At 67.7% G+C, this 54,542-nt stretch carries 62 protein-coding genes (1 of these 62 running past the window's edge); 34 read left to right on the top strand and 28 right to left on the bottom strand.

From position 1 onward, the window contains the following. The 5 genes from hflX to BEMPMBAN_RS05735 all read right to left on the bottom strand — a co-directional run. Positions 1-232, bottom strand: the beginning of a protein-coding gene (gene hflX / locus BEMPMBAN_RS05755; RefSeq protein WP_159229450.1) for a GTPase HflX. 1,196 nt of this gene lie to the left of the window's left edge; the window shows 232 of its 1,428 coding nt (coding positions 1-232); the start codon lies at positions 230-232; the stop codon falls past the left edge of the window. 45 nt (positions 233-277) lie between these two features. Beyond that, positions 278-1,144 (bottom strand): diaminopimelate epimerase, encoded by an 867-nt coding sequence (gene dapF / locus BEMPMBAN_RS05750; protein ID WP_159229449.1) that lies wholly within the window; start codon positions 1,142-1,144, stop codon positions 278-280. A gap of 4 nt (positions 1,145-1,148) precedes the next feature. Continuing rightward, entirely contained in the window at positions 1,149-2,075 is a 927-nt protein-coding gene (gene miaA, locus BEMPMBAN_RS05745) for a tRNA (adenosine(37)-N6)-dimethylallyltransferase MiaA (RefSeq protein WP_159229447.1), read from the bottom strand. After that, on the bottom strand, positions 2,072-2,767 hold the full coding sequence (locus BEMPMBAN_RS05740) for a class III extradiol ring-cleavage dioxygenase family protein (protein ID WP_159229540.1): 696 nt from the start codon (positions 2,765-2,767) through the stop codon (positions 2,072-2,074). The genes miaA and BEMPMBAN_RS05740 overlap by 4 nt, the downstream gene beginning before the upstream one ends. An 82-nt stretch (positions 2,768-2,849) precedes the next feature. After that, positions 2,850-3,725, bottom strand: a complete 876-nt coding sequence (locus tag BEMPMBAN_RS05735; RefSeq protein ID WP_159229445.1) for a DMT family transporter — start codon at positions 3,723-3,725, stop codon at positions 2,850-2,852. A gap of 196 nt (positions 3,726-3,921) precedes the next feature. Between BEMPMBAN_RS05735 and BEMPMBAN_RS05730 the strand changes: the two genes are divergently transcribed. After that, positions 3,922-5,301 (top strand): DUF349 domain-containing protein, encoded by a 1,380-nt coding sequence (locus BEMPMBAN_RS05730; RefSeq protein WP_200845881.1) that lies wholly within the window; start codon positions 3,922-3,924, stop codon positions 5,299-5,301. Here BEMPMBAN_RS05730 and BEMPMBAN_RS05725 read toward each other — a convergent pair. After that, positions 5,298-5,915 (bottom strand): Rv2732c family membrane protein, encoded by a 618-nt coding sequence (locus tag BEMPMBAN_RS05725; RefSeq protein ID WP_425294933.1) that lies wholly within the window; start codon positions 5,913-5,915, stop codon positions 5,298-5,300. The two genes, BEMPMBAN_RS05730 and BEMPMBAN_RS05725, sit on opposite strands and share 4 nt — an antisense overlap. Further along, positions 5,903-7,432: a tRNA (N6-isopentenyl adenosine(37)-C2)-methylthiotransferase MiaB gene (miaB, locus tag BEMPMBAN_RS05720; protein WP_159229440.1), complete on the bottom strand. Its 1,530-nt coding sequence runs from the start codon at positions 7,430-7,432 to the stop codon at positions 5,903-5,905. Before miaB ends, BEMPMBAN_RS05725 begins: the two co-directional genes overlap by 13 nt. A gap of 150 nt (positions 7,433-7,582) precedes the next feature. Here miaB and BEMPMBAN_RS05715 point away from each other — a divergent pair, with 150 nt between their 5' ends. Genes BEMPMBAN_RS05715 through BEMPMBAN_RS05690 form a run of 6 tightly spaced genes read left to right on the top strand, consistent with a single transcriptional unit; the run spans position 7,583 to position 11,528 of the window. After that, positions 7,583-8,311, top strand: a complete 729-nt coding sequence (locus BEMPMBAN_RS05715) for an amino acid ABC transporter ATP-binding protein (protein ID WP_159229539.1) — start codon at positions 7,583-7,585, stop codon at positions 8,309-8,311. Positions 8,312-8,364: 53 nt separating this feature from the next. Further along, a complete protein-coding gene (locus BEMPMBAN_RS05710; RefSeq protein ID WP_159229439.1) occupies positions 8,365-9,186 on the top strand; it encodes a glutamate ABC transporter substrate-binding protein in 822 nt (273 codons plus the stop codon). Between the two features lie 29 nt (positions 9,187-9,215). After that, positions 9,216-9,899, top strand: a complete 684-nt coding sequence (locus BEMPMBAN_RS05705; protein WP_159229437.1) for an amino acid ABC transporter permease — start codon at positions 9,216-9,218, stop codon at positions 9,897-9,899. Between the two features lie 31 nt (positions 9,900-9,930). Continuing rightward, a complete protein-coding gene (locus BEMPMBAN_RS05700; protein ID WP_159229435.1) occupies positions 9,931-10,812 on the top strand; it encodes an amino acid ABC transporter permease in 882 nt (293 codons plus the stop codon). Between the two features lie 27 nt (positions 10,813-10,839). Beyond that, on the top strand, positions 10,840-11,265 hold the full coding sequence (locus BEMPMBAN_RS05695; protein WP_159229433.1) for a DUF1622 domain-containing protein: 426 nt from the start codon (positions 10,840-10,842) through the stop codon (positions 11,263-11,265). After that, positions 11,262-11,528, top strand: coding sequence for a hypothetical protein (locus BEMPMBAN_RS05690; RefSeq protein ID WP_159229432.1), 267 nt, complete (start codon positions 11,262-11,264; stop codon positions 11,526-11,528). Before BEMPMBAN_RS05695 ends, BEMPMBAN_RS05690 begins: the two co-directional genes overlap by 4 nt. Positions 11,529-11,536: 8 nt before the next feature. On the opposite strand, the gene recX is transcribed toward BEMPMBAN_RS05690, so the two are convergent. Then, positions 11,537-12,085 carry a recombination regulator RecX gene (gene recX, locus BEMPMBAN_RS05685; protein ID WP_159229430.1) on the bottom strand — a complete coding sequence of 183 codons (549 nt, stop codon included), beginning with the start codon at positions 12,083-12,085 and terminating at the stop codon, positions 11,537-11,539. Next, the gene (gene recA, locus BEMPMBAN_RS05680) at positions 12,054-14,198 is read right to left on the bottom strand and encodes an intein-containing recombinase RecA (protein ID WP_159229428.1); all 2,145 of its coding nucleotides are present in this window, start codon (positions 14,196-14,198) and stop codon (positions 12,054-12,056) included. The genes recX and recA overlap by 32 nt, the downstream gene beginning before the upstream one ends. A gap of 158 nt (positions 14,199-14,356) precedes the next feature. Here recA and BEMPMBAN_RS05675 point away from each other — a divergent pair, with 158 nt between their 5' ends. The 17 genes from BEMPMBAN_RS05675 to BEMPMBAN_RS05600 all read left to right on the top strand — a co-directional run bounded on the left by BEMPMBAN_RS05675 (position 14,357) and on the right by BEMPMBAN_RS05600 (position 29,524). Continuing rightward, positions 14,357-15,253 carry an alpha/beta hydrolase gene (locus BEMPMBAN_RS05675; protein WP_159229426.1) on the top strand — a complete coding sequence of 299 codons (897 nt, stop codon included), beginning with the start codon at positions 14,357-14,359 and terminating at the stop codon, positions 15,251-15,253. 75 nt (positions 15,254-15,328) lie between these two features. After that, positions 15,329-15,658 carry a hydrogenase maturation nickel metallochaperone HypA/HybF gene (locus BEMPMBAN_RS05670; protein WP_159229424.1) on the top strand — a complete coding sequence of 110 codons (330 nt, stop codon included), beginning with the start codon at positions 15,329-15,331 and terminating at the stop codon, positions 15,656-15,658. Between the two features lie 2 nt (positions 15,659-15,660). Beyond that, entirely contained in the window at positions 15,661-16,482 is an 822-nt protein-coding gene (gene hypB, locus BEMPMBAN_RS05665) for a hydrogenase nickel incorporation protein HypB (RefSeq protein ID WP_159229422.1), read from the top strand. Positions 16,483-16,568: 86 nt separating this feature from the next. Continuing rightward, a complete protein-coding gene (locus BEMPMBAN_RS05660) occupies positions 16,569-17,624 on the top strand; it encodes an NADH-quinone oxidoreductase subunit B family protein (protein ID WP_159229421.1) in 1,056 nt (351 codons plus the stop codon). 83 nt (positions 17,625-17,707) lie between these two features. Then, on the top strand, positions 17,708-19,504 hold the full coding sequence (locus tag BEMPMBAN_RS05655; RefSeq protein WP_159229420.1) for a nickel-dependent hydrogenase large subunit: 1,797 nt from the start codon (positions 17,708-17,710) through the stop codon (positions 19,502-19,504). 3 nt (positions 19,505-19,507) lie between these two features. Then, entirely contained in the window at positions 19,508-20,458 is a 951-nt protein-coding gene (locus BEMPMBAN_RS05650) for a NifU family protein (RefSeq protein ID WP_159229419.1), read from the top strand. Then, entirely contained in the window at positions 20,458-21,111 is a 654-nt protein-coding gene (locus BEMPMBAN_RS05645; protein ID WP_159229418.1) for a DUF5947 family protein, read from the top strand. Before BEMPMBAN_RS05650 ends, BEMPMBAN_RS05645 begins: the two co-directional genes overlap by 1 nt. Continuing rightward, positions 21,108-21,755 (top strand): DUF6084 family protein, encoded by a 648-nt coding sequence (locus BEMPMBAN_RS05640; RefSeq protein WP_159229417.1) that lies wholly within the window; start codon positions 21,108-21,110, stop codon positions 21,753-21,755. Before BEMPMBAN_RS05645 ends, BEMPMBAN_RS05640 begins: the two co-directional genes overlap by 4 nt. Beyond that, entirely contained in the window at positions 21,752-23,113 is a 1,362-nt protein-coding gene (locus tag BEMPMBAN_RS05635; RefSeq protein WP_159229416.1) for a hypothetical protein, read from the top strand. Before BEMPMBAN_RS05640 ends, BEMPMBAN_RS05635 begins: the two co-directional genes overlap by 4 nt. Then, positions 23,104-23,223 carry a DUF6893 family small protein gene (locus tag BEMPMBAN_RS33095; protein WP_425294932.1) on the top strand — a complete coding sequence of 40 codons (120 nt, stop codon included), beginning with the start codon at positions 23,104-23,106 and terminating at the stop codon, positions 23,221-23,223. Before BEMPMBAN_RS05635 ends, BEMPMBAN_RS33095 begins: the two co-directional genes overlap by 10 nt. A 12-nt stretch (positions 23,224-23,235) precedes the next feature. Beyond that, positions 23,236-23,724: a hydrogenase maturation protease gene (locus BEMPMBAN_RS05630; protein ID WP_159229538.1), complete on the top strand. Its 489-nt coding sequence runs from the start codon at positions 23,236-23,238 to the stop codon at positions 23,722-23,724. A 3-nt stretch (positions 23,725-23,727) separates the two neighbouring features. After that, complete coding sequence (locus BEMPMBAN_RS05625) at positions 23,728-23,976, top strand: HypC/HybG/HupF family hydrogenase formation chaperone (protein WP_159229415.1); 249 nt, start codon at positions 23,728-23,730, stop codon at positions 23,974-23,976. After that, positions 23,973-26,264 carry a carbamoyltransferase HypF gene (hypF, locus tag BEMPMBAN_RS05620; RefSeq protein WP_159229414.1) on the top strand — a complete coding sequence of 764 codons (2,292 nt, stop codon included), beginning with the start codon at positions 23,973-23,975 and terminating at the stop codon, positions 26,262-26,264. Before BEMPMBAN_RS05625 ends, hypF begins: the two co-directional genes overlap by 4 nt. A gap of 20 nt (positions 26,265-26,284) precedes the next feature. Continuing rightward, complete coding sequence (locus BEMPMBAN_RS05615; RefSeq protein ID WP_159229413.1) at positions 26,285-26,584, top strand: HypC/HybG/HupF family hydrogenase formation chaperone; 300 nt, start codon at positions 26,285-26,287, stop codon at positions 26,582-26,584. Further along, positions 26,581-27,681, top strand: a complete 1,101-nt coding sequence (hypD, locus tag BEMPMBAN_RS05610; RefSeq protein WP_159229412.1) for a hydrogenase formation protein HypD — start codon at positions 26,581-26,583, stop codon at positions 27,679-27,681. The genes BEMPMBAN_RS05615 and hypD overlap by 4 nt, the downstream gene beginning before the upstream one ends. Beyond that, positions 27,674-28,765, top strand: coding sequence for a hydrogenase expression/formation protein HypE (gene hypE, locus BEMPMBAN_RS05605; protein ID WP_159229411.1), 1,092 nt, complete (start codon positions 27,674-27,676; stop codon positions 28,763-28,765). Before hypD ends, hypE begins: the two co-directional genes overlap by 8 nt. After that, entirely contained in the window at positions 28,766-29,524 is a 759-nt protein-coding gene (locus BEMPMBAN_RS05600; RefSeq protein ID WP_200845880.1) for a DUF6390 family protein, read from the top strand. Between the two features lie 58 nt (positions 29,525-29,582). Here the strand turns inward: BEMPMBAN_RS05600 and BEMPMBAN_RS05595 are convergent, their stop codons facing one another. Both BEMPMBAN_RS05595 and BEMPMBAN_RS05590 read right to left on the bottom strand, forming a co-directional pair. Further along, positions 29,583-29,777, bottom strand: a complete 195-nt coding sequence (locus BEMPMBAN_RS05595) for a DUF3046 domain-containing protein (protein ID WP_159229410.1) — start codon at positions 29,775-29,777, stop codon at positions 29,583-29,585. Positions 29,778-29,786: 9 nt separating this feature from the next. After that, positions 29,787-30,959 carry a glycosyltransferase gene (locus BEMPMBAN_RS05590; RefSeq protein WP_159229409.1) on the bottom strand — a complete coding sequence of 391 codons (1,173 nt, stop codon included), beginning with the start codon at positions 30,957-30,959 and terminating at the stop codon, positions 29,787-29,789. A 56-nt stretch (positions 30,960-31,015) separates the two neighbouring features. Here BEMPMBAN_RS05590 and BEMPMBAN_RS05585 point away from each other — a divergent pair, with 56 nt between their 5' ends. Then, entirely contained in the window at positions 31,016-31,450 is a 435-nt protein-coding gene (locus BEMPMBAN_RS05585; protein ID WP_425294934.1) for a limonene-1,2-epoxide hydrolase family protein, read from the top strand. A 14-nt stretch (positions 31,451-31,464) separates the two neighbouring features. Here BEMPMBAN_RS05585 and pspM read toward each other — a convergent pair whose 3' ends face one another. The 4 genes from pspM to pgsA form a co-directional block, all read right to left on the bottom strand. Further along, positions 31,465-32,283, bottom strand: coding sequence for a phage shock envelope stress response protein PspM (gene pspM, locus BEMPMBAN_RS05580; RefSeq protein ID WP_159229407.1), 819 nt, complete (start codon positions 32,281-32,283; stop codon positions 31,465-31,467). Between the two features lie 10 nt (positions 32,284-32,293). Further along, positions 32,294-33,121, bottom strand: a complete 828-nt coding sequence (pspA, locus tag BEMPMBAN_RS05575) for a phage shock protein PspA (RefSeq protein WP_159229406.1) — start codon at positions 33,119-33,121, stop codon at positions 32,294-32,296. 145 nt (positions 33,122-33,266) lie between these two features. Continuing rightward, positions 33,267-33,614: a transcriptional regulator ClgR gene (gene clgR, locus BEMPMBAN_RS05570; protein WP_159229405.1), complete on the bottom strand. Its 348-nt coding sequence runs from the start codon at positions 33,612-33,614 to the stop codon at positions 33,267-33,269. A 111-nt stretch (positions 33,615-33,725) separates the two neighbouring features. After that, positions 33,726-34,322, bottom strand: a complete 597-nt coding sequence (gene pgsA / locus BEMPMBAN_RS05565; RefSeq protein WP_159229404.1) for a CDP-diacylglycerol--glycerol-3-phosphate 3-phosphatidyltransferase — start codon at positions 34,320-34,322, stop codon at positions 33,726-33,728. Positions 34,323-34,364: 42 nt separating this feature from the next. Between pgsA and BEMPMBAN_RS05560 the strand changes: the two genes are divergently transcribed. Then, a complete protein-coding gene (locus tag BEMPMBAN_RS05560; protein WP_159229403.1) occupies positions 34,365-34,886 on the top strand; it encodes an amino-acid N-acetyltransferase in 522 nt (173 codons plus the stop codon). A gap of 76 nt (positions 34,887-34,962) precedes the next feature. Here the strand turns inward: BEMPMBAN_RS05560 and BEMPMBAN_RS05555 are convergent, their stop codons facing one another. Further along, positions 34,963-37,494, bottom strand: a complete 2,532-nt coding sequence (locus BEMPMBAN_RS05555) for an FtsK/SpoIIIE family DNA translocase (RefSeq protein WP_234897308.1) — start codon at positions 37,492-37,494, stop codon at positions 34,963-34,965. A gap of 191 nt (positions 37,495-37,685) precedes the next feature. Between BEMPMBAN_RS05555 and BEMPMBAN_RS05550 the strand changes: the two genes are divergently transcribed. The 4 genes from BEMPMBAN_RS05550 (at position 37,686) to BEMPMBAN_RS05535 (ending at position 40,504) form a co-directional block, all read left to right on the top strand. Further along, positions 37,686-38,000 (top strand): putative quinol monooxygenase, encoded by a 315-nt coding sequence (locus tag BEMPMBAN_RS05550; RefSeq protein WP_159229401.1) that lies wholly within the window; start codon positions 37,686-37,688, stop codon positions 37,998-38,000. Positions 38,001-38,014: 14 nt separating this feature from the next. After that, positions 38,015-38,833 (top strand): mycofactocin-coupled SDR family oxidoreductase, encoded by an 819-nt coding sequence (locus BEMPMBAN_RS05545; protein WP_159229400.1) that lies wholly within the window; start codon positions 38,015-38,017, stop codon positions 38,831-38,833. A gap of 4 nt (positions 38,834-38,837) precedes the next feature. Further along, positions 38,838-39,713, top strand: coding sequence for an SAM-dependent methyltransferase (locus BEMPMBAN_RS05540; RefSeq protein WP_159229399.1), 876 nt, complete (start codon positions 38,838-38,840; stop codon positions 39,711-39,713). A gap of 131 nt (positions 39,714-39,844) precedes the next feature. Next, positions 39,845-40,504: a response regulator transcription factor gene (locus BEMPMBAN_RS05535; RefSeq protein WP_159229398.1), complete on the top strand. Its 660-nt coding sequence runs from the start codon at positions 39,845-39,847 to the stop codon at positions 40,502-40,504. Here the strand turns inward: BEMPMBAN_RS05535 and BEMPMBAN_RS05530 are convergent. The 3 genes from BEMPMBAN_RS05530 to thyX all read right to left on the bottom strand — a co-directional run bounded on the left by BEMPMBAN_RS05530 (position 40,501) and on the right by thyX (position 43,894). Next, positions 40,501-42,177, bottom strand: a complete 1,677-nt coding sequence (locus BEMPMBAN_RS05530) for a ribonuclease J (protein WP_159229397.1) — start codon at positions 42,175-42,177, stop codon at positions 40,501-40,503. The genes BEMPMBAN_RS05535 and BEMPMBAN_RS05530 overlap by 4 nt on opposite strands. After that, the gene (gene dapA / locus BEMPMBAN_RS05525) at positions 42,177-43,025 is read right to left on the bottom strand and encodes a 4-hydroxy-tetrahydrodipicolinate synthase (RefSeq protein WP_234897313.1); all 849 of its coding nucleotides are present in this window, start codon (positions 43,023-43,025) and stop codon (positions 42,177-42,179) included. Before dapA ends, BEMPMBAN_RS05530 begins: the two co-directional genes overlap by 1 nt. Positions 43,026-43,129: 104 nt before the next feature. Further along, positions 43,130-43,894: an FAD-dependent thymidylate synthase gene (thyX, locus tag BEMPMBAN_RS05520; RefSeq protein WP_159229395.1), complete on the bottom strand. Its 765-nt coding sequence runs from the start codon at positions 43,892-43,894 to the stop codon at positions 43,130-43,132. Between the two features lie 120 nt (positions 43,895-44,014). On the opposite strand from thyX, the gene BEMPMBAN_RS05515 reads away from it, so the two are divergent. Genes BEMPMBAN_RS05515 through BEMPMBAN_RS05505 form a run of 3 tightly spaced genes read left to right on the top strand, consistent with a single transcriptional unit; the run spans position 44,015 to position 46,683 of the window. Then, on the top strand, positions 44,015-45,487 hold the full coding sequence (locus BEMPMBAN_RS05515; protein ID WP_159229394.1) for an FAD-dependent monooxygenase: 1,473 nt from the start codon (positions 44,015-44,017) through the stop codon (positions 45,485-45,487). After that, complete coding sequence (locus tag BEMPMBAN_RS05510) at positions 45,487-46,074, top strand: acyl-CoA-like ligand-binding transcription factor (protein ID WP_159229393.1); 588 nt, start codon at positions 45,487-45,489, stop codon at positions 46,072-46,074. The genes BEMPMBAN_RS05515 and BEMPMBAN_RS05510 overlap by 1 nt, the downstream gene beginning before the upstream one ends. Before the next feature lie 24 nt (positions 46,075-46,098). Next, positions 46,099-46,683, top strand: coding sequence for a tRNA-specific adenosine deaminase (locus tag BEMPMBAN_RS05505; RefSeq protein WP_159229392.1), 585 nt, complete (start codon positions 46,099-46,101; stop codon positions 46,681-46,683). On the opposite strand, the gene BEMPMBAN_RS05500 is transcribed toward BEMPMBAN_RS05505, so the two are convergent. From BEMPMBAN_RS05500 to BEMPMBAN_RS05480, 5 genes are read right to left on the bottom strand one after another with little or no spacing between them, the layout of a single operon-like run. Next, the gene (locus BEMPMBAN_RS05500; RefSeq protein WP_234897307.1) at positions 46,680-47,822 is read right to left on the bottom strand and encodes a GGDEF domain-containing protein; all 1,143 of its coding nucleotides are present in this window, start codon (positions 47,820-47,822) and stop codon (positions 46,680-46,682) included. The two genes, BEMPMBAN_RS05505 and BEMPMBAN_RS05500, sit on opposite strands and share 4 nt — an antisense overlap. 56 nt (positions 47,823-47,878) lie before the next feature. Then, positions 47,879-48,787 (bottom strand): haloalkane dehalogenase, encoded by a 909-nt coding sequence (locus tag BEMPMBAN_RS05495; RefSeq protein WP_159229391.1) that lies wholly within the window; start codon positions 48,785-48,787, stop codon positions 47,879-47,881. A 28-nt stretch (positions 48,788-48,815) separates the two neighbouring features. Next, a complete protein-coding gene (locus BEMPMBAN_RS05490) occupies positions 48,816-50,051 on the bottom strand; it encodes a winged helix-turn-helix domain-containing protein (RefSeq protein WP_159229390.1) in 1,236 nt (411 codons plus the stop codon). A 43-nt stretch (positions 50,052-50,094) separates the two neighbouring features. Then, positions 50,095-50,589 carry a dihydrofolate reductase gene (locus BEMPMBAN_RS05485; RefSeq protein ID WP_159229389.1) on the bottom strand — a complete coding sequence of 165 codons (495 nt, stop codon included), beginning with the start codon at positions 50,587-50,589 and terminating at the stop codon, positions 50,095-50,097. Between the two features lie 22 nt (positions 50,590-50,611). Continuing rightward, positions 50,612-51,412: a thymidylate synthase gene (locus tag BEMPMBAN_RS05480; RefSeq protein ID WP_159229388.1), complete on the bottom strand. Its 801-nt coding sequence runs from the start codon at positions 51,410-51,412 to the stop codon at positions 50,612-50,614. A gap of 42 nt (positions 51,413-51,454) precedes the next feature. Here BEMPMBAN_RS05480 and BEMPMBAN_RS05475 point away from each other — a divergent pair, with 42 nt between their 5' ends. After that, complete coding sequence (locus BEMPMBAN_RS05475; RefSeq protein WP_159229387.1) at positions 51,455-52,195, top strand: dienelactone hydrolase family protein; 741 nt, start codon at positions 51,455-51,457, stop codon at positions 52,193-52,195. Positions 52,196-52,223: 28 nt separating this feature from the next. On the opposite strand, the gene BEMPMBAN_RS05470 is transcribed toward BEMPMBAN_RS05475, so the two are convergent. Genes BEMPMBAN_RS05470 through dapB form a run of 4 tightly spaced genes read right to left on the bottom strand, consistent with a single transcriptional unit; the run spans position 52,224 to position 54,360 of the window. Next, the gene (locus tag BEMPMBAN_RS05470) at positions 52,224-52,700 is read right to left on the bottom strand and encodes a hypothetical protein (RefSeq protein ID WP_159229386.1); all 477 of its coding nucleotides are present in this window, start codon (positions 52,698-52,700) and stop codon (positions 52,224-52,226) included. Positions 52,701-52,712: 12 nt separating this feature from the next. Further along, positions 52,713-53,168, bottom strand: a complete 456-nt coding sequence (locus BEMPMBAN_RS05465; RefSeq protein ID WP_159229385.1) for a flavodoxin family protein — start codon at positions 53,166-53,168, stop codon at positions 52,713-52,715. Continuing rightward, positions 53,165-53,626, bottom strand: a complete 462-nt coding sequence (locus BEMPMBAN_RS05460) for a tetratricopeptide repeat protein (RefSeq protein WP_159229384.1) — start codon at positions 53,624-53,626, stop codon at positions 53,165-53,167. The genes BEMPMBAN_RS05465 and BEMPMBAN_RS05460 overlap by 4 nt, the downstream gene beginning before the upstream one ends. Next, positions 53,623-54,360 carry a 4-hydroxy-tetrahydrodipicolinate reductase gene (dapB, locus tag BEMPMBAN_RS05455; RefSeq protein WP_159229383.1) on the bottom strand — a complete coding sequence of 246 codons (738 nt, stop codon included), beginning with the start codon at positions 54,358-54,360 and terminating at the stop codon, positions 53,623-53,625. The genes BEMPMBAN_RS05460 and dapB overlap by 4 nt, the downstream gene beginning before the upstream one ends. Positions 54,361-54,542 lie beyond the last annotated feature (182 nt).

Genomic DNA, 54,542 nt, shown 5'->3' with positions numbered 1-54,542 from the left:
CCTCGGAACCCGCCGTCTCGGCCAGTGCGGCCAGCTCCGCCAGGCTGGCGTCGGCGTCGGCGGCGGTGCCATCGGTCCACACCCCGACCAGCACGACGCGCTCCAGTCGCAGCTGGCGGTACTCGACCTCGGAGACGTCGGCGAGCTCGGTGGACAGTCCGGCGACCCTGCGCAGGGCCACCCGGTCTTCCAGGGCGAGTTCGCCGGAGCTTGGGATCTTGGGTTCAGTCATGTATTCGGAGATGTTGCCCCTCATGGGTGTGTTCGTGCATCTGATTTACTGCGCCCGCCACCATGCGTCGGACAGGTCACCGGCGGCGACCAGGACCGACGGACCCCGCAGGTAGCTGGCGCCGTCGGTGACGGTCACCGCGACCTCGCCTCCGGGAACGCGTATCCGCAGGGTGCCGGTCTGCTGGCCCTGGTGATGCAGCGCGGCGTACGCCGCGGCGACGGTCCCGGTCCCACAGGACCGCGTTTCTCCCACTCCTCGTTCGTGTACCCGCATGGTCACGGCGCCGTCGGCCGGGGCGGTCAGCACCTCGACATTGACCCCCTCCGGGAACTGCGAGGCGTCGAAGGTGACGGGGGCGGCGACGTCCAGCGCGACCAGCTCGGCGGCGGTCAACGAGGCATCGACACAGGCGAGGTGGGGATTGCCGACGTCGACGGCCAAACCGTGGAAGCGCCGACCGCCGACAACTGCCGAGCCGGTGCCGACCTCGGTGGCCTTGCCCATGTCGACGGTGACGTCGGCCCGCAACGCATCTGCGGAGTGCAGCTCGACCGGACGGGGACCGGCCCGCGAGCCGACGACGAACTCACATCGGGACTCCAGCCCTTCGGCCCGCAGGTAGTGCGCGAACACCCGCACACCGTTGCCGCACATCTGCGCGACCGACCCGTCGGCGTTGCGGTAGTCCATGAACCAGTCCTCGGCCGCCACGCCCTCGGGCAGCTCGGCGAGCACGCCCGCCTCGCGTGCGGCACCGGCGACGGTGACCCGCAACACCCCGTCGGCGCCGAGCCCGCGTCTGCGGTCGCAGAGCGCAGCGACCGCGGCCGGGGTCAACTCGATCGCGGCCGCGAGGTCGGGTATCAGCACGAAGTCGTTCTCCGTGCCGTGCCCCTTGGCGAACTTCACCAGCTCAGGATACGTCGCGCCATCGCCTCAGCGCCCGGTCGAGGTTTCCGGGGGCGGCGCCGTCGAGCCAGGTGATGCGGGGGTCGCGGCGGAACCAGGACCGTTGCCTGCGCACGTAGCGGCGGGTGCCGACAAACGTCGGCTCCCGTGCCGCACTGCCGTCACCGCCCGCATCGAGGTCCGCGATGACCTGTGCGTAGCCGAGGGCCCGGGAAGCGGTGACACCGTCGCGCAGACCCCGGCCGAGCAGCGAGGTGACCTCGTCGACCAGGCCGTCGGCGAACATCTTGTCGGTCCGGCGCGCCAGGCGTTGATCGAGAACGTCGGTGGCCCGGTCCAGCCCGATGATCACGGTGTCCCACCGGGGGGTGCCGATCCGGGGCGCCGATGCTGCAAACGGTTCGCCGGTGAGCTCGACGACCTCCAACGCCCGCACGATGCGACGGCCGTCGGTGGGAAGGATCGCGGCGGCCGCTGCGGCGTCCACTCCGGCCAGTTCGCGATGCAGCTGGGCCACCCCCACCTCGGCGAGGCGCCGCTCCCAGCGGGCCCGCACCTGCGGATCGGTGGCCGGAAACGTCCACTCGTCCAGCAGGGACTGGATGTAGAGCATCGACCCGCCGACCACGATCGGCACGGCGCCGCGCGCGGCGATCGCCTCGACGTCGGCGGCCGCAGCCTGCTGATAGCGGGCGACGGTCGCGGTCTCGGTGACGTCCAGCACGTCGAGTTGGTGGTGCGGAACGCCCCGCCGTTGGTCGACCGGCAGCTTCGCGGTGCCGATGTCCATCCCGCGGTACAACTGCATCGCGTCGGCGTTCACCACCTCGGCGGCGATCTCGGCGCCTAGTGCCTCGGCGAGGGCGAGCGCCAGGTCTGACTTGCCGGTACCGGTTGGGCCCACGATCGCCAATGGGCGCGGGGGGCTCACGGGTACCAGAGGCCGACGAAGTAGCCGACACCGTAGGGCGCCCCACGGTAGAGCTCTTTGGCCGATGCGGGCGCCGGCTCGGTCAGCCCTGCCAGTACCTGATACGCGATTCGGCCGACGATCCCCTCCGGCAGTCGGGTCAGCGCGTTCCCGTCACCCTCGGCCAGGGCGTCGTCGAGGGCGGCCTGCACCGGTATCGACTCCGGTTGGTAGCCGCCCGGGGCCGGCGGGCTGAGGGTGTTGGCGCCGTCGGCCACCACGAGCACCCCGATCGGATCGTCGGTGCCGTCGATCTCGGCGCGCAGCCGCCGGCCGATGTCCAGCGCGGTGGCGAGATCGTGTCCACCGTGGAAGGCACGCATCTGCGCGGTGGCCGCCGGCTGAGCCAGTCCGCGCAGCCAGCCGGCGATCAGTGCGCACAGCGGCAGTTGCGCGGGACCGCCACCAAGGGCCACCGCCTCCGGCGACAGTCCCACCCGGACGTCGACGCCGTAGCCGGCGAAGGTCCCGATCGACTCGGGCCCGGCGACGCTGTCGCGGGATGCGGTGCCGATTCCGACCCACCGCGGGGGCAGTGCCGCCGCCGCCGACAACGCGGCGGCACGCAGGTCCGCGGTCTCGGCGGCAGCCGCCGCGGCGAGTTGCGGGACCATCACCGGCGCCGACGGCACGATCGCGATAGCGCTGAGCACGCCACCAAACCTAGCCACCCGGTCAGACTCCTCAACGCGGACTCGTCCCTCGCCGCTTGATCGTCTTCTGACAGCCACCCGGTCAGACGGGCTCTCGGGTGGCGGCTTCGCCACGGGCCAGCGCGGCTGTGGCCGCCACCATCACCGCCACCGCGACGACCAGCGTGAACCATCCCGCGTCCCCCGGCCGCAGCGTTTCGCCGAGCACCACGACGCCGAGCACGCACGCCACGATCGGCTCGGTGACCGTCATCGTCGGCAGCGACGCGGTCAGCGCCCCGGCACGGAACGACGCCTGCTGCATGGCGGTGCCCGTCACCGCGACCACGGCCCACGCGTACAGCTCGGGGGTGACCAACAGCTGCTCGAGGCCGGCCCAGCTGGTCACGTCGAGGCGATCCACCACGGACTTGGTCAGCACCGCGAACAGCCCCCACAACGCGCCGGACACGACGGCGAGCAGCACCGCGCTGGCCGGTCCGGACCACAGTCTGGCGCCCAGCAGGCACAACGCCAGAGCCGGCCCCAAGACGGCGAGCACCCCGATCCAGGTCTCCAGAGAGGCGCGCGAGTCGCCGGCGGTGGGGTTGCCGACGGTCACGATGACGATCACCGACCCGGCGAGCAGCACCGCCCACACCCATTGCCACCGGGTGACCCGCCGTTGAGACTGCCGGGCGCTGATCGGCAACGCGAACAGCAGCGCGGTCACCAGCACGGCCTGCACCAGCAGCACCGATCCCAACCCCAGCGCCGCGGCCTGCAGCGCGAACCCGGCGCCGGCGACGCCACTGCCCAACCACCAGCGGCGGTCCCGTAGCAGGGTCAGGAACAGCGTGAGGTGGCCGACGGGCTGATCGGTCACCTCGTGCGCCGAGCGCTGGTGGATGACATCGCCGACCGCGATGAAGAAGGCAGCGGCGAGGGCGAGCAGCGCGGCGATATCCGCCCGTGCCATCGACCACCTCCCGGGTTTTCGCACCGAGCCTAAAGACCGGGGACGCCAAGCCGTGGGCGCAGCGCCAGCCGACCTGTTTGAATGGCTTCGAGGGCGTTCGACATCGTCGGGGGCTTTCGACGATGAGTCAGCTGGTAGGCGCCGCTTAGCGCGGCAGGTGCGCGGGTGTCCGCGCGGAGGGCATGAGGTAACGGATATGACGATCACCGAGCCGGGCGGTTCCCAGGAGTTCGACCACGACGCCCCGAAGCCGAAGCCGGGGCCTGCCCGACCGGGACCAGGCTCGATGGGTCCGCGGCCCGGTGCGGTCCGACCGGGGCCGGGCCCCGTCGCCCCGGCCAAAGCCCCGACCGTCAGCCCCATCCCGGCCAGCGATCCCCACCGCTTCGGACGGGTCGACCCCGACGGCACGGTGTGGCTGATCACCGCCTCCGGAGAGCGTCAGATCGGGTCCTGGCAGGCCGGTGACACCGAAGCCGCCTACGAACATTTCGGCCGCCGCTTCGACGACCTGCACACCGAGGTGATGCTGCTCGAGCAGCGGCTGGCGTCGGGATCCGGTGATGCCCGCAAGATTCGCTCTGCCGCGTCCGCCCTCGCCGAGAGCCTGCCGGAGGCCCACGTGCTGGGAGACGTCGATTCGCTGGCCGGCCGGCTGCGGGCGATCGTCGAGCATGCCGAGACCGCCACCGCCGAGGAGAAGGCCAAACGCGAACAGGCCCGCGCCGAGCAGACGGCCCGTAAGGAGGCGCTCGCCGCCGAGGCAGAAGAGCTGGCCGCCAACTCGGTGCAGTGGAAGGCCACCGGCGACCGACTGCGGGCGATCCTCGACGAGTGGAAGACCATCACCGGCCTGGACCGCAAGACCGACGACGCGTTGTGGAAGCGCTACTCGGCGGCCCGCGAGACGTTCAACCGCCGCCGTGGTTCGCACTTCGCCGAACTCGACCGGGAGCGCGTCGGCGCCAAGCAGGCCAAGGAGTCACTGTGTGTGCGCGCGGAAGAGTTGTGTGACTCCACCGATTGGGGCGCCACCTCGGCGACGTTCCGCGAGCTGCTGACCGAGTGGAAAGCGGCGGGTCGCGCCGCCAAGGATGTCGACGACGCGTTGTGGCACAGGTTCAAATCCGCCCAGGACAAATTCTTCTCCGCCCGCAATGCGGCCAATGCCGAGCGTGACGCCGAGTTCCGCGCCAACGCCGAGGCCAAGGAGGCGTTGCTGGCCGAGGCAGAGAAGCTCGACAGCTCCGACCCGGACGCGGCGCGGGCGGCGCTGCGTGCCATCGGCGACAAGTGGGACGCCATCGGCAAGGTGCCGCGGGAACGCAGCGCAGACCTCGAGCGGCGGCTGCGCGCGATCGAGAAGAAGATCCGCGACACCCCCAGTGGCGGGGTGGACCCGGAGGCGCAGGCCAGGGCCGACCAGTTCCGGGTGCGAGCCGAGCAGTTCGAACGCCAGGCGGAGAAGGCCGCGGCCGCCGGTCGCAGCAAGGATGCCGAGCAGGCGAGGGCCAGCGCCGAGCAGTGGCGCCAGTGGGCCGATGCGGCAGCTGAGGCGCTGACCAAGAAGCGCTAGGTCCGGTCCGGGCTCTGAGGCCCGGCCTGTCCGTCGTCTCCGAAGTCGTCGAGCAGGCCCCGCTTCTGCCGGTCTGCGGCCATCCGGCGGCGATCTTCTTCGGTGGCCAACTGCAGCGCGGTGCGGGTCAGCACCACCCGGGCCCAGTTGTAGGTGAGCACGATCACCGCCAACCACGCCACGACCAGCCCGATTCCGGGGCCGGGGTACGGCTCGGGTGCGGTCTGGCGCGACCACACCGCCAGCAGGCCCATGAACGACGCCACCGTCGACCCGGCCAGCGCGACCCATGCCAGAGCCCAGCGACGGGCCACCAACGCCAGCATCGAGAAACCGACGCCGAAAACCAGCACGAACCAGGTGAAGACCCGCGACGGTAACGCGACACCGTCGCTGACGGCCGCCTCGGACCCGATCAGCGCGTCGAGTCCCCTGGCGCCGCCGGTGTGGGGCAGCAACATCGTCACCATCAGGACGAACACCAGCACGGCGATGGCCAACGCCCGTGCGCCGGGATCGATCTCGCGTGCGACACGCCGCTCGGCGTCTTCGAGGTCACCCTTGAAGGCCTCGAACTCGGGCCCGCCCCGGGATTCTGCGCTCATCGGGCACATCCGGTGGTCGCGGCCGCCGCCGCGGGCGGACCGACCCCGGGCATACCCAACCCGGTTCCGGTGCGGGGCTTCTGCCCCGCGGCATGGGCGTCACCCGCTCGGGTGCGGCGATACTCGATCACGCCGGCGTCGGCGATGAGGTGGTGTGGGGCGGCACCGGTGACGGTGGTGATGACGATGTCACCCGGGCGGATCCGGTCGACGCCGCCGGGGGCGAAGTGCACCAACCTGCCGTCGCGCGCCCGCCCCGACATCCGGGCGGTGCTGGCGTCTTTGCGGCCCTCGCCGGTAGCCACCAACACCTCGACGGTGCGCCCGATCTGATCGGCGTTCTCCTCGAGCGAGATCCGTTCCTGTAGCTCGATCAACCTTTGATAACGCTCGGAGACCACGGATTTGGCGACCTGGCCGTCGAGGCCCGCGGCCGGCGTGCCGGGCCGCTTGGAGTACTGGAAGGTGAACGCGCTGGAAAACCGCGCGGCGGCCACCACGTCAAGCGTCGCCTGGAAGTCCGCCTCGGTCTCACCCGGGAAGCCGACGATCAGGTCGGTGGTGATCGCCGCGTGCGGGATCGCGGCCCGGACCCGCTCGATGATGCCCAGGTACTTCTCGGCACGGTAGGACCGTCGCATCGCCCGCAGCACGGTGTCGGACCCCGACTGCAGCGGCATGTGCAGAGTCGGGCACACGTTCGGCGTCTCGGCCATCGCGTCGATGACGTCGTCGGTGAACTCAGCCGGGTGCGGCGAGGTGAAGCGGACCCGTTCCAGTCCGTCGATCCGACCGCAGGCGCGCAGCAACTTCGCGAAGGCGCCCCGGTCGCGGGGTTGGTCCGGGTCGGCGAACGACACACCGTAGGCGTTGACGTTCTGACCCAGCAGTGTGATCTCCAGCACACCCTGGTCGACCAGCGACCGCACTTCGGCGAGCACGTCATCGGGCCGGCGGTCGACTTCTTTGCCCCGTAGCGCGGGGACGATGCAGAACGTACAGGTGTTGTTGCAGCCCACTGAGATCGAAACCCATGCGGCATAACAGGATTCGCGACTGGCTGGAAGCGCCGACGGGAATTCGCGAAGCGCCTCCGCGATCTCGACCTGCGCCACCCGGTTGTGCCGGGCCCGGTCGAGCAGGGCGGGCAGCGAACCGATGTTGTGCGTGCCGAACACGACGTCCACATACGGGGCCTTGGCCAGCACCGTATCCCGGTCCTTCTGCGCCAGGCATCCGCCGACAGCGATCTGCATCTGGGGGTCGGCCTGCTTGCGGGGTGCCAGGTGGCTCAGGTTGCCATACAGCTTGTTGTCCGCGTTCTCGCGGACCGCGCACGTGTTGAACACGACGACATCGGCGTCACTGCCGTCGTCGGCGCGCCGGTATCCGGCCTCCTCGAGCAATCCGGCGAGCCGCTCGGAATCGTGCACGTTCATCTGACAGCCGTAGGTCCGGACCTGGTAGGTACGTGCGCGCCGAACGAGGGCTGCCTCGTTCGTCAGCTGCGTCACCGTGGAAGTCACGGCCCCATCCTACGGCCGGCCACCGGCGCGCTCGACGGCCGCGGCGACCCGCGCCTGCCCGCGGTGATCTGGGCGGATTGCTGAGTTCCAGGCAAGCTGAGCATTCCCTGGGTAAGGTCAGCACCCATGGAGAGCGCCCCTGCTGTGCCGATGATCTCGATGAAGTCGGTCAACAAGCACTTCGGCGACCTCCATGTCCTGCAGGACATCAACCTCGAGGTGGCCAAGGGACAGGTCGTCGTCGTGCTGGGCCCGTCGGGCTCCGGCAAGTCGACGTTGTGCCGAACCATCAACCGGTTGGAGACCATCGATTCGGGCACCATCGCCATCGACGGCACAGTGCTGCCGGACGAGGGCCGCAAGCTGGCGCAGTTGCGGTCCGATGTCGGGATGGTGTTCCAGTCGTTCAACCTGTTCGCGCACAAGACAATTGTCGAGAACGTGATGCTGGCACCGATGAAGGTCCGCAAGACACCCAAGGCTGCGGCACGCGAGAAGGCCATGAGCCTGCTCGAGCGGGTCGGGATCGCCAACCAGGCCGACAAGTACCCGGCTCAGCTGTCGGGCGGTCAGCAGCAGCGGGTCGCGATCGCCCGCTCGCTGGCGATGGACCCGAAGGTGATGCTGTTCGACGAGCCGACCAGTGCGCTGGACCCGGAGATGATCAACGAGGTGCTCTCGGTGATGGTCGCACTGGCCACCGAGGGCATGACCATGCTCGTCGTCACCCACGAGATGGGCTTCGCACGACGGGCCGCCAATCGTGTGGTGTTCATGTCCGACGGCGCCATCCTCGAGGACGCGGAGCCCGTGCAGTTCTTCGACCATCCCGAGACCGAACGCGCCAAGGACTTCCTCGGCAAGATTCTGCACCACTGACCACCGCTTCAACACCATCCGCCCCGGCGAAAGGAACACCGAGAATGGTTGCCATGTCTCAGATATCACTGTCCAAGCGAGTCTTGGGCGCAGTCGCACTCGCGGTCACGCTCCCGCTGGTCGCGACCGCGTGCGGTGGCGGTGGCGGTGGTGACAGCGACAGCATCGTCATCGGCACCAAGTTCGATCAGCCCGGTCTCGGCATGCAGAACCCCGACGGCACGATGAGCGGCTTCGACGTTGACGTGGCGACCTACGTCGCCGGCGAGCTGGGCTACACCCCCGAGCAGATCGAATGGAAGGAAGCGCCGTCGGCGCAGCGGGAGAACCTGATCCAGAACGGTCAGGTCGACTTCATCGCCGCCACCTACTCGATCACCGACTCCCGCAAGGAGAAGGTCGCGTTCGCCGGGCCGTACCTGATCACCGGGCAGAGCCTGCTGGTGCGGTCGGACAGCAACGACATCACCGGGGCGGCGTCGCTGGAGAACAACAAGATTCTCTGCTCGGTGTCGGGCTCGACACCGGCGCAGAAGATCAAGGACGAGTACCCGGCCGTGCAGCTGCAGCAGTACGACACCTACTCGGCCTGCATCGAGGCCCTCAAGAACGGCGCGGTGGACGCCGTGACGACCGATGAGGTCATTCTCGCCGGCTACGCCGCACAGTCGCCCGGCGCCTTCAAGATCGTCGGTGAGCAGTTCTCCGAGGAGCGCTACGGCATCGGCCTGAAGAAGGACGACGCCGAGATGCGCACCCAGATCAACGACGCGTTGACGAAGATGGAGGAAAGCGGCGCCTGGAAAGAGGCGTTCGACAAGAACCTCGGCCCCGCGGGCATCACCGCGCCGGCTCCCCCGCCGCTCGACAACTGAGGTCGGCTGGGTAACCAGGGGATTCTTCAGTGGAGGTTTTCACCGAGTATCGCGAGGAGATCTTCGGCGCGTTCTGGACGACGATCCAGCTGACGGTTTTCTCGGCGATCGGTGCGTTGGTCATCGGCACGGTGCTGGCCGCGATGCGCCTTGCGCCGGTGCCGATGCTCAACTGGATCGGCACGACGTATGTCAACACCGTGCGAAACACTCCACTGACGCTGATCATCCTGTTCTGCTCGTTCGGGTTGGCGCAGACGCTGGGCGTCACGCTGGCCGGCCGGCAGTCGCCGACGTTCATCGAGGACAGCAGCTTCCGGCTGGCGATGCTCGGGTTGACCGTCTACACCGCGGCGTTCGTCTGTGAAACCGTTCGCTCCGGGGTCAACACGGTGCCGCTCGGTCAGGCCGAAGCCGCCAGGTCCCTGGGCCTGACCTTCGGGCAGAACCTGACGATCGTGCTGCTACCGCAGGCGTTCCGCGCGGTGATCATTCCGATGGGGTCGGTGTTGATCGCCCTGACGAAGAACACCACGATCGCCTCGGCGATCGGGGTGGCGGAGGCGGCGTTGCTGATGAAGGAGATGATCGAGAACACCGCGGCGGTGCTGGTGGTCGGCGGCATCTTCGCGCTCGGGTTCGTCATCCTGACACTGCCGTTGGGGTTGTTCTTCGGCTGGCTGGGCAAGCGGATGGCGGTGTCGCAGGCATGATGAGCGCTCGGGCGACGGACGGACGGGCACGGTGAGCGGAGCCTCGGTTCTCTTCGACGCGCCGGGACCACGCGCCCGGGTACGCAATCACGTCATCAGTGCGGTCACCGCCGTCGTCGTGCTGGCGGTGGCCTGGGCGGTGTACACGCGACTGGACGCCAACGGGCAGCTCACCGCTGAGAAGTGGGAACCGTTCCTGACGGCGAACCTGTGGACCACCTACGTCCTGCCGGGAATCCGGGGCACACTCACGGCGGCGGTGGTGTCGATCGCACTGGCGCTGGTGCTGGGCTTCCTGCTCGGCGTCGGCCGGATGTCGAAACACACCGGCATCCGCTGGGCGTCGTCGGTGTTCGTCGAGTTCTTCCGCGCGGTACCGGTGCTGATCATGATGATCTTCGCCTACTTTCTGTACGCGTTCTACGGCGTCTTCCAGTCTCAGTACCTGGCGCTGGCCGGCGTGATCACCGGCTTGACGCTCTACAACGGCGCCGTCATCGCCGAGATCGTTCGCGCCGGGGTGCGCGCGCTGCCACGTGGGCAAGGCGAGGCGGCCTCGGCGTTGGGGCTGACATCCGGGCAGACGATGCGGGCAATCCTGCTCCCCCAAGCGGTCACGTCCATGCTGCCGGTGCTGATCTCGCAGCTGGTCGTGGTGCTCAAGGACACCGCGATCGGCTATCAGATCACGTTCGTCGAGATGGTCCGCCAGGGCACCGTCGTCGGTTCGTCCTACGGAAACTACATTCCGGCGTTGATCGTCATCGCGCTGCTGATGATCAGCGTCAACTTCGCGTTGTCGTGGTTTGCGACCTGGCTGGAGAAGCGCATGCGACGGGCGCGGCGCGGCGGCGCGGAACTCGAGCCCGATGAGATCGAACAGGAGGGTGTGCCCGGTGCGAAGGTCGAGTGACCCTGGCCGGGCGCACCTGAACCTGACATGAGCCAGTCTCTGCACGCGTTCGAGGTGCTGCCCGAGTCAGCGCTGCGCGAGATGGTCGACCTGATGGTGCGCCTCATCGAAGGCTGCGGCGCGATCGTCATCATGATCGGCGCGATCGTCGCCATCACGAAGTTCGCCATCGCGCTGGCACGGCGCGACATCAACCAGTTCTCGGCGGTGCGGCTGTCGCTGGCCCGGTTCCTGGTGCTGGGCCTGGAATTCCAGCTTGCCGCCGACGTGCTGCGGACAGCGATCTCACCGTCCTTCGAGGAGATCGGCAAGCTGGCCGCGATCGCAGCCATCCGCACGATCCTGAACTACTTCCTCAACCGTGAGATCGCCCAGGAGCAGCGCGAAATCGAGGGAGCCCGATCACGTCCCGGGCTCCCGCGCTCGACCACGGAACCACCCCCGGCCCCATGAGCGCGGTCATCACCGCGTCCTGGTGCCTTGCTCTTGCCGGACTACTGCTCGGACTTGCTGCCCTGGCGGTGTTCGGCCGACCAATGGTCGCACTACGCGCGATGGTGGATCTGTTCGTCGCCGCAGGCCTACTGCGGTTGAGCGCCGACCTGTCCTGGGCGGCAATCGCATCCACCGTCGCCGTGATCGCGGTGCGGTTGATACTCACTCGAAGCCTGGCATCGGATATCGGCGCCGCTGCGCGCAACGCGCACGCCAGTTAGGCCACCGACTACACCCTGCGACGTTCCCTCTCATTCGCCAGCTCCGCGGTGACCACGTCGAGGGCCATCGACTGCCCGTATCCACGACGAGCGAGCATCCCGACAAGCCGGCGTGCCACCTTGTTCTCCGCATCCCTGTCGTCCGGGTCGCCGAGTTTTTCCCGACGCAACTTGTCCCGCACCAGTTGCTCGGCACGGGTCCGCTCAGCGCCTGCATCGATATCCGCAAGCGCAGCGGTGATCACCTCGTTGTCGACGCCCTTGGTGCGCAGTTCGGCAGCCAGCGCGCGCTTACCCTTGCCGGCGTTGATCCGTCGTGAACGCACCCACTGCTCGGCGAACTCCTCGTCATCGACCAGCCCCACATCGGCCAGCCTGTCGAGCACGTGTGCGCCCACATCGTCGGGATAACCCCGCTTCTGCAGCTGGCCGGCCAACTCGGCCCGGGTGCGCGCCCGCGCGGTGAGCAGGCGCAGGCACAGCGCCCTGGCCTGCTCTTCCCGTGACGGCGACTCTGCCGGCGACTCAGAAGTCGACGGGGGTGGGAAGCGCGTCATCAGCCACTGCCTCATCAGTCACCACGGCGCCGATGCCGAGCTTCTCCTTGATCTTCTTCTCGATCTCGGCGGCGATCTCGGGGTTCTCGATCATGAAGTTGCGGGCGTTTTCCTTGCCCTGGCCCAGCTGTTCACCCTCGTAGGTGAACCACGACCCGGACTTACGGATGAAGCCCTGCTCGACCCCCATGTCGATGAGCGAGCCCTCCTTGGAGATGCCCTTGCCGTAGAGGATGTCGAACTCGGCCTGCTTGAACGGCGGCGACACCTTGTTCTTGACGATCTTGACCCGGGTGCGGTTGCCGACCGCGTCGGTGCCGTCCTTGAGGGTCTCGATGCGGCGGACGTCCAGACGCACTGACGAATAGAACTTCAAAGCCTTTCCGCCCGTGGTTGTTTCGGGCGAGTTGTGCACCATGACACCGTCGACGAAATAGTTGTGATTGCCCTCCACCTCGATGTCGAAGCGGTTCATCGACCGGGTATGAGGCTTGACGTGGACGTCGAGCACCTGCGCAGGCACCAATCTCTGACTCGGCTCTACGAACTGTGGCGTCACCCGCCCACGGCCGCGGAACCGTGGGAGCAGCTTGTAGTCCATCGACGGTGCCATGTACGGCGCCACCATCTCCTGGAACTGCGCCGAGGCCGCTGTGGAGAACACCAGCACGGCCTTGTCCGACGCACCTGCCGAGCGCAATCGCACGTCGAGCCCGTGGGCGTCACGCAGGTAGTCACACAGTCGGACCCGCGAACCCTCGGTCATTGCTTCTAGACAGATCTCGATGCGCCCGCTGCCGCCCTCGGTCCGCTGCTGCAAGCCCTTGGACCGAACGGTGAAACTCCCGTCATCCATGTACCAGACGGCCAATGCGAGCGGGGTCAGCGCCTTGAGATAATCCTCCGACAGAAACTTCTTGCCGTCGCCGAGGTATACCGCACGGCGCAACTCACCGAGCTCGGGCAGCGGCGTGAAGTCTGCGAACCGCGAACCTTTGTCGTTCTCGCGGACCGAATGTTTGATGTTGCCAAGCAGATCGGTTTTCCACTGCAGATAATCCAGCTGCTTGGCACCGTGCCCCATACGGAACCGGACACCGTTGCGGTCGCGACGATTCGGCGACAGGTTCCCGTCGCCCATGAGCGAACCCAGGATCACCTGGAACTGCTGCTCACTGAGCAGGTGCGGCTCTGCGGCCATGACACGGTCACCGGCGATGATGTCACCGGCTTCGGTCCATCCCGAGGGCGTCCGGATCAGGTGATTCGGGGTGGCCGCGAATTGCGACCTGCCGTTACCTCCGGACTTCGCGACAGTGAACTGCAGGAACTGCTCCGCCCGCCCGTTGTTGAACCAGTTCACCACTTTGCGGGGCGCGATCTGATCGGTGACCGGGTCGTAGGACATCACCTCGACGTCCATTTTGTTGTTGACGATCTTGCCGATCTTCTCGGTCGTCCCGTCAGCCAGCTGCACCCGAGTGCCGTAGGAGAAACACCCGAACATCACTCCGATCTTCTCGCGGAGCTGGTTGATGAAGATGGCGGTGGTACCCGAGTTGCTCAGCGCACCGGTGATCTTGCGGAGCGCCTGGCTCATCAGACGGGCCTGCAGACCGACGTGGCTGTCGCCCATCTCTCCCTCGATCTCGGCCCGCGGGACCAGCGCGGCGACGGAGTCGATGACCAGGATGTCCAGGGCACCGGACCGGATGAGCATGTCGGCGATCTCCAGCGCCTGCTCGCCGGTGTCCGGCTGGGACACCAGCAGTGCGTCTGTGTCGACGCCCAGCTTTTTGGCGTAGTCGGGATCGAGCGCGTGCTCGGCGTCGATGAATGCCGCGATCCCGCCTGCGGCCTGCGCATTGGCGACAGCGTGCAGCGCCACGGTGGTCTTGCCGGAGGACTCCGGGCCGTAGATCTCGATGACCCGGCCGCGCGGCAGGCCACCGATGCCCAGTGCGACGTCGAGCGCGATCGACCCGGTGGGGATGACCGATATCGGCTGGCGGACCTCGTCGCCGAGCCGCATCACCGAACCCTTGCCGTGACTCTTCTCGATTTGGGCGAGAGCCAGCTCGAGGGCCTTCTCGCGGTCGGGCGCTTGCGCCATGGTGATACCTCTTCCGGTAGTCGTTGTTGACCGGTTCTCGGTCGGTTGGCCGTGACGTTAGATCAGGGCACCGACAAGTCACTGCGTCGAACGCTCCCCACAGTAGACGAACAGGTGTTCGATTCAAGCAGACACGCCGACGGACTACGTTGTCGAGCATGACGGCAGCACAGGACCTCCGGATCCCGAGCCGCGGCGAGCAGCTCGCCGCCTACCTCTACCGGCCGCGGGACCCGGGCCCATCCCCCTGCATCGTCATGGCCCACGGCTTCTGCGGCACCCGCGACGACGGGCTGCCCCCATACGCCGAGGCGTTCCGCGACGCCGGGTACGTCGTGGTGCTCTTCGACTACCGGCACTTCGGCGCCTCGACCGGCAGACCGCGCCAGCTGCTCGACATCCGCCGCCAGCAGCAGGACTACCACTCCGTCGTCGAATGGGCGCGCAGGCAGGACGGCATCGATCCGGATCGGATCGTCCTGTGGGGATCGTCCTTCAGCGGCGGCCACGTGCTGGCCGTCGCCGCCGACGATCCCCGGATCGCGGCGGTGATCTCCCAGGCTCCCTTCACCGACTCCATCGCCGCCCTGCGGCAGGTGCCGCTGCGGACCGCGGCGGCTCTCACCGTCGACGGGGTGCGCGATCAACTGGAGGCCTGGCGCGGCCGCCCGCCCCGGCTGGCGCCCGCTATCGGCGACCCGGGCGACATCGCCGCCATGACCTCCCCCGGCGCCCGGCCCGGTTATGAGGCCATCGTGGGCGGGGATTCGCTGTGGCGCAACGCGTTCGCAGCGCGGCTGATGCTGCGCTTCCCGTTCTACCGGCCCGGCCGCAAAGCCTCGCGGCTCCAGATGCCACTGCTGGTGTGCGTCTGTGACAACGACACCACCACGCCACCGGGACCGACGGAGAAGGCTGCGCACCGGGCGCTACGCGGCGAACTGCGCCGGTACCCCTACGACCACTTCGACATCTACTCAGACCCGCAAGTCAAGACCGACCAGATCGACTTCCTGCGCCGGGTGCTGCCGGAAGGCGCGCCGCGGCCCGCGTGACGGGGCACCGGCCGATTCGTGGACACTCGCCGGACTCCGGCCTATCGTGGGCTCACCCGGCCAGAACGGGGCGACATGCACGAAATGGCGATCACACAGAGCGTCGTCGACGCGGTATGCGAACACGCCGCCGGACGACGGGTACACAGCGTCAAACTCGAAGTCGGCGCGCTGTGCGCGATCGTGCCGGCGGCGATGGAGTTCTGCTTCGGCCTGGCGGTCGAGGGCACCGTCGCCGACGGCGCCACGCTCGAGGTCGACGTCCGACCTGGCGCCGCGCGGTGCCGAAGCTGTGCTGTCCGTTTCGAACTGAGCGACCCGATCCTGTTGTGCCCCTGCGGCAGTGCCGACGTAGAGGTGCTCGAAGGCCGGGACCTGCGGATCATGTCGATGGAAGTGAGCTGACCATGTGCGCTACCTGTGGCTGCGGCGCAGACGACGCCGTCATCACGCTGGCCGGCCACCACCATCCGCACGATCACGACCATCCGCACGATCACGACCATCGGGACCACCACATCCACACCGAGACGATCACCCTCGAGCAGAAGGTCCTCGCGAAGAACGATCTGGTCGCCGAGGAGAATCGCCGGTGGCTGGCCGACCGCAAAATCCTGGCGCTCAACATGACGAGCTCGCCGGGAGCCGGAAAGACAACGCTCCTGGAACGCACGATCCGCGACCTGGGCGGACAACGGCCGATCGCGGTCATCGAGGGAGATCAGGAAACGCTGCTCGACGCGAACCGCATCCGCGCCGCCGGCGCCCGCGCGGTCCAGATCAACACCGGCGCGGGCTGCCACCTCGATGCCGACATGGTGCGGCGCGCCCTCGACACCCTCGACCCGGAACCCGGTTCGCTGTTGTTCATCGAGAACGTGGGCAATCTCGTCTGCCCGGCCATGTTCGACCTCGGGGAGAACAGCAAGGTCGTTGTGATCTCGGTGACCGAAGGCGCGGACAAGCCGCTGAAGTACCCCCACATGTTCGCCGCCGCGGGGTTGGTCGTCATCAACAAAACGGACCTGCTGCCGTATGTCGACTTCGATCTCGAGGCGTGTGCCGAATATGCACGGTCGCTGAACGCCGGCGTCAATATACTGCCGCTGTCAGCGACAAGTGGTGATGGTATCGCCGATTGGTACGACTGGATCAAGGTTCTGGCAAACCGAGCCGAAAGCGGGCAGATGTCACTGCATTCCGTTGACAAGACAAACTCGCCGGAGTAGACCCAGAGTTAGCGCCACGCAAGTGGGCCGAGGGTCGACTCCATTGGCGCAGGGCTCCCCAGCCCGGAGCTCGGAAAGCTGTGACAATGCCGACAGAGGCAGCAGTCAAAGCGGAAGAGGCATTGATCCACGTGCTGTGGATCAACGCCGGATTGAGTTGCGACGGTGATTCTGTGGCGTTGACTGCCGCCACCCAACCCAGCATCGAGGAGATCGCCCTGGGCGCGCTCCCCGGGCTACCCAAGATCGCCGTGCACTGGCCCCTCATCGATTTCGAGTGTGGGCCCAATGGAGGTGCCGACGACTTCCTCGAATGGTTCTTCAAAGCAGACAGAGGCGAACTGGAACCGTTTGTGTTGGTCGTCGAGGGATCGATTCCCAACGAGCAGCTCCATGACGAAGGGTATTGGTGTGGTTTCGGCAATGACCCGGCAACGGGGCAGCCGATGACGACCAGCGAGTGGCTCGACCGGCTCGCGCCCAAGGCGACCGCGATCGTCGCTGTCGGCACCTGCGCCACCTACGGCGGAATCCATGCGATGGCAGGCAATCCGACCGGCGCCATGGGAGTCCCCGATTATCTGGGGTGGGAGTGGAAGAGCAAGGCCGGCATCCCCATCGTGTGCGTGCCTGGTTGTCCGATTCATCCGGACAACCTCTCGGAAACCCTGACGTACCTGCTGTACATGGCAACGGACCAGGCGCCGATGATCCCGCTGGACGAGGCACTGCGGCCACAATGGCTGTTCGGTCAGACTGTTCACGAGGGGTGCGACCGGGCCGGCTACTACGAGCAGGGCGACTTCGCCACCGAGTACGGCTCGCCGAAATGCATTGTCAAGCTGGGCTGCTGGGGTCCAGTGGTCAAGTGCAACGTGCCCAAACGCGGCTGGATCAACGGAATCGGCGGCTGCCCGAACGTGGGCGGGATCTGCATCGGGTGCACCATGCCGGGCTTCCCGGACAAGTTCATGCCGTTCATGGACGAGCCCCCCGGCGGCAAGGTGTCGACCACGGCGTCCGGCCTGTACGGCTCCGTCATCCGCAGCCTGCGCCAGATTACCGGCAAGACGGTGGACAAAGAGCCCAAGTGGCGCCACCGCGGTCCGAACCTCGAAAGCGGAGCGACTCGCACCTGGTAGCGGCGCACCGGGCGTGCCCTCGTGACACCCGGTGTCGAATCATCGCCTCGTGCAGCATATCTAGACGAAAGAAGCAGATCTCGATGACCACCATCATCCCCGAGCCGTCCCATGTGAAGCGCGATCCCGGCCAACTGGTAGAGATGGCGTGGGATCCCATCACCAGGATCGTCGGCAGCCTCGGCATCTACACCAAGATCGATTTCGAGAACCGGGAGGTCGTCGAGTGCCACAGCACGTCGTCGATTTTCCGCGGTTACTCGATCTTCATGAAGGGTAAGGACCCCCGCGACGCCCACTTCATCACCAGCCGCATCTGCGGGATCTGTGGCGACAACCACGCCACCTGCTCCTGTTACGCGCAGAACATGGCCTACGGGGTGCAGCCGCCGCATGTGGCCGAGTGGATCGTCAACCTCGGAGAAGCTGCGGAATACATGTTCGACCACAACATCTTCCAGGAGAACCTGGTGGGGGTCGACTACTGCGAGAAGATGGTCGCCGAGACCAACCCGAGTGTGCTGGCCAAGGCGGAGAACACCCGATCACCGCATGCCGACATGCACGGCTACCGGACCATCGCCGACATCATGCGCGCGCTCAACCCGTTCACCGGCGACTTCTACCGGGAGGCCTTGCAGGTCAGCCGGTGGACCCGGGAGATGTTCTGCCTGATGGAGGGGCGGCACGTGCATCCCTCCACGCTGTATCCCGGCGGTGTGGGCACCACGGCGACCATCCAGTTGATGACCGACTACATGACCCGGTTGATGCGCTACGTCGAGTTCATGAAGAAGGTCGTGCCGATGCACGACGACCTTTTCGACTTCTTCTACGAGGCGCTGCCCGGTTACGACCAGGTGGGGCTGCGACGCACGCTGCTCGGGTGCTGGGGTTCGTTCCAGGACCCCGAGCACTGCAACTTCGCCTACAAGGACATGGAGAACTGGGGCCGAAAGATGTTCGTCACCCCCGGCGTGGTGGTCGATGGCAAGCTGGTCACCACGTCGCTGGTGGACATCAACGTCGGCATCCGGATCCTTTTGGGCAGTTCGTATTACGACGACTGGGAAGACCAGGAGATGTTCGTCAAGACCGACCCGCTGGGCAATCCGGTGGATCGGCGGCACCCGTGGAATCAGCACACAAATCCCAAGCCGCAGAAGCGCGACTTCGACGACAACTACAGCTGGGTGATGTCGCCGCGCTGGTTCGACGGCAAGGACCATCTGGCGCTGGACACCGGCGGCGGCCCGCTGGCCCGGTTGTGGTCCACCGCACTGGCCGGGCTGGTCGACATCGGCTACGTGAAATCCACCGGTCACAGCGTGCAGATCAACCTGCCGAAGACCGCGTTGATGGGGCCGGTCGAGTTCGAATGGAGGATCCCGCAGTACGGGAGCAACACGCTGGAACGCAACCGGGCCCGTACCTACTTCCAGGCTTACGCTGCCGCCAGCGCGCTGCACTTCGCCGAGAAGGCACTGGTGGAGATCCGGGCCGGGCGCACCAAGACCTGGGAGAAGTTCGAAGTCCCCGAGGAGGGCATCGGTTGCGGCTTCACCGAGGCGGTGCGCGGGGTCCTGTCACACCACATGGTGATCCGCGACGGAAAGATCGCGAACTACCACCCGTACCCACCGACACCGTGGAACGCCAATCCACGCGACAGTTACGGCACCCCAGGCCCTTACGAGGACGCGGTGCAGGGACAGCCGATTTTCGAGGAGAACAGCCGGGAGAACTTCAAGGGCATCGACATCATGCGCACGGTGCGCAGCTTCGATCCGTGTCTGCCGTGCGGGGTGCACATGTATCTGGGTGACGGCAAGAGCCTGGACATGCTGCACTCCCCCACTCAGTCGATCACCGGGGAATAACGTATGGGCCCGGCTGGACCGTCACCCGTGGACGTATCCATGGCAGAGACGCAGTGGCGCACGGCGGGCGATCGGATACAAGCGCTGCTCGACGCCAGCGCAGTCAGCGGTGCCGCCGCCCGGGAACGCGCCGAGCACCTCGTGCGGGAGGTGACCGACCTGTACGGCGCGGCGCTGGCGCGGCTGATGGGGCACGCGGTGCAGGTGTCCCCCGAGCTCGCCGACGAACTCGCCGCCGACGACCTGGTCGCCAGCCTGCTGCTGGTGCACGGCCTGCACCCGCATTCGGTCGAGCGGCGGATCACCGACGCGTTGGACACCGTTCGGCCGTATCTGGGGTCGCACGGCGGCGACGTGCACCTGCTGCACGTCGACGGCGACGTGGTTCGGCTGCAGTTCTCCGGCAGCTGTAAGAGCTGCCCGTCGTCGGCCGTCACGCTCGAGTTGGCGGTCGAGGACGCGGTGCGCGCCGCCGCACCGGAGGTCTCCTCGATCGAAGTCGTCGCCGCGGAACCGCAGCCGGACACGGTGTCGGCGTCGAACATCATTCCGGCGCAGTCGCTGCTGGACCGGGTGCACGCCGCGCACGCACCCGCGGCCTGGCATCCGGTCCCCGAGCTGGCAGAGCTGTCACCCGGTGAGGTGGGCGGTTTCCGGGTCGCGGACGTGACCGTGCTGGCCTGCCGCGTCGGTGACGACGTGTACGCCTACCGGGACCGCTGCGGTGGCTGTGGTGCATCATTGGCGGGCGCGGTACTGCACCGCCGGATGGCCTCCGCCGATGTCGTGTTGCGGTGTCCCAGCTGCCACGCGCACTTCGACGTCGTGCATGCCGGGGCCTCGATCGACGGGAGCGGCGGGGACGCGGCCCATCTGGACCCGGTCCCGGTGCTGACGCGAGACGGCGTGCTGTCGATGGCGCTGCCTCGCCCCTCCGCCGAGAGCGTGGCCTGATGAGCTCGGCGAGCGCCTACGACGTGCTGGCCCGCATCCGGGGCAACCGCACGGCGCCGCCGGCTGCCGGCGAAAGCTGTGAGATGTGTGCCGAACGCATCGCCGACGAGCACCAGCACGTGGTGAACGTCGAAGGCCGCCAACTGATGTGCGTGTGCCGTGGCTGCTATCTGCTGTTCACCGATCAGCACGCCACGCTGCGCTACCGTGCAGTGCCCGACCGCTATCTGGCGTTCCCACAGTTCGCCCTCGACCGCCGACGGTGGGAGGCCCTGCAGATTCCGGTCGGGGTCGCGTTCTTCTTCCGCAACTCCCACCTGGGCCGCACTGTGGCGTTCTATCCCGGCCCGGCCGGGGCCACCGAGTCCGAACTGGATCTGGAATCCTGGAATGACCTGCGGACCGCCGACCCGCGGGTCGGCATCCTCGCCGACGACACCGAGGCTCTGCTGGTGCGCGTCCTCGCCGCCGGCCGTCACGACGCCGGCGCGGCCGAGCCGGTGTGCCATCTACTGCCGATCGACGCCTGCTACGAGTTCGTCGGCCGGCTGCGGATGCTGTGGCGGGGTTTCGACGGCGGGCAACAGGCGCGTAGCTACATGGACGAGTTCTTCGCGTCCGTCGCGGCCCGCAGCAAGGTGGTCACCGGATGACGGGGACCGAGGTGACGTTCGCGGTGCTCGACGTAGCGCCGGAACCGTACGCGGTCACTCCCGTCCTGACCGCCCGGGTGGGCATCGCCGCGGTCGGCGACGAACCGATCCACGCGATCGCACTGCGCTGCCAGGTTCGGATAGATCCGCTGCGGCGCAGCTACTCCGACGAGGAGGCGCAGGGCCTGACCGATCTCTTCGGCGCCCGCGACCGATGGGCCACCACCCAGCACACGTTCCTGTGGCAGCACACCACCGCCATGGTGCCCGGGTTCACCGGGGCCACCCAGGTCGATCTGCCGCTGCAGTGCACCTACGACTTCGAAGTGTCCTCCGCGAAGTACCTGCATGCCCTCCGCGACGGGGCGGTGCCGTTGCAGTTCTTGTTCAGCGGCACCGTGTTCGTCCAGGGAAGCCGTGGCTTCTCGGTCCTGCAGGTGCCGTGGGACCGGGAAGACCGCCACCACATGCCGGTGTCGGTGTGGCGGGACCTGATCGACCAGCACTTCCCGAACACCGGTTGGCTGCGACTGGACCGCGACACCGTCGACGCTCTCGCGCACTACCGGTCTGCACACGCCCTGCTGTCCCACGACGAGGCGATCCTGGCGCTGTTGTCCCGGGCCAGCGAGGACGTGCGATGAGCGCCGACTGGGTCCGGGCCCGCGCCGTCGCCGACGCCGTGCTCTACGAGGGGTATCTGCTCTACCCGTACCGCGCGACGTCCGCCAAGAACCAGTCCCGCTGGCAGTTCGGGGTGCTCGGCCCGCAAGACGCCGAACAATGCGGCATCGGCGAGAACAGCACGCTGTCGGCTGACGTGCTGGTCCAGCGGGGAGGGGCCGCGACCTTGTCAGTCGTCGTCCGCTTCCTGCAGTTGCAGCACCGGGCAGTCGAACGCGCCACCGGCGACGGTGGTTTCGAAGCTGTCGACGAACTCATCGCCGGTGACCGATCGTGGCTGCGGTGGGACGAGGCGGTCGAACACGAGATCCCGTTCGGTCCGATCCCCCTCGGCGACATCCAGGGCACCCTGCGACTTCCGCTGGTGATCCCCGCGGGCAGCGACATCGAGACTGTCGACGCCGGTCGCCTGGTCCGCACCCGGCGCGAACTGCGCGCCGAGCTGACCCTGGCAGCGGCGTCGGACGGCGGATTGACCAGGGTGAGCGTGGCGGTGCACAACATCGCCCCGCCCGCCACCGACAAGGACGACGCGATCGCCACATCGCTGATCGGCACCCACGCGCTGACGGAAGTGCAGGGCGGGCAGTTCGTCTCGCTGCTGGAACCGCCCCCGGATGCCGCCGCCGCGGTAGCACGCTGCCGGCGCCACCGCTGCTTCCCGGTCCTGGCCGGACCCGCCGGGGCCCGTGACCTGATGCTGATCTCGCCGATCATCCTGTACGACCACCCCGAGATCGCCGAACAGAGCGACGGTGCGCTCTACGACTCCACCGAGATCGACGAGATCCTCACCTTGCGCATCATGACGATGACCGACCAGGAGAAGGCCCAAGCCCGGGCCACCGACCCGCTCGCCGCAGCGCTCATCGACCGCTGCGACATGATGTCACCGGAGGCGCTGCTCAACCTCCATGGCGTGCTGCGGGATCCGCACGCCGCGGCTGCGGACACGGGCCTCATCCCGCAGATCCCCGAAGGCGTCGACTGGTGGGATCCGATGGCCGACAACGCCGTGAACCCCGGGGTGGATGCCGTGCTGGTGAACGGTATGCCTGTGAGCTGCGGCAGCCGGGTCCGGCTGCGGCCCACCCGACGAGCCGACGCCCAGGATCTGTTCTACATGGACCGGGTCGCGCGCGTTACGTCGGTGCACGAGACCGTCGACGGCGAGACTCATGTCGGCGTGGTGATCGAGGACGATCCGGCGGCCGACCTGCACGAATGGTACGGCCGTTACCTGTATTTCGCACCTGACGAGGTCGAACCTCTCGACGCTCAGGATCTCGGCTCGGAAAGGAGTTCGACATGGAGGTAGTCGGCTGGATCGCCACGGTGGTGGCGGCAGTGGTTGTTGTGCTGGCGGTGACGCTCGGCATTCGGTCCATACCCGATGCGCAGCGCTACCTGAAGATGCGCCGGATGTAGCAGGTCGGAGGCATCACGTCTATCACCCTGGTGGCCGGCATCGGCAACATCTTCCTCTCCGACGACGGCTTCGGACCGGAGGTGCTGCGCCGCGTGGCACCACAGTTGACCGACCCGGCCGTCCGCGCGACGGATTACGGTATCCGCGGCATGCATCTGGCCTACGATCTACTCGACGGGTACGACGCGCTGGTGCTCGTCGACGCGTTGCCCGACCGCGGCGCGCCCGGCACCCTGCACGTCTTCGAGGCCGACCATGACACTCTGTCGGCGGCAACAGGTCTGGATGCCCACGCGATGGATCCGGCGGCGGTGTTCGCCGGCCTCAACGCGCTCGGCGGCAGTCCGCCCTACACGGTGGTGATCGGGTGTGAAGTCAGCTGCATCGAGGAGGGCATCGGCCTGTCCGATGTGGTCGCGGCTGCCGTCCCGGGCGCGGCGCGCGCGGTCGAGGACGTACTCGCCGAGCTTGCCGCGCGCAGCGCGGCGCGGGAGGGCTGACCGATGTGCCTGGGAATCCCCGGACGGGTCGTCCACATGCTCGACGGGTATGGCGGCCAACTCGCCCTCGTCGACGTCGCGGGTGAACCCCGCAAGGTCAACATCGGCATGCTGCCCGAGGAGACGTTCTCCGCTGGCGACTGGGTGGTCATCCACATGGGATTCGTCGTCGAGAAGACCGACGAGGCCGGCGCGGCCGCCGCGCTGGCCGGGCTGAAGTTGATGGGCAGCGGGATCGAGGATCCGCCGTGAGCGGGCGGTGCCGGCGGCGGATCTGGGTGCACGGTGTGGTCCAGGGTGTCGGCTTCCGGCCGTTCGTCTACACCACCGCCGCGGCGGCCGGCCTGTCCGGCTCCGTGCGCAACGACAGCGCCGGCGCCGTCATCGAGGTCGAGGGGGAACCGGGCGACATCGACGGTTTCCTGGATCGGTTGCGCCGCGAGCCCCCGCCGCTCGCCGTCATCGAAGCGCTCGAGATTCGAGACATTCCCACGGCCGGCGGCACCGGTTTTCGGATCGCGGACACCTCCCACCGGGACGGGGGCCGCACCCTGGTCTCGCCCGACGTGGCGATGTGCGCCGACTGCGAGGCCGAACAACGCGATCCGGCCAACCGCCGCTACCGACACGCCTTCGTCAACTGCACCAACTGCGGTCCGCGGTTCACGATCATCGCCGCGGTCCCCTACGACCGCGCGACCACCACGATGGCGGCCTTCCCGATGTGCGCCGACTGCGCGGCCGAGTACGCCGATCCGGGCGATCGTCGGTTCCATGCGCAGCCGGTGTGCTGCCCGCAGTGCGGCCCGACACTGATGTACCTCGACGGGCAGGGCTGTCGCGTCGCAGCCGAGGACGGGCTGCGACGCGCCCGGCAGCTGCTGCGCGACGGCGGCATCCTCGCCGTCAAGGGCATCGGGGGCTACCACCTCGCCTGCGATGCCGGGAACGACGCTGCGGTGTCCGAGCTGCGTCGGCGCAAACGCCGCGGGGACAAACCTTTTGCGGTGATGGTCGCCGATGTGGCAGCGGCGCGCACGCTCTGTGTGCTCGACGAGGGGGCTGAACGACTGTTGTCGGGTCCGCAGCGGCCGATCGTGTTGATGGCCCGGGCACCGACGGCTCGCGTCGCCGAGTCGGTGGCGCCGGGCAACCCCGACCTCGGCGTGATGCTCGCCTACGCACCGCTGCACACGCTGCTGCTGGGTCTGCCCGGCGACGAGCCGGGTCCGGCCGCCCTGGTGATGACCTCGGGCAACCTCGGTGGGGAACCGATCTGCTACCGCGACGACGATGCGGTGCAACGACTCTCGCACCTCGCCGATGGCTGGCTGACCCATGACCGGCCGATCCTGGTGCCCTGCGATGATTCCGTGGTCCGTTCTCTCGGCGACGGCATCGAGCTCCCGATCCGGCGGTCGCGCGGGTACGCGCCGCTACCGGTCGCCCTGCCGGTGTCCGTGCCGCCGACGCTGGCGGTCGGCGCCGACCTGAAGAACACCCTGGCGGTCGCCGAGGGCGGCTACGCATGGCTGAGCCAGCACATCGGCGACATGGACGATCTGGCCACGCTGGCTGCGTTCGACGCCGCGGCCGGGCACCTGAGTGCGTTGACGGGGGTGCGCCCGCAGATCCTCGTCGCCGACGCGCACCCGCAATACCGCTCGACGTCGTGGACCCACCGCAACGCCGACGGCCGGCCGGTGCGGCTGGTTCAGCACCACCACGCCCACATCGCCGCGGTGATGGCCGAACACGGCCTCGACGGTTCACAAGAGGTGCTCGGCTTCGCGTTCGACGGCACCGGCTACGGTCCCGACGGCGCGATCTGGGGCGGCGAGGTGCTGCTCGCCGACTACAAGAGCTACCGGCGGACGGCGCACCTGAAGTACGTTCCGCTGCCCGGCGGCGACGTCAGCGTGCTGCGGCCCTACCGGATGGCGATGGCGCATCTGTGGGAGGCAGGGGTGGCGTGGACCGACGACCTGCCACCGGTACGTGCCTGCCCGCCGGACGAGCAGGCCGTGTTGAGGCACCAACTCGAGACCGGGTTGGGGTGCGCGCCGACCTCGAGCATGGGCAGGCTATTCGACGCCGTCTCCGCGCTGGCCGGCGTGCGCCAGGTGGTGGACTACGAAGCGCAGGCGGCCATCGAGCTGGAGGGTCTGACCCGCGGCGTGGACCCCGGTGCGCGCCGGTACCGCTTCGGCGTCGACCTCGCACCCGTGCCGGCACAGATCGATCCCGGGCCACTCCTGCGCGCGGTCGTCGACGATGTCTGCGACGGTGTACCTGCGGGCGTGATCGGCGCCCGCTTCCACGCCGCGGTCGGCCGGCTGATCGTCGACCTCGCCACCGAGTACGCGGTCGCTACCAACACGGTCGCGCTCTCGGGTGGGGTGTTCCAGAACGCGCTGCTGGCCGCGGCGGCGTTCACGGCGCTACGCGACAACGGTTTCGAGGTCATCACCCATCGCCGGGTTCCTCCCAACGACGGCGGCATCGCGCTGGGTCAGTTGATGGTCGGGAACTCGGGGTAGTAGGAAAGGCAGGACTGCTCATGTGTCTGGCGGTACCCGGGAAGATTCTGCGGATGGAGGACCGCGACGGCACCCTGATGTCCGTCGTCGACTTCGGCGGCGTCCAGAAGGAAGTCTGTCTGCAGTACATACCCGACGCCCGGGTGGGCGAATACGTGGTGGTGCATGTCGGTTTCGCGATTCAGCGTCTCGACGAGGAATCGGCGATCCAGACGCTGGCCGAGTTCGAACGCCTCGGGGTGCTCAACGAGGAGTTCGGTGACGGTTTCGAACTGGCCGCGCAGCAGGCAGGGCTGGAAAATCCAGAGGTGACACGATGAAATACTTGGACGAGTTCAGCGATCCCGAACTGGCGGGCAAGTTGCTCGATCAGATCCGTGCGGCCACCAGCCGGCGCTGGTCGATCATGGAAGTCTGTGGTGGGCAGACACATTCGATCATCCGTCACGGGGTCGACCAACTACTGCCCGACGAGATCGAGATGATCCACGGGCCGGGCTGCCCCGTGTGCGTGACACCGTTGGAGATCATCGACAAGGCGCTGGAGATCGCCTCCCGGCCCGATGTCGTCTTCTGCTCGTTCGGTGACATGCTGCGAGTTCCGGGCAGCGGGAAGGACCTGTTCCGGATCAAGAGCGAGGGCGGCGATGTGCGGGTGGTGTACTCGCCGCTCGACGCCCTCACCATCGCCAAGGACAATCCCGACAAGCAGGTGGTGTTCTTCGGAATCGGTTTCGAAACCACCGCGCCCGCCAACGCGATGACGGTTTACCAGGCCAAACGTCTTGGCATCAAGAACTTCTCGCTGCTGGTATCGCACGTCCTGGTACCGCCGGCCATCGCGGCGATCATGGAGTCGCCCACCTGCCGGGTGCAGGCGTTCCTGGCCGCGGGCCATGTCTGCTCGGTCATGGGAACCGAAGAGTATCCGCCGTTGTGCGACAAGTACGGCATCCCCATCGTGGTGACCGGGTTCGAGCCGCTGGACATCCTCGAAGGTATCCGGCGCACCGTGCTGCAACTGGAATCGGGCCGTCACGAACTGGAGAACGCGTACCCGCGTGCGGTGCGCGCGGACGGCAACGCGGCGGCCAAGGCCATGCTGTGTGACGTGTTCGAGGTCACCGACCGGTCCTGGCGCGGTATCGGGATGATCCCTTCGAGCGGCTGGCGACTGTCTGCCGAGTATCGCGACTACGACGCCGAGCACCGGTTCGCAGTCACCGACATCCACACCGCGGAGTCTGCGGTGTGCCGTTCCGGAGAGGTGTTGCAGGGCTTGATCAAACCCCACGAGTGCTCTGCCTTCGGCACCCTGTGCACGCCGCGCAACCCGCTGGGCGCCACCATGGTCTCGTCCGAGGGCGCCTGCGCCGCCTACTACCTGTACCGACGGTTGGAGGTGACGCATGCCTGAGACGAACTCCGACACGTCGGCCGCCGAGCAGTCGACCATCGACATGGAGGCCTGGGTGTGCCCGGCCCCGCTGCGCGATGCGCCCAACGTCCTGATGGGACACGGCGGCGGTGGGGCGATGTCCGCCGAGCTCATCGAGCACCTGTTCCTGCCGGCCTACGGTTCGGCCGCCGACGCCCAGATGGGTGATTCCGCGGTGCTGCAGGTGGGCGCCGAGAGGTTGGCCTTCTCGACGGACTCCTATGTCGTCAAACCGCTGTTCTTCCCGGGTGGCAGCATCGGTGATCTGGCTGTCAACGGCACGGTCAACGATCTGGCGATGGCCGGTGCGCAACCGGTGGCGCTGTCGACCGCGTTCATCCTCGAGGAGGGCACCCCGCTGACCGAACTCGCCCGCGTCGCACACGCCGTCGGCACCGCCGCGGTGGCGGCCGGGGTGAAGCTGGTCACCGGTGACACCAAGGTCGTCGACTCTGGGCACGGCGACGGCGTGTACATCAACACCGCAGGCATCGGCCTGGTGGACCGTCGCGCCGACATCCGTCCGCAGCGGGCCCGCCCCGGCGACGTGGTGATCGTCAGCGGTGACATCGGCGTGCACGGCGTGGCGGTGATGAGTTGCCGTGACGGCCTCGAGTTCGCGACCACCGTCGCCAGTGACAGCGCGCCGCTGCACGGACTGGTCGCAGCGATGATCGACACCGGCGCGGACATCCACACGCTGCGCGACCCCACCAGGGGCGGTGTCGGCGCGACGCTGAACGAGATCGCCAGGGCGGCGGGTGTCGGGATCTCACTCGACGAACGGTCGTTGCCCATCCCCGGTGAGGTCCGCGATGCGTGCGGGCTGCTTGGGCTCGACCCGCTGTACGTCGCCAACGAAGGCAAGCTGATCGCGTTCGTCGCACCAGAGGATGCCGCGGCGGTGCTCGCCGCCATGCACAGCCATCCGTTCGGGGGGCGCGCCACCGTGATCGGCGGTTGCGTCACCGAACACCCGGGGATGGTGGTGGCACGCACCGCGCTGGGAGGCACCCGGGTGGTGGATCTTCCTGTCGGTGAACAACTTCCGCGGATCTGCTGAATGACGGCGGGCAGCCACCGGAACCATCCCGGCCACGCGATGTTCGCCCGGTACGCGTTCCCACCCAACGAACTCGGGTACTGCGGACCCCCGGGCACCGTTGCGCCTCCCAGGCCAGGGGCGGCCGACCTGGCCGACTACGCCCGCGAGTTCGACGGGGCCTGGCCCTATCTCAACGCCATCGCCGCAGCCGTGGATCAGCACGACCCGCTCGACGAACAGATCGTGCGCAGCTACTGGCTCGGCGGGCCGCTGCTGGCCGAAGTCGACGCCGACGTGCTGCTGGCCACGTTGCGGAAGGCGTTCAGCGGTCAGGTCACCGGCCTGCTCGCCGAGGTGTCGCCGCAGAATGCGCTGGCGAATCACAGTTTTCACGTGTTCGTGGTCTACCCGTGGGCGCGGTTCCTGCATCGCGACCCCCGCACGCCGGTGAAGGTGATGCAGGACTGCCGGATCCGCTGGGGCGTCGTCGACGCCGTGGACGACGAGCACGCCGTGGTGGTGTCACGTCCGCTGACTTTCGTCGCCGGCGAGCTCGGCCTCGGGGCGCCCACGCCCGAGCGGGTGCGGTGGCGCCGCGACGGTGCGTCGTTGGCGCCCGCACCGATCCCCGGGCAGACGGTGGCGGCGCACTGGGACTGGATCTGTGGGGCGCTGACCCCTGGCGAGGTCGCCGATCTGGACGCGGCGACCCGCGCGACGCTGGCGCTGGCCAACGCTGCGTTGTCGCAAGCACAGACCACGTCACCCCGTTTGTGACGTTGGTCACACGGGTAGCCGCACAGCAGCCCGGCCCAACCCGGCAACGCCGGGTGACTCACCACTGATCGCGGGGCACGTCGAAGTCGGCACACAATGCCCGCCACACCTCGCGTGGGTCGATGCCGTCCTCGATGGCCTGCGCGCCGGTGCGGCCACCCAGGCTCGTCAACACGTGGTCGAGCAACAGCGACGAGGCCCGCGCCGCACCGAACTGGTGCTCGACGAGCTCCGAGAATTCCGTCAGCCGCACACGACCAACTTACGCTGACCCCTGCAGGGCTTCATGGCACACCCGTACCGGATCGGCGACCTGCGTAGCGGTCGCACCGGCCTGCCGGGCAGCCTCCCGGTAGCGCGGTGTGGCCAGCACCTCCCGCGCCGCGGCGGCCAGAGCCGCTCCGGTCAACGGCCGGATCAGCTGCGCACTCCCCTGGCGCACAACACGATTGGCGATCTCCCACTGGTCACCACCACCGGGCACGATCACCATCGGCACGCCGGCCAGCAGTGCTTTGGCGACGGTTCCATGGCCGCCACCGCAGATCAGCAGGTCCGCCGCGGACAGCAGTTCGTCCTGACGACCGAGGCCGACCACCGCCCACGGTGGAAGCTCCCCTTCGGGACCTTCGAGCCGCGACACCGCCACCCGCGCACCCGCCGGCAGCACCTGCGCCGGTATCAGTGTCTCCAAAGCCAGTTCGGTCAGTCCCTTGGCTCCGGTGGTGGCCGTGGACGGGGCCACCACCACCACCGGCCCGTCACCCGGGGGCAGTGGCAGCACCGACGTCGTCGGCTCGAAATGCAGCGGGCCCACGACGACGGCCTCGCCGGGCCAGTCGGGGCGCGGCACCTCCAGGGCGGGAAGAGTGGCGATCAGTCGCCGCAGCGGGCCGGGATCATGCGCCGGCAGACCGATTCCGACACGTGCCGCGGCGCGCTGGCGGAGACCGGCGCGCCACGAGCGTGCGCTCAGCGCCCGTAGCACCGAGTCGCGCATCCGGCCGCGCAGACCGGTGCCGGGGGCCAGTCCGCTGCCCAGCGGCGGCAACCCCTTCGACGGCCGGTACAGCGGATGGGTGTTCAACTCGATCCAGGGCACGCCGAGCAGGTCCGCGGCCAGCCCCCCGCAGGTGGTGATCGAATCGGAGATCACCACGTCCGGCGCCAGATCGGCGATGCGCTGGGTGTTCAGCACCGCCATCCGCGCCGCCCGTTGATGGATCTTCGCGCCGTCGTCGGCGTCGTCGTCGACCGATGTGGGATCGAGTCCGTCGAGTTCGACCGCGCCGATTCCCTGACCGCGAGCCACCTCCAGCCATTTCCGGCCGGTCAGCAGGGTCGGGGCGTCGCCGGCGGCCAGGAATCGCAGACACAGCGCGATCGCCGGAAAGGCATGTCCCGGATCGGGTCCAGCGACCACCGCGACGCGCATGCGGGCTACCCTGCCACAGCATCCGCGGTTAGGCTCAGACGATGACTGACGAGGTACTGACGACGCCGTACACGACCACCACAGCCAACTCGCACACCGTCGAAACGTTCCTGTTCGCGCTCGCCGACGAGGACTTCGACGTCGTGGAGTCGCTGGCAGCGCCGGAGCTGATCTGGCAGAACGTCGGCCTGCCGTCCATTCGTGGTCGCGCCCGGGTGATGAAATTACTGCGCAGCGGCCAGGGGAAAGCGGGTTTCGCGGTGAAGTTCCACCGCATCGCCTGCAACGGCAGCGTGGTGCTGACCGAGCGCACCGACGCGCTGATCATCGGGCCGCTGCGGCTGCAGTTCTGGGTGTGCGGCACATTCGAGGTGCACGACGGCAAGATCACGCTGTGGCGTGATTACTTCGACTTCTTCGACGCCCTGGTCAAAGCTCCGTTGCGAGCCGTGGTCGCGGCGGTGTTCCCGTCACTGCGGCCCACCTTCTGAGCCCGGTGGGGTGCTCAGGCACCTCTGAGCCGCCCCAGCTCGTCGAACGCCTGTGCCCAGCCCGACAGCCGGTCTGTTGCCGAGACCAACTCGTCGCGGTAACGGCGCTGCGACATCGGGGAGCTCGACATCGAACCCGAGTTCGCGGCTGACACCAGTTGCGCTGCCGCGGAGACCATCTCGTTGTACTGATGCGCGCCACGATCGAGTTGGGTCCGGAACGCGGCGATGGTGGGCGCGAGGTGGGCGCGCGATTGGGGCGCCGAGCTGATCGCCCGTTCCATCGAGACTATTTCGCCGGCGGTGGCCGCCATCGTCGCCACCGTCTGCTCGGCGGCGGTCCGGATCTCGCGCAGTTCGTCAGCGGGCAGCATCCGGCCCCGTTCCAGTACTCCGAGCAGCGAGGTCAATCCCCGTTCGGAGGCTGCGAGCGCCGCCATCGGCGGACGGGCGGCCGACCCCCAAGGCGGTAGCCGGCGGGCGGTCCGGTTCCGCTGCGGTGGCAGTGGTTCGCCACGCAGCCACCGGTAGCGCAGGAATGCCAGGGTCGCGAGGAACGCGGCGCCGACAGCGATCGGCGCCGGGATGAACAGCGCCCACACCGGTGTGCTCCATGATGCCAGCAACGCGGTCACGCCCACCCAGAACAGTGCCGAGACGGTGAGGAACACACCGAGCCGCAACGCCCAGCGCCGCTTGCGCAACAATTTCGCCCGCGGGTCAGCGGCCGCGTTGAGCTTGTCCGCCAGCAGGTCCGACCACTCCGCGGCGGTGTCGACACCGCGTTGCGCCATGGAGCGCCAAGCCTGCGGCCTGCCGGTGTGTGCACTCATGGTTTCGCAGTCATTGCGACAGCGGGTTTTCCGGTGTCGGACTCGGGTTGGCGGCCGGGGTGGCCGGGTTCTGGGCCGGCGAAGCGGGGGTGGCGGGGCTGCCGGCGGGCAGCTGCTCACCACGCATCGACGCGCGGATCTGCTCCAGCCGGGAATGACCCGCCATCTGCACGCTGGCCTGCTGCACTTCCATCATCCGGCCCTGCACAGAGTTCTGCGCGAGTTCGGCGGAGCCGATCGCGTTGGCGTAGCGCCGTTCGATCTTGTCGCGCACCTCGTCGAGGCTCGGGGTGTTTCCGGGAGCCGCGAGCTCACTCATCGAGCGCAGTGACGAACTCACCTGCTCCTGCATCTTCGCCTGCTCGAGCTGGCTGAGCAGCTTGGTGCGCTCGGCGATCTTCTGCTGCAGCATCATCGCGTTCTGCTCGACGGCCTTCTTGGCCTGAGCGGCCGCCTGCAAGGCCTGGTCGTGCAGACCCTTGAGATCCTCGACGCTCTGCTCGGAGGTCACCAGCTGCGCGGCGAACGCCTCGGCGGCGTTGGTGTACTCGGTGGCCTTCGTCGCGTCGCCCGCCGCAGTGGCCTGGTCGGCCAGCGTGAGCGCCTGCCGAACGTTGACCTGGAGCTTCTCGATGTCGGCGAGCTGGCGGTTGAGCCGCATCTCCAGCTGGCGCTGATTGCCGATCACCTGGGCCGCCTGCTGGGTCAGACCCTGGTGCTGACGCTGCGCTTCTTCGATCGCCTGCTGGATCTGCACCTTGGGGTCGGCGTACTCGTCGACCTTCGAGCTGAACAGCGCCATGAGGTAGCGCCACGCCTTGCTGAACGGATTGGCCATCGGTTCGCTCCGCCTTCGTGTCTGTATGTATGTGCAACTGTGTCAGCTGTGCGGTGAAAGTACCCTGCACCCAACTTATCGGTTCCGCGCAGATCACCACACCCCTGCGGGTGTTTTGCGCACGTGACCGGGCCGGACACCGGCGTCAGGCCACCGCCATCGACACGACCTGCGGGATGACCACCTTGGTGGTGACGTCGATGCCTGCGATACGGGGTTCCGGTGCCACGGCGACCGTGCTCACCTCGGCGCGGGACTCCTCGAGCGCCAACTCGTCTCCGGCCTCCGACAGCACCCGCGACAGCGGAACGTCCAGTGCCCCGCAGATGGCGCTGATCAGCTCACTTGATGCCTCCTTGCGCCCGCGCTCCACCTCGGAGAGGTACCCGAGGCTGACGCGCGCCGAATCCGACACCTCGCGCAGGGTGCGCCCCTGCTCGACCCGGGAGCGCCGCAGCACGTCGCCGATCACTTCGCGCAGCAATGCCGTCATCGCGTTCTCCTGTTCGCTTGGCTGGCGTCCTGCTTGGCTACCTAGGCCAACGCTCGGCGTCACCGGGATGGTTCCCGAAACCGGTCGGCAATCACCGGGACGCGCGGGGCGTCAGTCACCCGCGGGTCGTGCCCGCGAATCCCGGTACGCCGAGACGAAGTAGTCCACGCCGGTGACCACCGTCAGCACCACGGCGGCCAGCATCAGCACCCAGGCTCCGGTCAGCCACCCGCCGGACAGGGGCAGCACGAACAGACCGATCGCGACGGCTTGCAGCAGTGTCTTGAGCTTGCCGCCCCGGCTGGCCGGGATGATGCCGCGCCGCAGCACCGCCAGCCGGAGCAACGTCACGGCGAGCTCGCGGGACAGGATCACCACGGTCACCCACCACGGCAGGTCGCCGAGCATCGAGAGCCCGATGAGCGCGGCACCGATCAGAGCCTTGTCGGCGATCGGATCGGCCAACGTGCCGAATTCGGTGACCATGCCATAGCTGCGGGCCAGCGCCCCGTCGAGCCGGTCGGTGATCACCGCGACCGCGAACACCACGAATGCGACCACCCGCCAATATGTTTCATGACCGTCGCCGACGAACAGGGCGACCAGGAACACCGGCACGAGCGCCATCCGGACCCCGGTGAGGGCATTTGCGAGATTCGCCACCCGAGCGCGCGGAACCACAGGGTCGGTATGTGGTTGGCCCGGCACCGCCACAGAATACTGGTTGCCTGAACCGATACTCTTCGGTGTGTGAGCGCAGGTCCGGATGAATCCACCGGTCAACTCGTCGTACGGCGTGCCCGAACCTCGGATGTGCCTGCGATCAAGACCCTCGTCGACATCTATGCCGGCAGGATCCTGCTCGAGAAGAACCTGGTGAATCTCTACGAGTCGGTGCAGGAGTTCTGGGTGGCCGAACTGCAGGACGAGCTCATCGGATGTGGCGCCCTGCACGTGCTGTGGTCCGACCTCGGCGAGGTGCGCACCGTGGCGGTACACCCCAAGGTCAGGGGCCGGGGTGTGGGCCATGCGATCGTCGACCGACTGCTCGCCGTGGCCGCCGAGTTGCGGCTGGAGCGGATCTTCGTGCTCACCTTCGAGGTCGAGTTCTTCGGCCGGCACGGATTCACCGAGATCGACGGCACGCCCGTCACCGCCGAGGTCTACGACGAGATGCGACGCTCCTACGACACCGGCGTGGCGGAGTTCCTGGACCTCTCCTACGTCAAACCCAACATCCTCGGCAACACCCGGATGCTGTTGACGCTGTAACCCCCACCCCCCGCCGGAACGGTATTCCAGGCGGGTTTTTTGCGATTTCGACCGCGTGGAATACCGTTCCGGCGCGCTAGAAGTCGGGGTCGTCCTCGGCGCCGGTGGCGTCGCTTCCGCCGCGGATCAGCGCGAGCGTGCCGGCGAGCTCGTCGGGCTTGACCAACACCTCACGCGCCTTGGAGCCTTCCGACGGGCCGACGATGTTGCGCGTCTCCATCAGGTCCATCAACCGGCCCGCCTTGGCGAACCCGACCCGCAGCTTGCGCTGCAGCATCGACGTCGACCCGAACTGCGACGACACCACGAGTTCGACGGCCTGCAGGAACACATCCATGTCATCGCCGATGTCGGGATCGACGTCGGTGCGTTCGCCGGCGGACTTGGCGGTGGTGACACCTTCGGTGTACTCGGGCTCGGCCTGGTCCTTGCAGGCGGCGACGACGGCGTAGATCTCCTCGTCACTGATGTAGGCGCCCTGGAAACGGATCGGCTTGTTGGCGCCCATCGGCAGGAACAGCCCGTCGCCCATACCGATGAGCTTCTCGGCGCCCTGTTGATCGAGGATGACCCGGCTATCGGTCAGCGACGACGTCGCGAACGCCAGCCGCGACGGCACGTTCGTCTTGATCAGGCCGGTGACGACGTCGACCGACGGACGCTGGGTCGCCAGGATCAGATGGATACCCGCCGCGCGAGCCTTCTGGGTGATGCGCACGATGGCGTCCTCGACGTCGCGGGGTGCGGTCATCATCAGGTCGGCGAGTTCGTCGACGATCGCGATGATGTACGGGTACGGCTTGTACACGCGCTCGCTGCCCAGCGGTGTGGTGATCACCCCGGACCTCACGTTCTTGTTGAAGTCGTCGATGTGACGGACCCGGTTGGCCTGCATGTCCTGGTAGCGCTGCTCCATCTCCTCGACCAGCCAGGCCAGCGCCGCGGCGGCCTTCTTCGGCTGCGTGACGATAGGCGTGATGAGGTGCGGAATGCCTTCATACGGCGTCAGTTCCACCATTTTCGGGTCGATCAGGATCATCCTGACCTCTTCCGGGGTCGCGCGGGCCAGCAGCGACACCAGCATCGAGTTGACGAAGCTCGACTTACCCGAACCGGTCGAGCCGGCCACCAGCAGGTGCGGCATCTTGGCCAGGTTGGCCGAGATGAAATCGCCCTCGATGTCCTTGCCGAGACCGATCACCAACGGGTGGTGGTCACGCCGGGTGGTCGGAGCCGTCAGCACGTCGGCGAGTCGCACCATTTCACGGTCGGTGTTGGGCACCTCGATACCGACGGCGGACTTGCCCGGGATCGGCGCCAGCATGCGCACGCTCTCGGTGGCCACCGCATAGGCGATGTTCTTCTGCAGCGCGGTGATCTTCTCGACCTTCACACCGGGTCCGAGTTCCACCTCGTACCGGGTCACCGTCGGCCCGCGCGTGCAGCCGGTGACCGCCGCGTCCACCTTGAACTGTTGCAGGACCGAGCCGATCACCTCGACCATCTTGTCGTTGGCGGCGCTGCGCACCTTCGGCGGGTCACCAGCGGTGAGCAGGCTCAGCGACGGCAGCGCGTACGGCCCGTCGACCACCCGGTCCAGCTGCATGTCCAGCGCCTTGGGCGCTTTCTTCTTGCGCGTCCGCGCCGCCGGTTCGGGGGTGGTGGGGGCGTCGTCCTCGATCGGGTAGTTGTCCATCGGTGTGCCGGCCGGCCCCGACGTCAGCGCCAGCGGTGCCGGTGACTGCGCCGGCGACGGCCACGACGGGGCCTCGTCCTGCAGGTAGCCCTCCGGGTCGTCGTAGTAGCCGTCGGAGAAGTCCTCGGACTCAGCGCCACCGGACTCCTGGTCGTCGTAATCGTCGTCGTAGTCGTAGTCGTCCTCGTACTCATTGCGCCACCGGGTCGGGAACATCGCCCGCACCGTCTCGGGCACCTCGCGGATCGTCGTCCCGGTCACCAGCAGCAGCCCGAACAACACACCGAGGAACAGAAGCGGTGCGGCGATCCACGGCGTCAGGCCCTCGGCGAGCGGACCGCCGATCGCGAATCCGAAGAAGCCGGCGGCATCCTCGCGGGCCGCGGGCTCCTGCGGCGACCCCGACCACAGGTGCCACAGTCCGAGGGCCGGCAACACGATCATCGCAGTGCCGAGGATCAACCTCGGACGTGATTCCGGATCGGGCTCGGTGCGCATCAGGCCGATCCCGAGCGCGGCCAGGGCGATCGGGATCAGCACCACGCCCGCACCGATCAGCACCCTGACAAAGGTGTCGATCCACTCCCCCACGGGGCGCGCGGCGTCGAACCACGAACTCGCGGCCACGACGACCGCGAGGCCCAGCAGGGCCAGCGCGACTCCGTCACGGCGGTGTCCGGGTTCGAGATCACGCGCGCGACCGACCGAGCGGGCCGTACTGCCCGCACCTTTGGCCAGCATCAGCCAGCCCGCGCGGGCTCCGCGACCCACCGCGGTGCCGGCGGCGGAGACCGCGGACGGCTTGCGGCGGACAGGGGTGCGACGCGGCGCCGCCGGCCGCGACCCACCCCTCGAACTGGTCTTTGACCTGGTCGGACGGGCAGCAGATCGGGCCGCGGTCTTACTCGCCATGCCACTAAGCCTAGTCCCAAGCGCCCCATATGTACCATCTGCCACACGGGTAACGGATTGGTGTCGATTCCGCTCCCCGGCGGAAGGCCAGGCAGACGCGGTGCGGCCACGCCGATACTGCCGGTTGGTGCGCCCGCGTAATAGGGTGGACACCTGTCCAACTCAGTGCCGAGACCGAGGAGCCGCCCCGAATGCCGATAGTCGTCGTCGCCACCATGAAAGCCAAGCCAGAATCCGTGGACACCGTGCGGGACGCCTGCAAACAGGCGATCGAAGCGGTGCACAGCGAGCCCGGCTGCGACCTGTACTCGCTGCACGAAGCCGACGGCACCTTCGTGTTCGTCGAGCAGTGGGCCGACAGCGACGCACTGCAGGCACACAGCACGGCGCCGGCGGTGGCGACACTGTTCGGAACCATCGGTGAGCACCTCGACGGCGCGCCGGACATCAAGATGCTGCAACCGGTCGTCGCCGGAGATCCGGCCAAGGGCCAGCTGCGGCCCTGACGGCGCACGCGACCATGGGTGGGCTCACAGGCAAAGTCGCGTTCATCACCGGTGCCGCACGGGGTCAGGGCCGCGCGCATGCGCTCAAGTTGGCGTCGGAAGGTGCCGACATCATCGCCGTCGACCTCTGTGACCAGATCGACTCGGTGCCCTACCCGTTGGCAACCCCCGATGACCTGGATGCCACCGTCAAACTGGTCGAGGAGACGGGTGCGCGCATCGTGGCCAGCCAGGCCGATGTGCGCGACCGCGACGCCGTGAAGACCGCACTGCGGCAGGGGACCGAGAAGCTCGGCAACCGGCTCGACATCGTGGTCGCCAACGCGGGAATCGCCCCGATGGCGGCCGCCGACGCGTGGCAGGACGTCATCGACGTCAACCTGACCGGGGTGTACAACACCGTCGACGTGGCCATGAAGCCGATGGTCAAGTTCGGCAACGGCGGTTCGATCGTGTTGATCAGCTCGGTCGCCGGTCTGGTCGGGCTGGGGGCGCCGGTCGGCGGCTCCGTGGGCTATGCGGCCGCGAAGCACGGCATGGTCGGCATCATGCGGGTATACGCAAATTCCCTTGCCCAGTACAGTATTCGGGTGAACTCGGTGCATCCGGCGGGCGTCAACACCCCGATGATCGACAACGACTTCACCCGATCGTGGCTCGAGGGGGTGGCGCAGGAGAGTCAGGGTGGGCCGGACATGGGCAACGCGCTGCCAGTCCAGGCGCTGGAACCGGAGGACATCGCCAATGCGGTGTTCTGGCTGGTGTCGGACGCCGCCCGCTACGTCACCGGGGTCACGCTGCCCGTCGACGCGGGGTACGTGAACAAGCGTTGAGTCCATGAGGCAGCGTCGAAATCCGGCAGCGCAGACGGCTGTCGGGCCGATCGTATTGTCGGCCATCGAGCAGCAGGAGCCGCCGGAGCGCCGCCTGGTCGACGACGATCTGGCGACGTCCTTCCTGCCCGCGCGGCTGCGTCTGCTGGTCGGCCTGTCCCGGTTCGGCCCACTGCGACGGGCCGCCGTCGCGGCGTCGAACCGATCCGGGCCCGGGCTGTGGGCGAGCATCTGCTGTCGTAAGCGCTACATCGACGAACGCCTCTCCGACCCGGTGATCGAGTTCGACACCGTCGTGGTTCTGGGAGCTGGCCTCGATACCCGGGCCTACCGGATCGCCCGGCACAGCGAGCTGCCGGTTTTTGAGGTCGACCAACCGGTCAACGTCGACCGAAAAACCGCCGTCGTGCACCGGGTACTCGGCGCGACGCCACCGTCGGTGCACCTGGTGCCGGTCGACTTCGAGCAGGACGCGCTGCTGCCGGCACTGGAGGCGCACGGTTACCACCCCGGTGCACGCACCTTCTTCATCTGGGAGGGCGTCACGCAGTACCTCACCCCGGAGGCGGTGCGCACCACGCTCGGACAGCTTGCCGCCGCGGCGCCCGGAAGCCGGCTGATCTTCACCTACATCCGTCAGGACTTCATCGACGGCACCCAGTTGTACGGCGCCGACGCGGTGTACCGACGGTTCCGGGGGCGCCGACAGGTGTGGAAATCAGGGCTGGTACCTGAAGAGGTCGGTGACCTGCTGGCCGACTGCGGTTGGCGATTGGTCGAGCAGGCCGGGCCGAGCTACTTCCGCGACACCTACATCCGTCCGGCGCGGCGCTCACTGGCGGCATCGCGCATCGAGTGGACGGTTCACGCCGAACGCTGAGAAAAGGACCCGCCGCTTTCGGGTCTTTCGGCCCCTGCAGACGCTCCCCATGACCCTTAGGGGACCGGCCGCTGACCGACGATCCTGGAATCGACGGGGAAACCGGCGTTGCCGGGGAGTGGGGGATCACGATGGCCACGATACTGATCGCCGAGAGCGACCCTCGAGTTCTCTCGGTGATCCGGAAAGGGCTTGTCGCTCAGGGATTCTCGGTGCGGGTGGCAACGGAAGGCAGGACGGCCTACACCGATGCCCGCAGCGGGAGCTTCGACCTGATGGTGCTCGCCGCCGACCTGCCGGGACGCAGCGGTTTCGAGATCGTGCGCCGGTTGCGCGCCGAGGGCCGCTCACTTCCGGTCGTGATGCTCACCTCACGAACAGACGTCGCCGCCACGGCGGCGACGCTGCACGCCGGGGCCGATGCCTATGTCGGCAAGCCGTTCCGGTTGGAGGAACTGCTCAGCCAGGTGCGGCGGCGGTTGGCTCCCCCGCGATCGGTTGATCACCCGATGCTCACCTTTGGCGACCTGCGGCTCGACCTGAAAACGCGACGAGCCCAGATCGGCGACTACGTCGTCGACCTGTCGGTACGCGAATGCGCACTGGCCGAGATGTTCCTGCGCCATCCCGGAGAGGTCCTGACGCGCGAACGGATCCGCCGGCAGGTGTGGGGTGCCGACAACGCCCGCTCCAACGTGGTGGACGTCTACATCCGTTATCTGCGAGGCAAGCTGGGCCCGGACTGGTTCGTCGCGCTGCGGGGCATCGGTTACCGGCTCAAGGTGGCTTAGATCTCGATGACCGTCGGCACAATCATCGGCTGCCGTCGGTAGGTCTCCCCCACCCACTTGCCGACAGCGCGGCGGACCGCCTGTGCGATCCGGGGCGGGTCGGTGATGTCCTGCGAGGCCAGGTTGCCGAGCTCGGCCTCGACCTTGCGCATCGCGGGTTCCAGCGCCTTGGGGTCTTCGGAGAAACCTCTCGACGTCAGGTGCGCCGGACCGGCGGGCTTTCCGGTGCCACGGTGCACGACGACCGTCACCGCGATGAAACCCGAGGACAGGATCAGCCTCTCCCCCAGGGTGGCATCGCCGACATCTCCGGTGACCAGTCCGTCGACGAAGACCTTGCCCACGGGCACCGCCCCGGCGATGCTCACCCTGCCGGCCACCAGGTCGACGCTGACCCCGTTCTCGGCCAGCACGATGTTGTCCTCCGGCACCCCGGCGCGGGCGGCCAGAGCCGCGTTCGCACGCAGCATCCGCCAGGTGCCGTGCACGGGCATCACGTTGCGCGGCCGAACGCCGTTGTAGAGGAACAAGAGTTCTCCGGCATACGCATGTCCCGAAACATGTACGCGGGCATGCTGATTGGTGACGACGCGAGCACCGATCTTCGCCAGCGCATCCATCACCCCGAAGACCGCCTCCTCGTTGCCCGGGATCAGCGACGACGACAGGATGATCAGATCCCCGGCGGTCAGGGTGATGCTGCGGTGCTCCCCGCGTGACATCCGCGACAGCGCGGCCATCGGCTCACCCTGCGTGCCCGTCGTGATGAGCACCACCCGGTCGGCCGGCATCATCTCCGCGGCGGCGATGTCGAGGACATCGTCGTCGGCGACCCTGATGTAGCCGAGTTCGCGGGCGATGCCCATGTTGCGCACCATCGATCGGCCGACGAAGGCCACTCGCCGCCCCAAAGCCACCGCGGCGTCGATGATCTGTTGCACCCGATCGACATTCGAGGCGAAGCACGCCACGATCACCCGGCCTTCGGCACCGCGGATCAGGCGGTGCAACGCCGGACCGACCTCGCTCTCCGAGGGCCCGACACCGGGGATCTCCGAGTTCGTGGAATCACAGAGAAACAGATCCACCCCGGCGTCACCGAGTCGCGACATCCCGGGCAGGTCCGTCGGCCTGCCGTCGAGCGGAAGCTGATCGAGTTTGATGTCGCCGGTGTGCAACACCGTGCCCGCGCCGGTGTGGATTCCGATCGCCAGACATCCGGGAACAGAGTGGTTGACCGCGAAGTACTGGCACTCGAACACGCCGTGGGTGGAGCGTTGCCCCTCGGCCACCTCGACGAACACCGGTTTGATGCGGTGTTCGCGGCATTTCGCGCCGATCAGGGCGAGCGTGAACTTCGAACCGACCACCGGGATGTCGGGCCGCAGCTTGAGCAGGAACGGGATCGCGCCGATGTGGTCTTCGTGCGCGTGTGTCACCACCAGCGCTTCCACGTCGTCGAGCCGGTGCTCGATGTGGCGGATATCAGGCAGAATCAGGTCGACGCCGGGTTCGTCGTGATTGGGGAACAACACTCCGCAGTCGACGATCAGTAACCGTCCCAGATGCTCGAAAACGGTCATGTTGCGGCCGATTTCGTTGATGCCACCCAGCGCGGTCACCCGTAGACCATCCGCAGCCAACGGCCCCGGCGCAGCGAGCTCGGTGTCCACTACTGCAACACCGCCGCGGCACGCATGTCGAGCGCCAGCGCTTCGATCTGCTGGTCGTCGGCGGGCATCTGGGGCAGGCGCGGCTCACCGGCTTCGAATCCCTGCAGCCGCAGGCCCGCCTTCGACATCGTGACCCCGCCCAGCCTCGTCTGGGCGGCGTTGAGCGGCCCGAGCGTGAGGCAGATCTTTCGTGCGGTGACAATATCGCCAGAGGTGAAGGCCGACAACATCTCTCGCAGCTGACTGGCCGCGAGGTGTCCCCACACGCTGATGAAGCCGACCGCGCCCATCGCCAACCAGGGCAGGTTCAGCGCGTCGTCACCGGAGTAGTAGGCCAGCCCGGTCTCGGCCATGATCTGAGCTGCGCCGTGCATATCTCCTTTGGCATCCTTGATCGCGACGATGTTGGGATGCTCGGCCAGGGTGCGCATGGTGGCCCAGTCGATCGGCACCACGGAGCGCATCGGGATGTCGTAGAGGATCATCGGCAGTTCGGTCGCATCGGCGACCGTGGTGAAATGCGCGATCAGGCCCGACTGGGGCGGGCGCGAATAGTACGGCGTGACCACGAGCAGGCCATGTGCGCCTTCGTCGGCGTACGCCTTCGCGAGGTGGACGCTGTGCGCGGTGTCGTAGGTGCCGGCCCCCGCGATGATCCGCGCACGGTCGCCGACGGCGTCGAGTACGGCGCGCAGCAGCGCGACCTTCTCGTCGTCGGTGGTGGTGGGCGACTCCCCGGTGGTGCCGGACACCACCAGCCCGTCACAGCCGGCGTCGACCAACCGGGTGGCCAGCCGGGCAGCGGCGTCGGTGTCCAGCGAACCGTCGGGCTTGAACGGAGTGGCCATCGCGGTCAACAGGGTGCCCAAACGGGCGGTGGCGTCGAATCCGCTGGTGCTCACGGGCGCAAGATTACCTCCTCGGCTCGCCGCGTCACGACTGCATAGTCGGCTCAGACCTCGGTTGCCAACGGGCTGGTCGCGACCTCTGTGCCGTCGGCGAGCACCGTGATCTCGAAGTCGGAGAAGACCTGGGGGGCGACGCCGACGAGCTGGCGCAGGCACTCGATCGCCAACCTCCGGATCTCCACGTCGGCGTGCTCGCTGGCCCGCATCGCGATGAAGTGCCGCCACGCCCGGTAGTTGCCGGTGACGACGATGCGCGTCTCGGTGGCGTTGGGCAGTACGGCGCGGGCCGCCTGGCGGGCCTGCTTGCGCCGCAGCACCGCCGCACCGCCGGCGGGATGGTCACCGATCAGCTTGGCTTCGAGGCGGCTGAGCAGCTCGGTGTAGGCAGCGCGGCCGGCGTCGGCCGCGGCGGTGAAGATCTCCTCCAGCTCCGGATCGTTCTCGATCCCCGGTGGGGCCACCACCTGCGACTCGTGCTCGGGCACAAACCGCTGGGACAGCTGCGAGTACGAGAAGTGCCGGTGCCGGATCAACTCGTGGGTGCAGGATCGCGAGATGCCGGTGACGTAGAACGACACCGATGCGTGTTCGAGCACCGAGAAGTGCCCGACGTCGATGATGTGCCGTATGTAGGCCGCATTGGTGGCGGTGCGCGGATTGGGCTTCGACCAGCTCTGATAACACGCGCGGCCGGCGAACTCCACCAGCGCGGCGCCGCCGCCGGCGTCGGTGTCCCACGGCACGTCCGGGGGTGCCGAGAACTCCGTCTTGGCGATCAGCTGCACACGCAGCGGCGCGAGCTCGGCCACGGGGACAACCCTATCCGGCGACCGCGCCGGTCCGCGGTCCCGCACCGGAAACACCGAAAACGCTGGACAAGTAGGTGTTAGTGACTAACATGTTAGGAACTAACACACAGGAGGTCAGGGGTGCGCACCGACGTCGTCATCGTGGGGGCCGGTCCCACGGGCCTGACCCTGGCCTGCGCCCTGCGATCCGCCGGGATTGCGGTGCGGGTGCTCGACCAGGCGCCGCAGGCCACCCTGACCTCGCGGGCGCTGGGACTGCAACCCCGCGGCGTCGAAGTCCTCGACCGACTCGGCGCGCTCGACACCGTCCACGCTCGAGGGCTGCCGATTCGCCGGGTCACCATCACCGTCGAAGGCCGTGACCTCGCCAGTTTTCCGGTCGGACTGTCCACCCGTCTCGGCGGCCCCCGGGCGCTGATGATCTCGCAGGCCGATATCGAAAGCGCGTTGCGCGGTCGCCTCACCACGCTGGGGACGGCTGTCGAATGGGGCCGGCGGGTTCGGGGGGTGAGCCCCTCACCCGGCGGCGCGACCGTGCACCTCGAGGACGGCTCCGACGTGGACGCCTCCTGGGTGGTCGGCGCCGACGGCGCCCACAGCGTGATCCGAACGTCGGTGGGCGTGGGGTTTCCCGGGGTGCCGATCATCGAACGTTTCCTGCTCGCCGACGTTCGCGCCGACCTCGACCTCCCCCGTGACGGCGTGCAGACATGGATGCGACGCAACCGCATGCTGGCCGCATTCCCGCTGCCCGGCGGCGATCTCTGGCGACTGATGGCGTTGGCGCCGGACGGTCTCGAGAATCCCGCAGAGCACCAGATCGTGGAGTTCCTGACCGGTCTGCTCGCCGACGAATCCGGCGGGACGGTGCGCTCGGCGGAATGGACGTCCGCCTTCCGCATCCACCGCAGGCTTGCCGACACCTACCGGCGCGGCCGGGTGTTGCTCGCGGGAGACGCGGCCCACATCCACAGCCCATTCGGGGGCCAGGGCATGAACACCGGGATGGGCGACGCGGAGAATCTCGCATTCAAACTGGCCCTTGTCATCTCGGGTCGCGCCGATGACCGCCTGCTCGAAACCTATGCCGCCGAGCGGCGACCCGTCGCCGAGGACGTCCTCGCCTCGACGAGCGGGATGACCCGGATCATGTTGGGGCACAGTCACCTGGCGCGACTGCTGCGCGACCGGATCGTCGTGCCGTTGTTGAATCGTCCCCGCGTGCAGCAGTTGCTCACCGACAAGAGTTCGCAGTTGCAGGTCTCCTATCGGCGCGGCCCACTGGGATCCGGGCGTGGCGGTCTGCGGCCGGGCTGCCGTCCGGGCGATCGGGTGCGCGACCGCGAGTGTGAGACCAGCGACGGTAATCCCGTGCGGCTCTATCAGGTACTCGGTCCGGGTTGGGCAATATTGGGCGACGGCGCTCTCGCCGACGTGGCGAGGGCTCGTCTGGGCGACGTGGCGTCGCTACAGGGACGAAAGGACACCCTCCTGATCAGACCGGACGGACACCTGGCGTGGCGCGGCACCGGTCGCGCAGCACTCGAGGCATGGCTGGACGCGGCGCTCGGCGAGCAGGTGCGGATGCGGTGATGGAGACGACCTGGCACGCCCGCAAGAAGGCGCAGACCCGGCGCGCCATCCAGGACCATGCGCTTGCGCTGTTCGCCGAGAAGGGCTTCGACGCAACCACTGTCGACGAGATCGCCGCCGCGGCGGGCGTCTCACACATGACGTTCTTCCGGCACTTCCCGCAGAAGGAAGCAGTGGTCGAGTACGACGAGTACGACCCGCTGCTCGAGGAGTTCATCGCGACCCGACCATCGGAGGAACCGCCGCTGGTCGCCGTCGGGGCCGCACTGCGGGAAGGGCTGCGCGTGATCTTGGCGACCGACCGGGACGCGCTGCTGATCCGGACGCGCCTGGTGCTCGGCACCCCGGCATTACGAAGCCGAAACCTGTTGGCTCAGGAACAGACTCGGGACCTCATCGCGCGGGCACTCGCCCGCCGAGCGGGCCTTTCCGCCCCCGACTACGCCGTCACCGTGCAGGCCGCCGCCGTGTTGGGCGCGATGACCGTGGCGATCTCGGCGTGGGCGGCCGGGGATGACGAGGATCTCGTCGTCCTGTTCGACCGGGCGTTCGCCGTGCTCCAGGACGGTTTCGTCGGCGGCGGATGACGACGCCACGCGTTAGGGTTTCCCATGGCCTCCGCGCTCACCTCCCGACTGCTCGATGTCATCGAACATGACGTCCTTCCGCTCACCGAGCACGCCGTGGCCGACGGCAACAAAGTGTTCGGCGCGGCGTTGCTGCACAAATCGGATCTGTCCCTGGTCATTGCCGGCGCCAACGACGAAACCGCCAATCCGCTCTGGCACGGCGAGATCAACACGCTGCGGCGGTTCTATGAGTTACCCGAGCCGCCCTCGACCCGGGACCTGGTGTTCCTCACCACCCATGAACCCTGCACGTTGTGCATGTCGGCCATCACCTGGGCGGGTTTCGACAACTACTACTACTTCTACAGTCACGAGGATTCCCGCGACACCTTCGCGATCCCCCACGACCTCGTGATCCTCAAAGAGGTGTTCGGTCTGGATCCCGGCGGTTACCGCCGCACCAACGACTTCTGGACCGCGTACGCGATCGGCGACCTGATCGACGAGGAACCCGAGCCGTCACGCACCCGACTGCGTGGGCAGCGCGATCTGATCCGCAGCCGCTACGACGCGCTGTCGATGCGGTATCAGAAAGCCAAGGCCGACAACAGCATCCCGCTGAGTTAAGGGCATTCGGCGCCGGCCTGATCAAGGTGCCGGTGCTGTGACCGATCACCTCCGGCACGTTTTGACCGATACATCGCCTCATCAGCCACCTGGATCAGCTGGTCGACGAATTGCGGGTCGGTGGTCCAGACGTCCTGAGGCACCGCCGCGCTGCAGGTGCCGAGGCTGGCGGTGATCCGGAAGGGCATCGCGGCGATGCCGGCGCGGATGCGTTCGGCGGTGACAGCATGATCGGTGGCGGTGGCGGTATCGGCGATGACAAACTCCTCGCCGCCGAGTCGGCCGAGAACCGCATCTGGACCACAGTTCTCCTGGAGCACCACCCCGACCGTGATCAGCGCCTGATCACCGACGGCGTGCCCCTTCGTGTCGTTGAGCTTCTTGAAGTCGTCGAGGTCGACCATCGTGACGTTCAGACGCATGCCTGCCGAACCCTGTACTGCCAGCACGAGCTCGTGCACGGCGTTGTAGAAGGAGCGCCGGTTGAGCAGTCCGGTCAGCGCATCGCGGTCGGAGTTCCTCAGGTCGATGCGCAGGGTGTGCACCACCGAGTAGATCCCGAACGGCACCCCGATGTTGAGACCGATGACGAGAAGAAATGACGCGGCGACCAACAGGCCGTCGCTGGTGTCGAGGAACATCCTGGTGGCGGTGATGCCGGCGCAGGCCATGGCCACCACAAAATTCGCGAGCACATGGGCCAGTGCGTGAAAGTAGGCCAGGAATCCACCGATGGCCGCGAAGACCGTGCATCCCATCAGTCCGCCGTACGGGTCCGGTATCACCAGGCAGCCCGCGGCAATGCATCCGGAGCAGACCACGTTGTAGATCAGCGACTGGGTGCGGGAGGGCCAGCGCAACAGCCACAGCGTCGACACCGCGAACGCGGATCCCGCGGCGGCGATCGCGAACCCCCTCCGCAGAGCGGTGTCCGGACCGGCAGGACTGGCCAGCAGCAGGAGGGGCACCGCACCCAGGAACACGGTGAAGACAAAGACCGCAAGACGCCACCGCACCTGCAGCCCGCGCTCACGCAGATAAATCGTGAACCAGTCGAACTGGTCGGTCTGCCACCAGCCCATCAGCAACCCCGTCCGATCATGCAGACTCCTGACCGGCGCGCATCCACGTCCGCGCATCCACACCGAAGTGTGCCCGCCGACAACCCGTCCGTCATCCCGGAGACCTGCGTCGCCTATCGCGGATTGGTGCGGACGAAATCCACCACGACTTCGGCGAGCTCGCGGCCCTTGTCCTCCTGCAGGAAGTGACCGGCCTGCTCGATCGTCACCACCGGCTGACCCGCAGCTCCCGGGATGAGCTCGCGCAACATCGGTGCGGCGTCGCGGGTGATCGGGTCGGAGTCGGAGAACGCACACAGGAAGGGCCGGTCGAAGCTGCGCAGTGACTCCCAGGCGGATCGGTTCGCCGCGGAGGCGGGATCGTCAGGGCTGGTCGGTACCAGCATCGGGAAGTGTCGTGCGCCGGCCTTGTAGGAATCGTCGGGGAACGGCGCGTCGTAGGCCGCCATCACCTCTGCCGACACGGTCGACACGCACGCGTTGTTGATGATCTTGCCGACGGGGAACTCCGGGCTCTCCTGGCTGAACCGTCGCCAGGCGAGGAACGCCTCGCCCGGAGGCTGATCACCCGTGGGCAGCACGGTGTTGGCGGCCACCACCCTGGCGAACCGGTCCGGATGCTCGCCCACCAGGCGTAAGCCGATCAGCCCGCCCCAGTCCTGGCAGACCAACGTGATGTCGGTCAGACCGATGGCTTGGATGGCCGCCCACGTCCAGTCCACGTGGGCCTGGTAGGTGTAGCTCTCCCGGAGGGTCGGTTTGTCGCTGCGGCCGAACCCGACGAGGTCGATCGCGACAGCGCGTAAACCGGCGTCGACGAGGACCGGGACCATCTTCCGGTACAGGTAACTCCAGGACGGCTCGCCGTGGAGCAACAACACCACCTCCCCATCGGGTGGTCCCTCGTCGAGGTAATGCATCCGCAACCGGTTGAGGTCCGCACCCAACTCGACATAGTGCGGCGCGAAGGGGAAATCCGGCAGGTTCGCGAACCGCTCATCGGGCGTGCGCAGAAAGTCCATGGCCACCATCCTTTCCGTAAACGCCCACCTATCCAAGACCGCGGCGCAACTCCGTGACGAGATCACCCCGCTCACCGACGCTGACGTCGTCGAGACCGAGCCAGCCGGCCATCGAGCGCAACTCCCCTGCCAGCGCCGCCGCCACCTGAGGATGCGGCTGCCCTTCCTCGGCGAACGCTCCGGCGACCTGGAGGGTGTTGGTGGTCCGGTCGGCTTTCAGATCGACCCGACCGACGAGTTGTCCGTCGACCAGGAACGGCCAGACGTAGTAGCCGAACTGACGTCTGGGCGCCGGTGTGTAGATCTCGATGCGGTAGTGGAATCCGAACAGCCGCTCGACCCGGGGGCGGAAGAAGATCAGCGGGTCGAACGGACACAGCAGTGCCGTCCCACGGTCTTTGCGCGGGAGGGTCTGACCGGCGCGCAGATACGCCGGCGCTGACCAGCCTGCGACGTCCACCCGCTCGATCTCCCCGGCGGCCAGCAGCTCCGCGATGGCGGGCTTGACCTGCCGGGCAGCGAGCCGGAAGTAGTCCCGCAGGTCGGCTTCGGTGCCGATGCCGAGTGCCGTGGCCGCCCGCAGCGTGAGCTCCCGGACGGCGTCGACCTCGTCGACCTGGCGTGCCACCACGTCGGCGGGCAGCACCCGCTCGGTCAGGTCGTAGTGCCGGGCGAACCCGACCCTGGTCGCCGTCGTCAACACCCCTGCCGACCACAGCGCCTCGGCCACCCACTTGGTGTCGCTGCGATCCCACCACGGCCCTTTGCGTCCGCGTGGTTCGGACTCGAGGTACGCCTCGATCTGACCGGCGGTCGACGGGCCGAGCGCTGCGACTGCAGCCACGATGTCGTCGGCGAGCCTGGCGTTCTTCTTGACGATCTCGGTGCCCCACCGGCCGTGCCGGTACTCGCGCATGCGCCAGCGCAGCAGCGGCCAGTCGTCGACCGACATCAGCGCCGCCTCGTGCGCCCAGTATTCGACCAGCAGCCGCGGCGAGCGCGCCGAGTGGCTCCACGCCGCCCGGTCCAGGATGTCGCGGTCGTAGGGACCGAGGCGACTGAACACCGGTGCATAGTGCGCGCGCACCGCCACCGACACCGAATCCAGCTGCAGCACCTGGATCCGGTCGGTCAGCCTGCGCAGATGCGCCCGAGTCACCGGGCCACCGGGCTTGGCTTCGGTGAATCCCTGCGCCGCCACGGCGATCCGGCGTGCCTGGGCCGCGGTCAGCGTCGCCGCGCGCGGGCGGGCAGAGGAGGCCATCACGTCATCGTCGCCTACCGCACCGACAAGTTGTCCGGCGCGGCTACGGCTCGGGGATACGCCGGTAGCTGTAGAACCGGTAGCGCAACCCCGAGGAACTGTCCTGCCAGGGCCCTTCGGTGCCGACCCAGGACTCGTCGAGGACCGGCGCGAGCGCGTCGTCGTCCTGCCTGTGAAGATCGAGGTCCACCTCGGTGATCTCACAGCGGGTCGCCAGCGGCAGCGCCAAGCCGTAGATCTGCGAACCGCCGATCACCCAGGCATCGTCGAGCGGAGCATCTTCGAGCGAGCCCACCACCTGCGCCCCGTCGGCCAGGTAGCCGGCTTGACGCGTCACCACGACGTTCTTGCGGCCGGGCAACGGGCGCACGCTGGCCGGCAGCGACTCCCAGGTCAGCCTGCCCATGATGACGGCGTGGCCCATGGTGAGTTCTTTGAAGCGGGTCAGATCCTCGGGCACCCGCCACGGAATCGTGTTGTTCCGGCCGATGACCCCGGAGCTGGACTGCGCCCAGATGAGGTTGAGGCTCACGGTCATGATCCGGACCTGCGAGCAGTCCTCATACGGCCACCGGCGCCTTGATCGCCGGGTGTGGGTCATAGTTCTTCACGACGATGTCGTCGTAGGTGTAGTCGAAAATTGAATCACGCTGCGCCAAGACAAGTTCCGGGTAGGGGCGCGGACTGCGCGACAGTTGCTCGGTGACCTGCTCGACATGGTTGTCGTAGATGTGACAATCTCCTCCGGTCCAGATGAACTCGCCGACCCCGAGGCCGGCCTGTGCGGCCATCATGTGGGTCAGCAGCGCGTAGCTGGCGATGTTGAACGGCACCCCCAGGAACAGGTCGGCGCTGCGCTGGTAGAGCTGGCAGCTCAGCCGCCCGTCGGCGACATAGAACTGGAAGAAGGCGTGGCACGGCGGCAACGCCATCTGCGGGATCTCGCCGACGTTCCACGCCGAGACGATGTTGCGTCGCGAGTCGGGATCAGCCCTCAGCAGTTCCAGCGCAGCGCTGATCTGGTCGATGTGCTCACCCGACGGCGTCGGCCAGGAGCGCCACTGCACGCCGTATACCGGACCGAGATCACCTGTGGGGGAAGCCCATTCGTCCCAGATCGTGACGCCGCGGTCCTGCAGCCACCGGACGTTGGAATCGCCGCGCAGGAACCACAGCAGCTCGTAGACGATCGACTTGGTGTGCACCTTCTTGGTGGTGATCAGCGGGAAACCGGCCCCCAGGTCGTAGCGCAGTTGATGGCCGAACAGGCTGCGGGTGCCGGTGCCGGTGCGGTCGGATTTCGGGATCCCGGTGTCAAGCACCAGGCGCAACAGATCCTCATACGGAGTGGCGATCGGCACGCGCTCAGCTTACGTGGCCCCGGGCGGAGTAGAACTACAACCATGCCGACGATCAACGACACAGTGACGACCACCGACGGCTCCTGCCCGGTCTCCCTGCACCTTCCCGACGGGGACGGGCCATGGCCCGGCGTCGTCATGTATCCCGACGCGGGCGGCGCCCGCCCCACCTTCCGCGCGATGGCCGACGAACTCGCCGGACACGGATACGCCGTGCTGGTGCCGGACGTGTATTACCGCGAAGGCGACTGGGCGCCGTTCAGCATGGCCACGGTGTTCGAGGACGAGGCCGAACGCGCCCGGTTGTTCACGATGATCTCGTCGGTGACCACCGAACGGGCAGTGGTCGACGCCACCGCGTTCTTCGACCATCTGGCGGCGCGGCCCGAGGTCAGCGGGACGTCGTTCGGAACCACCGGATACTGCATGGGCGGGCGGATCTCGTTGGTGGTCGCCGGTAGCGTTCCCGAGCGTGTCGCGGCGGCGATGTCGTTCCATGGTGGCGGACTGGTGGCCGACGACCCCGGCAGCCCGCACCTGCTCGCCGACCGGATACGGGCTGCGGTTTATGTGGGTGCCGCCCAGGACGACCGGTCGTTCACCGCCGAGGACGGCGCGACCCTGGACAAGGCGCTCACCGCCGCCGGGGTCGAGCACACGATCGAGTTCTATCCGGCGTTCCACGGGTTCGCCGTGCCGGACAACGCGCCCTACGACGAGGCGGCGGCGCGGCGCCACTGGGAAGCCGCGACAGCGTTTCTTGCTGCGCACCTGCCTCGGTGACAGCACCGGTGCTGCCGGTCCGGGCGGCTCAGGACGTCGATGAATGCGCGCCGGAGCCCCCGGGCAGCCTGCGCCGGAACGCGTTACGTACGTCGCGCACCACGTAGCCCGCGACAACAATGTTCAGGCCGATGAGCACGATGAACATCAGCGTCCAGTTGGATCGACTGTGCTCGACATGCCACCAGATGATCGTGAACAACACGGTGGCCAACAGCACCATCACATCGCGCCAGCCCCCGAGACCGGTATAGCTCGATGCCGCCTCGCGTAGCTGGCGGCTCTTGTCGGTCGCGTCGATGAGGCCATCGATTCGCTGATCGATGCTGCGCTGCAGTCTCGCGCGGCGCTCCTCCTGCTCCGGCGGGATGCGGGCGAGCAGATCGAGATCCTTGCTGATCAGGCCGCGGACGTCAGGCGGCTTGATGTTGCCCGCGGCCGCTCCGAGCAGCGCGCCGCCGGCGATCGGCGCAGCCCCGAGGGCGAGTTCGGCGATTCCGGGCATGTGTGACCTCCATCAGTCCGTGAGCACTGCCGCAAGAGTGCCACCCAGCTCGTAGGCGCGGTCCCGGACCGCCGCATCGACGGGCCCGGTGACCTCGAGCGGGTCGGCGGCCTTGGCCAGTTCCAGGCCGGTGGCCAATCGTTCGACGGAATTGACGGCACCGACGAGGTCGTTGTTGCCGTGCACCCACAGGCCGTAAGGCCGGCCCGCCACGTGGTCGAGGCTCGGATAGTAGACCGTGTCGAAGAAATGTTTCAGCGCACCCGACATGTACCCGAAGTTCGCGGTGGTGCCGAACAGATATCCGTCCGACTCGAGCATGTCCGGCACCGTGGCGGCGAGCGCCGGCCGGACCCGGACGTCGACACCGTCGATCTCGGGGTCGTTCGCCCCGGCCAGTACCGCCTCGAGGAGTTCGCGGGTGCCCGGGGACGGCGTGTGGTGCACGATCAGCAGCGTCTTGGTCACGATGCCTCCATCTGCACAGCCTTCTTCATCGCCTCCCGGGCGCGGGTGCGATCACCGGCATAGTCGTACGCGCGTGCCAATCGATACCAGCGCCGCCAGTTGTCGGGGTCGGATTCCAGTTCATCGCGCACCGTCGCGAACAGTGCGTCTGCGGCATCGCGCCGGATGCGGCCGGACGGCATCCGGGGCAGCTCGCTGACATCGAGCTCCATGCCCTGTTCTCGCGCCAGTCGTCCCAGCCGCTGGTGTGCCAGCCCGGCCCGCAACGTCGCCACCATCACCCAGCTGCCGATGGCCGGAAGGATCAGGATCGCCACGCCCAATCCGATTGCCGCAGGACGCCCGGAGGAGATGAACACCAGCGCGGCACGGCCCAGCATCACGAAGTACACGATGAGCGCCACGCACATGAACGCGATCAACAGCTGGATGCGTAGCGCACGCGCTCCATCGCTCATGTCAGATCGAGCAGGGGCTCGAGACCCACCGTCAGCCCCGGGAACTCACGGATCTTCCGCACGGCCAACAGCACTCCCGGCACGAAGGAGGTGCGATCCATGCTGTCGTGCCTGATCGTCAACGTCTCACCCAGCGTTCCGAACAGCACCTCCTGATGCGCGACCAACCCGGCGAGGCGTACGGAGTGGACCGGGATGCCGTCGACATCGGCCCCGCGGGCGCCGTCCAAACCGGTACTGGTGGCATCGGGGTTGGGCGGCAGCCCTTTTCGCGCTGCGGCGATGAGCCGTGCGGTGCGGGCCGCTGTCCCGGACGGGGCGTCGGCCTTGTGAGGATGATGCAGTTCGATGACTTCCACGGATTCGAAGAACCGCGCCGCCTGCTGCGCGAAGTGCATCGACAGCACCGCACCGATCGCGAAGTTCGGCGCGATCAGCACCGACACCTCCGGCGTGGCCGTCAACCAGCCCTTCACCTCGTCGATGCGCTCGTCGGTGAAGCCGGTGGTGCCGACGACAGCGTGGATTCCGTTGTCGATGAGGAACTTCAGGTTGTCCATCACCACACTGGGGTGGGTGAAATCGATGACCACCTCGGTGCCGGCATCCACCAGCGTTGACAGCGGTTGACCGGCGTCCACGCCCGCGGAGAAAGTCAGATCGTCCGCATCCTGAACCGCCTGCACCATGGTGGCGCCGACTTTGCCCTGAGCGCCCAGTACTCCGACTCGCATGGGGTAACCCTAACGTGCGCGCCGGGCCCAGGCGGCCGCCCTCACATCGGTCACTGAATTCACTTGTGCCACTTGCGTTTCTTGTCGGACCCTCGTACGAGTGTTCGATGTATGGGTGAGGTGTCCGGCGCGGTCGAGGTGATCAGGTCGCAGCTTGCGGTCCTCCAGGATGCCGCCGGGGG

Origin of the sequence: Mycolicibacterium austroafricanum (assembly GCF_902705885.1) — a bacterium.
Taxonomy (GTDB): domain Bacteria; phylum Actinomycetota; class Actinomycetes; order Mycobacteriales; family Mycobacteriaceae; genus Mycobacterium; species Mycobacterium vanbaalenii_A.
Note: the sequence above shows the minus strand (reverse complement) of the source record. Positions and strands in the feature narration are given on the sequence as shown.

Excerpts from the sequence above, each read along its gene's own strand:
- BEMPMBAN_RS05725 (WP_425294933.1), bottom strand. The coding sequence starts at position 5,915 with ATGTGCCCGATGAGCGCAGAATCCCGGGGCGGGCCCGAGTTCGAGGCC.
- hypD (WP_159229412.1), top strand. The coding sequence starts at position 26,581 with ATGAAATACTTGGACGAGTTCAGCGATCCCGAACTGGCGGGCAAGTTG.
- BEMPMBAN_RS05550 (WP_159229401.1), top strand. The coding sequence starts at position 37,686 with ATGCCGATAGTCGTCGTCGCCACCATGAAAGCCAAGCCAGAATCCGTG.
- recA (WP_159229428.1), bottom strand. The coding sequence starts at position 14,198 with ATGGCGCAAGCGCCCGACCGCGAGAAGGCCCTCGAGCTGGCTCTCGCC.
- clgR (WP_159229405.1), bottom strand. The coding sequence starts at position 33,614 with ATGACGGCATTGCTGCGCGAAGTGATCGGCGACGTGCTGCGGCGCTCC.
- BEMPMBAN_RS05505 (WP_159229392.1), top strand. The coding sequence starts at position 46,099 with ATGGCCTCCGCGCTCACCTCCCGACTGCTCGATGTCATCGAACATGAC.
- BEMPMBAN_RS05600 (WP_200845880.1), top strand. The coding sequence starts at position 28,766 with ATGACGGCGGGCAGCCACCGGAACCATCCCGGCCACGCGATGTTCGCC.
- BEMPMBAN_RS05670 (WP_159229424.1), top strand. The coding sequence starts at position 15,329 with ATGCACGAAATGGCGATCACACAGAGCGTCGTCGACGCGGTATGCGAA.
- BEMPMBAN_RS05645 (WP_159229418.1), top strand. The coding sequence starts at position 20,458 with ATGAGCTCGGCGAGCGCCTACGACGTGCTGGCCCGCATCCGGGGCAAC.
- hypB (WP_159229422.1), top strand. The coding sequence starts at position 15,661 with ATGTGCGCTACCTGTGGCTGCGGCGCAGACGACGCCGTCATCACGCTG.
- BEMPMBAN_RS05485 (WP_159229389.1), bottom strand. The coding sequence starts at position 50,589 with ATGACCGTGAGCCTCAACCTCATCTGGGCGCAGTCCAGCTCCGGGGTC.
- BEMPMBAN_RS05660 (WP_159229421.1), top strand. The coding sequence starts at position 16,569 with ATGCCGACAGAGGCAGCAGTCAAAGCGGAAGAGGCATTGATCCACGTG.
- BEMPMBAN_RS05460 (WP_159229384.1), bottom strand. The coding sequence starts at position 53,626 with ATGAGCGATGGAGCGCGTGCGCTACGCATCCAGCTGTTGATCGCGTTC.
- BEMPMBAN_RS05730 (WP_200845881.1), top strand. The coding sequence starts at position 3,922 with ATGACGATCACCGAGCCGGGCGGTTCCCAGGAGTTCGACCACGACGCC.
- BEMPMBAN_RS05510 (WP_159229393.1), top strand. The coding sequence starts at position 45,487 with ATGGAGACGACCTGGCACGCCCGCAAGAAGGCGCAGACCCGGCGCGCC.
- BEMPMBAN_RS05470 (WP_159229386.1), bottom strand. The coding sequence starts at position 52,700 with ATGCCCGGAATCGCCGAACTCGCCCTCGGGGCTGCGCCGATCGCCGGC.
- recX (WP_159229430.1), bottom strand. The coding sequence starts at position 12,085 with ATGACGCGCTTCCCACCCCCGTCGACTTCTGAGTCGCCGGCAGAGTCG.
- BEMPMBAN_RS05545 (WP_159229400.1), top strand. The coding sequence starts at position 38,015 with ATGGGTGGGCTCACAGGCAAAGTCGCGTTCATCACCGGTGCCGCACGG.
- BEMPMBAN_RS05590 (WP_159229409.1), bottom strand. The coding sequence starts at position 30,959 with ATGCGCGTCGCGGTGGTCGCTGGACCCGATCCGGGACATGCCTTTCCG.
- BEMPMBAN_RS05640 (WP_159229417.1), top strand. The coding sequence starts at position 21,108 with ATGACGGGGACCGAGGTGACGTTCGCGGTGCTCGACGTAGCGCCGGAA.
- pspM (WP_159229407.1), bottom strand. The coding sequence starts at position 32,283 with ATGAGTGCACACACCGGCAGGCCGCAGGCTTGGCGCTCCATGGCGCAA.
- BEMPMBAN_RS05675 (WP_159229426.1), top strand. The coding sequence starts at position 14,357 with ATGACGGCAGCACAGGACCTCCGGATCCCGAGCCGCGGCGAGCAGCTC.
- BEMPMBAN_RS05625 (WP_159229415.1), top strand. The coding sequence starts at position 23,728 with ATGTGCCTGGGAATCCCCGGACGGGTCGTCCACATGCTCGACGGGTAT.
- BEMPMBAN_RS05495 (WP_159229391.1), bottom strand. The coding sequence starts at position 48,787 with ATGGACTTTCTGCGCACGCCCGATGAGCGGTTCGCGAACCTGCCGGAT.
- BEMPMBAN_RS05695 (WP_159229433.1), top strand. The coding sequence starts at position 10,840 with ATGAGCCAGTCTCTGCACGCGTTCGAGGTGCTGCCCGAGTCAGCGCTG.
- BEMPMBAN_RS05655 (WP_159229420.1), top strand. The coding sequence starts at position 17,708 with ATGACCACCATCATCCCCGAGCCGTCCCATGTGAAGCGCGATCCCGGC.
- BEMPMBAN_RS05735 (WP_159229445.1), bottom strand. The coding sequence starts at position 3,725 with ATGGCACGGGCGGATATCGCCGCGCTGCTCGCCCTCGCCGCTGCCTTC.
- BEMPMBAN_RS05540 (WP_159229399.1), top strand. The coding sequence starts at position 38,838 with ATGAGGCAGCGTCGAAATCCGGCAGCGCAGACGGCTGTCGGGCCGATC.
- BEMPMBAN_RS33095 (WP_425294932.1), top strand. The coding sequence starts at position 23,104 with ATGGAGGTAGTCGGCTGGATCGCCACGGTGGTGGCGGCAGTGGTTGTT.
- BEMPMBAN_RS05490 (WP_159229390.1), bottom strand. The coding sequence starts at position 50,051 with ATGGCCTCCTCTGCCCGCCCGCGCGCGGCGACGCTGACCGCGGCCCAG.
- dapB (WP_159229383.1), bottom strand. The coding sequence starts at position 54,360 with ATGCGAGTCGGAGTACTGGGCGCTCAGGGCAAAGTCGGCGCCACCATG.
- BEMPMBAN_RS05715 (WP_159229539.1), top strand. The coding sequence starts at position 7,583 with ATGATCTCGATGAAGTCGGTCAACAAGCACTTCGGCGACCTCCATGTC.
- BEMPMBAN_RS05635 (WP_159229416.1), top strand. The coding sequence starts at position 21,752 with ATGAGCGCCGACTGGGTCCGGGCCCGCGCCGTCGCCGACGCCGTGCTC.
- BEMPMBAN_RS05650 (WP_159229419.1), top strand. The coding sequence starts at position 19,508 with ATGGGCCCGGCTGGACCGTCACCCGTGGACGTATCCATGGCAGAGACG.
- BEMPMBAN_RS05690 (WP_159229432.1), top strand. The coding sequence starts at position 11,262 with ATGAGCGCGGTCATCACCGCGTCCTGGTGCCTTGCTCTTGCCGGACTA.
- BEMPMBAN_RS05615 (WP_159229413.1), top strand. The coding sequence starts at position 26,285 with ATGTGTCTGGCGGTACCCGGGAAGATTCTGCGGATGGAGGACCGCGAC.
- BEMPMBAN_RS05710 (WP_159229439.1), top strand. The coding sequence starts at position 8,365 with ATGTCTCAGATATCACTGTCCAAGCGAGTCTTGGGCGCAGTCGCACTC.
- BEMPMBAN_RS05555 (WP_234897308.1), bottom strand. The coding sequence starts at position 37,494 with ATGGCGAGTAAGACCGCGGCCCGATCTGCTGCCCGTCCGACCAGGTCA.
- dapA (WP_234897313.1), bottom strand. The coding sequence starts at position 43,025 with ATGGCCACTCCGTTCAAGCCCGACGGTTCGCTGGACACCGACGCCGCT.
- BEMPMBAN_RS05500 (WP_234897307.1), bottom strand. The coding sequence starts at position 47,822 with ATGCGCGGACGTGGATGCGCGCCGGTCAGGAGTCTGCATGATCGGACG.
- hypE (WP_159229411.1), top strand. The coding sequence starts at position 27,674 with ATGCCTGAGACGAACTCCGACACGTCGGCCGCCGAGCAGTCGACCATC.
- BEMPMBAN_RS05475 (WP_159229387.1), top strand. The coding sequence starts at position 51,455 with ATGCCGACGATCAACGACACAGTGACGACCACCGACGGCTCCTGCCCG.
- BEMPMBAN_RS05535 (WP_159229398.1), top strand. The coding sequence starts at position 39,845 with ATGGCCACGATACTGATCGCCGAGAGCGACCCTCGAGTTCTCTCGGTG.
- pspA (WP_159229406.1), bottom strand. The coding sequence starts at position 33,121 with ATGGCCAATCCGTTCAGCAAGGCGTGGCGCTACCTCATGGCGCTGTTC.